This is a genomic window from Streptomyces sp. NPDC111507 (genome assembly GCF_055638955.1).
This window is the reverse complement of sequence record NZ_JBVKBU010000016.1, coordinates 1-56280: the sequence shown is the minus strand read 5'-3', so window position 1 is coordinate 56280 and position 56280 is coordinate 1. Positions and strand designations below refer to the sequence as shown.

Genomic DNA, 56280 nt, shown 5'->3' with positions numbered 1-56280 from the left:
TCGCCTCCGTCGCGCATGCCGCGGGCTCGACACCCGCGTCGCCCACTGCCCTCAGGGATGCGGGTGACAGGTCGTGGCCGCGTACCCGGTGGCCGGCCTTGACCAGGTTGGCGGCCATGGGGCCGCCCCCGTGTCCAGCCCGCTGAACGCGAGGGTCCTGCTCACCAGGGCATCTCCTGCGTGGTGTCGGATGCGGCGAGGCCGAGTTCCCGCTCGCCGAGGGGCGTGAAGAAGCGCTCGACGTCCGCGTCATCGACCTCGGCGAGCGTCGGCGGTGTCCAGCGCGGGCTGCGGTCCTTGTCGATGACCTGGGCCCGGATGCCCTCCACCAGGTCGGGTGCGGTGAGGGCCGCGCAGGAGACTCGGTACTCCTGATCGAGCACGTTCTCCAGCGGACCGAGCCGCCGGGCTCTGCGGAGTGCGGCGAGGGTGACCTTGAGGGAGGTCGGAGATCTGGTGAGCAGGGTCTCGGCGGTCTCCTTGGCCGCGCTACCGCCGTGTTCGAGGAGGCGGTCAATAATCCCCTCGACGGTGTCGGCGGCGTAGCAGACGTCGATCCAGGGCCGTGCTGCCGCGAGTTCACCGAGCGGTTCCTGCCGTGCGTACTGCCCCAGGACCTGTCGTACCGGCGCGTGGGCGAGGTCGGCGAGCAGCCGTGGCAGGGAGTCCGACGGTACGTAGAGGTCGGCGAGGCCGCACAGCAGGGCGTCACCCGTGCCTACCGGAGATCCGGTCAGCGCCAGGTGCGTGCCGAGTTCCCCGGGCGCGAGGGCGAGCAGATAGGTGCCCCCGACGTCCGGTACGAAGCCGATGCCGGTCTCCGGCATGGCGATCTGCGAGCGTTCGGTGACGATCCGGACGCTGCCGTGGGCGGAGACACCGACGCCGCCGCCCATGACGATGCCGTCCATCACGGCGACGTACGGCTTCGAGTAGTGGGCGATGCGGGCGTTGAGCCGGTACTCGTCCCGCCAGAAGGCCGCCGACGCCGTCCCGTCCCCGTTCCGGGCGTCGTCGTGGATGGCGCGGATGTCGCCACCCGCGCACAGGCCCCGCTCCCCCGCCCCGGTGAGGACGACGGTCTCCACGGCCGGGTCGTGCTCCCAGGCCGTCAGCGCGAGGCCGATGCGACGGACCATCGCGTGGGTGAGGGCGTTGAGCGCCTTGGGCCGGTTGAGGGTGAGGTACGCGGCGCGGCCCTCGGTGCGCAGCAGCAGGGAGTCGTCGGTACCGGTCGGCGGCACGATGTCGTCTGTGTCGGTCATCCGAATGCCTCCGTCAGGCCACGGGCCACGATGACGCGCATGATCTCGTTGGTTCCTTCCAGGATCTGCTGGACTCGCAGATGGCGGACGATCTTCTCGATGCCATACTCGCTCAGGTAGCCATAGCCGCCGTGCAGTTGCAGGGCCCGGTCGGCGACGGAGTATCCGGTGTCGGCGGCGAACCCCTTGGCCATCTCGCACAGGTACGGCGCCTGTGGATCGCCGCGGTCCAGAGTCTGGGCGGCCCGGTGGACCAGCCCGTGGGCGGCGGCCCGTTCGGTCGCCATGTCCGCCGGCCGGAACTGGAGCGCCTGCGCGTCGAGCAGCCGTCCGCCGAACGCCTTCCGGCCGGCGAGGTGGGCCAGGCTGCGGTCGAGGGCGTTGCGGGCGCCGCCGAGGGAGCGGGCGGCGATGCCAAGACATCCGCCGTTGAGGCCGTTCCTGGCGATGCGGAAGCCCTCGCCCTCGTGGCCGAGCAGCCGGTCGGCGGGCAGTCGGACGCCGTCCAGGATCACCTGGCGGGTGGGCTGGGCGTTCCAGCCCTTCTTCCGCTCGTCGGGGCCGAAGGAGAGGCCGGGGTCGTCCTTGTCGGCGAGGAACGCGGAGTTGCCGTGCGGGCCGTCGACGCCGGTGCCCACCAGGACGACGTACATCTGGGAGGCTCCCGCGTCGGGGATGAACTGCTTGACCCCGGTCAGGACGTACTGGCCGCCGTCGCGAACGCCACGGGTGCGCAGAGCGGCGGCGTCCGATCCGGCGCCCAGTTCGGTCAGGCAGTAGCTCGCCGGGTCCTCCATGGGCGCGGAGCCGGGGCAGCCATCGCTCCCGTTGGGCTGGCGCGCCGTACTGGTTGATCATCCAGGCGACCATGGTGCGGAGTCCGCCGGCGCCGTACCCAGAGACACGGAGGCTCCAGCAGCCGTCGCGGAAGGCGGACTGGGAGGCTGTGCCTCCCAGCAGATAGCAAACCGGTCGTGGCATCGGCGCGGGTCACTGGCACATGATGAGCACAGGGAAATCCGCCGACTGGGAGGACCAGGGTCGGTTATGGCCCTTGGACCGGGCTCATACGGCCCGCGGCACCTGTCGGGACAGGCCCTGCCGCACTCGACGGGACACGCGACGGTGCGCAACCGGCAATCGGGGCCGGCCACGTCCGCGTCTGGGCTGTTTGCGAGGCTCTCGCCCCGATCTCGAGGCGATGCGACGGCGGCATGCCGGGGCAGGCACACCCTCGCCAACGCCCTGCCGATCCAGTGTCCACACCGCGCACAGCCGGGAGGCATCCGATGAACCACAAGCGCCCGGCAATGGATCCGCTCGTCGTGACCGTGCTTGTGTTTCCGGGCGTGCGACTGCTCGATGTGACCGGCCCGATCGAGGTGTTCACGACGGCGAACGAGTTCGGCGGGCGTTATCGGGTGCAGATCGCGTCCGAGGACGGGGCGGAGGTCATCACCTCCGCCGGGATCCGCCTCAGCGCCGACCTGTCCGCCGCCGACGTACAAGAACCGTACGACGTATTGGTGATCCCGGGCGGCCCGGAATGGGAGACGCTGATCAAGGACGACACTCTTTTGGATACGGTCCGGCAGTTGCACGAGAAGAGCCGCTGCACGGCATCGGTGTGCACAGGAGCGTTCCTGCTGGCCGCAGCCGGACTTCTCAACGGCCGTCGCGCCACGACGCACTGGCGGCATTCACGGCAACTGGCCGCTCGTTTCCCGTCCGTGCGGGTCCAACCGGACGCCATCTTCGTACAGGACGGGCAGATGATGACTTCGGCAGGTGTCAGCGCCGGTATCGACCTGTCCCTGGCGCTGGTCGAAGATCACTACGGTGCGGAGGTCGCCCGGTCGGTCGCCAAGGACATGGTCGTCTTCATGCAACGGCCGGGCGGCCAATCCCAGTTCAGCGTCCGCTCCAGGGCGCCGCACACGCGCCAGGAGATGCTCCGCCGGGTCCTCGACACCGTTGCCGAGAACCCTGGGGCCAACCACACGCTCACGGCCATGGCCCGTAGAGCAGGCGTCAGCGTCCGGCACGTGACCCGGCTCTTCGACGAAGAGGTGGGAACCACTCCAGGCCGCTACGTCGAGCAGGTCAGGCTGGAAGCCGCCCAGGCGCTGCTGGAGACGGGTGACGACCCCCTGCCGGTAGTGGCACGGCGCACTGGGTTCGGCTCACCCGAGTCGCTCCGCAGGGCGTTTGTACGACACCTGGGCGTGACACCTGGCGCATTCCGGACCAGCTTCCGCACGACCGGCGTGGGCACGAAGGATCCAGCACCCGCAGCGGTGTCTCCGTAGCCAAGCCACAACGAGGCACAACGAGGCACAACCAGCCGATGGCGGCCAACCGTCACCTCACTGATGCCGGTTCAGCCGACGTAGCCCACCGAACCGGCAGCAAAGGCCAAACCTCGCGTTCTCGACCCGATAGCCCCGGCAGCCCCGACACGGCGGGCTGAGCATCATGGCGACGACGTGGCGTGGCCACCCCCGGGAGTCCAGCGTCCCGTCCGGCATCGCCGAGTTCCCCCGCCGCCGAAGCCTGCTTCAGCATCCGACTCAGGTGACGTCGGACCGGATGACGAGAATTGCGGACATGTCGAGCGGCGCCGTCGAATATTCCCGTGCCGTGCCGGTCAGGAGAAGTGCAGACTCGCTTCATGGCGGACATGAACGCATTCCGGGACACGGTCAGCCGCTGGGCGGCCGGCGGTCCCGGTGGACCGGCGAATGATCTGGTTGTGCAACTCGGGCTGCGCACGGCGGTGCTGCTGGAAGGACCGAGTGACCTCGCGGCCGTCGAGGCGCTGGCCGCACGGCGTGGCCGGGACCTGGCCGCCGAAGGGGTGTGCGTCGTATCGATGGGCGGGGCGATGAGTGTCGGCCACTACGCCGGTCTTCTCGGGCCACCCGGTCTTGGCCTGCAGTTGAGGGGACTGTGCGACGAGGGTGAGCAGCGCTTCTACGACCGCGGCCTGAAGCGGGCCCGGGCTCCGCACCGGGGCTTCTTCGTGTGCGTGGCGGACCTGGAGGACGAACTCATCCGCGCGCTGGGCACAGCGCGCGTCGAGGAGATCATCCAGGCCGAGGGCGACCTGCGGGCCTGGCAGACCTTCCTGCACCAGCCCGCACACCACGGTCGACCCCGGCAGCAGCAGTTGCGGCGCTTCCTCGGCACGAAGAAGGGCCGCAAGATCCGCTACGGGCATCTCCTGGTCGAGAACCTCGACCCCGGACAGGCGCCGGCCCCGCTCGACGACCTCTTCACGAGTCTGTGACCGACGCGCGAAAGCGCGGTCACGGCAGCGACTCTTGGTTCTGGTGCGGGGAGAGTCGGGCGGGCGTCATGCGGGGACGGGCGGGTGTCAGTGGGTGTGGGGATCGTGCCCGGGGCCTGCCTGCGTGCGCAGTGACTCCCGTTGCCGCCAGGTCCCGGGCGGCTCGCCGTGGTGACGCCGGAAGGCCGCCGCGAACGCGTAGGGCGAGCTGTAGCCGACAGTGCGGGCGATATGTGTCATGCCGAGTTCGCCGGTGCGCAGGTGGTCGCGGGCGAGAGCCATCCGCCAGTCGGTCAGGTACTGCATGGGAGTCTGGCCGAGGGCGTCGCGGAAGGTCCGTGCGAAGGCCGCGCGGGACAGACCGCTGATCGCGGCGAGTTCGGGGACCGACCAGGGATGGCCGGCGTTCTCGTGCATGGCCTGCAGCGCGGCGTTCAGCCGGGGATCCGCGGACGCCCGGTACCAACGGGGTGCGGTCGAGCTGCGGCGGAAGTCATTGCGGATGGCGAGCACCAGAAGAACGTCGAGGAGCCGGTCCAGCACGGTGGGCTGGCCCGGCTCGAAAGTGGTCAGCTCGTGCGACAGCAGGGAGATGACCTCTCGCAGCGGGTCGCCGACCGCCGCCGACAGGGTCAACACCTGCGGCAGTGCCTCCAGCAGCCCACTGCCGATGTCACCCGAGAACCGGTAGGCGCCGCAGAGGAAGACCGTCGCCCGCGGGTTCTCGGAACTCCCGTCGTTGGCGTGCCGCGCCCGGAATTCCTCCGGTTCGAGGCAGTCGGCGCCCGGCTCGTGCCCGATGTGGTGATCAGGGCCACCGCGGACGAGCGTCACCTCCCCCGGCACGAGTTCCACCGCGCTGCCGGGGTCGTCCAGCCACAGCCAGCCCCGCCCCCGGACGATGGTGTGCACGGCCAGCTGGATCGAACCGGCCAGCCGCAGCCCCCACGGCGGCTCGGCCACCGTACGGGCGAACACGGCGCCCGAGGCGCGTGCCCGCGCAAGGCGATCGTGCAATACGTCCACGCACTCAGTATCAGCGAGACAACCCCATGGGACAAAGATCTGAGCGTCTGACGTAAAAGAACGAGTCATGTGCGCATTGATTCGCTCATAGCGCGCTCTCACGATTGATCCATGACTGGATCACCGCAGACCACACTCGTCCTCGGCGGCACCGGCCGGACCGGCTCGATCGTGGCGAAGAGGCTCACCGAGCGGGGGCTGCGCGCCCGCACCGCGGCGCGCCACGGCGCCGACGTACGGTTCGACTGGGACGACCCGACCACCCATGCCCCAGCCCTCGCCGGAGTCGACCGCCTCTACCTCGTCACACCCGTTCTGCGGGTCACCTACGCCGACCACGTGGCCGCCTTCCTCGACCTCGCCGAAGGCTCCGGGGTACGCCATGTCACCTACCTCAGCACCTACCGCGCCGACCAGGCGCCACCGGAGGTCGACATCAGGGCCGTCGAGGCCGGCCTCGCCGCCCGAGCTGCCATCACCCACTCCATCCTGCGACCCGCCTGGGTGATGCAGAACTTCAGCGACGCCCACGTACCGGTCGTCGACGGGGTGATCACCGTCCCCGCCGGCGGCGGCAGGGAGGCCTTCGTCGACGCGGCCGACATCGCCGCGGTTGCCGTCGAGACGCTGCTCGCCCCCGACGCCCACGCCGGCGCGCACTACGCGCCCACCGGCCCGCAGGCCCTCACCGTCGACGAAGTCGCCGACACCATCGCCGCCGTGACCGGCCGACCTGTCACGCACCACGACATCGACCCCAATGCATGGATCGACGGCGCGGTCGCTGCCGGACTCGTCCCAGCCGACTACGCGGTGATGCTTCGCTGGCTGACCGGCAGCGTCATCTCCGGCAACGGCTCCACGCCCAACGATGACGTCGAGAAGGTCACCGGCCAGCCCGCGACCACCTTCCACGACTTCGCCCGGCGCAGCGTCCATGCCTGGACCTCTCCGATGGCGGGGTGACCATGTCCATCGACGACATCACCGACTTCGCAGCGCTGGACCCGTTCTTCCGGATCATCCAGGAGGGGCTGGCGGGCCTCGTCGACGGTGAGCACTTCTTCGACCTCCTGGCCGAGGATGTGGTCTTCGAGTACGTGACCTCCGTACCCGGCTACCCGCGCCGGGTTCAGGGACGCCGCGCGGTTGCCGACCTGTACCGCGGCTACGGCGATGGCATGGTCCTGCACAGTGCGGACGGGCTCGCTGTCCACCGGGATGCCGAGACGTCCGTGGTCGTGCTCGAGTACGCGGTGCACGGACGTGCAGTCCACACCGGGCGTGCCTACGACAACCACTTCGTCTCCGTGATCACCGTCAAGGACCGCAGGGTGACGCATTGGCGGGACTATCTGGACCCCGTCGCCGTCTTCCGCGCCATCGGATGGCCGACGAAGGATCGCTAGAGGGGGGAAGAGTTCGAGCCCGCCGACAAGCCGGTGAGGCTTCCCGCCGCACGTCGCCCCCCAGCTGTCGACGGTCGCCCCGGCAGACCTGCTCCCCGGATGTCCGCGTTGCTGAGGGCGACCTGCCCGGACGGGACCTCAAGAGCCTTGCCTCTCCCGGAAGCAGTGAGTTACAGGAGACAGATGCCCCTTGAGGGCCCCACCAGTCGCTGAACCCGTGAGGCAGACCGATCCAGCCTGCTGCAGAGTTCTTCAAGAACCTTACGGCGGTGGACAGTTCACCTCGAACGCCGCGCCCATACGGGATGGATCTGCTGCTCCGGCGGACAAGCTGGTTCGCATCCACTGACGCTTGCGTTCGCCGGCGCGGGCCGATGCTCAGCTCAGGCGGGCTCGCAGGAGGCAGAATTCATTGCCTTCGGGGTCGATCAGGCAGTGCCAGGGCTCCTCGCCGGTCTGGCCGATGTCGGCCGGGCGTGCCCCGAGCTTCAGGAGGCGTTCGAGTTCGGCGTCCTGATCGCGGTCGGTCGCGTTGACGTCGATGTGCAGCGGCAGCTTGCCCGCCTTGGGCTCGGTGGTGGGACTGAAGACCAGAGTCGGCTGCAATCCGCCGAACCCCTCCCGAGGTCCGATCTCCACCGCGCCGTCGTCGATGTCGAGCACGATGAAGTCCAACACCTCGCACCAGAACGCCGCAAGCCGTTGCGGATCCCGGCAATCGATCACCAGCTCGGAAATGCGACAGGCCATAGTCGGGACCCTACAAGGCATCAACCGCACGCAGCCACTCCTTAAACAACTCTGGGCCGCGAGGCAATGGGCACCCAGAAGCGGCGGGCCGGCCCGATCCGCGCCCGAGCTTCAATGCCGCCCGGACTTTGATCAGTTGGCTGTGGGAACGAACAGGACGCGGGGTTCCGGGTCAAGCCGGGCGGTAGGGGCTTGGTCAGGTGGGGTGAGGTGGAGCCCACGACCACTTTCTGCCGTATACGCCCTCCCCGCTCTCCGGTCCGCGTACTGGAAGGCGCACTTCCGACGTATCCGTATGCAGGGTTGTTGGAGTACGACCGGGCAGGGGGGCCACGCTTGTTTCCACACTCACTGTGTCCCGCGCTGGTCGTGTCTCGTGCTGGCGAGATCACGCCGGAGGCCATGTCTCGGCGGTTCAGCCGGCCGTGCCGCTCTGGTGCGGAAGAAGTTCGGGCGGCTTACGACAAGCGTGTCCTTTCGTGCCCCTGTGCCGCTGTGCCCCTGTGCCCGTTGGCGGCGGCCATGGGGAATTCCCCACGTACAGCCGCCGGTGCCGTCGCTCTCCGTCGAGGTTCCGCGTGCTCGGGTTGCTCGGTGCGGGGCGGGCCGCGAGTGCGTTGTGCGCAAGCGCGTTGTCGACGAGACCGACGTCGACGCGGACGTCATCGCTGTCGGCCGCGCTGAGGACAGCGCTCAGCAGGCAAGGGGCAGGTATCGAGGCCGTCGCGGTACCTCCCCATGCCAGTTGCCAGTCGGGGGTGCTCGTGCCGGCCGGGGGCCGCAGTCTGCCGTGTCGATCGTCCTGTAGGGCGGTTTCGGGGTTTCCCGCTCGTCGTCGCCGGTGCCGCTCGTACGATCCGGCCCATGGCGGACCCCGAGGCGCGGAAGCGGATCGCCACGCATCGTGCGGAGCTGGACGGACAGCAGGCCGCGGGGCCGGTGACGACCCGGCAGGTCGGCGAGGCGATCGGGCTGGACATCGGGGTGCGGGGCGCCCTGGAGCCGCTGCGTGGGAAGCTGACCAAGCTGGCCGACCGCGCCTGGCTGCGGAAGCTCCCCGAGGGGAAGTTCACCGCCCGGTTGTGAGCGTAACGGCGGTGTGCCGGGCGGCTGTTGAGTGACCCGCGCGTGGCCGACATGGCAGGCGGCAACAACATCTCAGCCACAAACGTGCGGCGTTGGGGCGTTGGGGCGTTGGGGCGTTGGGGCGTTGGGGCGTTGGGGCGTTGGGGCGTTGGGGCGTTGGGGCGACGAGATCATCGGCCTGCTCGCTGCGAAAGCCTCGATCTGGGCTTCATCGGCCTGAACGACGACCAGAACGACCCCGTGGTCGTCAACGGCTTCAAGGCCACCCGCGCGGCCAAGCTCACCACCGGCCAGAAGGAAGCCAATCGGATGCTCGCCAACGGCCGCGCCGCGTCGAGCACGGCCTCGCGCACCCGAAAAGTTGGCGGATTCTCATCAAGCTCCGCACCGATCCCGCCCACGACCAGCACGAGTACCCTCGCACAGCACCACCCCTGACCGGCTATATCAAGATGGTGCATGCTCACCGTTCGTCAAATACTTCCCCAGACCGTTGATCCTGGGAAGACAGCTCCGTTCCTGAACCGTTGAATGCGATGGCCCGGTCGCTGTGTGGCCGTCCGGGGCGTGACCGTCCAAGACCTGTCCGAACGAGGAAGAGCGGTGATCACGCGATGAAGGCGGTGCGGTTCCACGAGTACGGCGGGATCGATGTGCTGCGGGTGGAGGAGGTGGCGCGGCCGACGCCCGGCCCCGGGCAGGTGCTGGTCGAGGTCCGCGCGGCCGGGATCCAGCCCGGCGAGACAATGATCCGCAAGGGCGCCCGACACGGACGCTGGCCGGCCACGTTCCCCTCCGGGCAGGGCAGCGATCTGGCCGGCGTCGTGGTGGAGGCCGGTCCGCAAGTGCGCGGCGTCGGGGTGGGCGACGACGTCCTGGGCTTCACTCATCACAGGGCGAGCCACGCGGAGTTCGTCGTGGTCGACGACGTGAATCTGACCTCGCGCCCGGAGGGGCTGTCCTGGGACGTGGCTGGGTCGTTGTACGTGGCCGGGACGACCGCGTACGCCACCCTGTTCGCTGTGGACCCCCAACCGGCCGACACGGTTGTCGTGTCCGGTGCGGCGGGCGGCGTCGGGTCTCTCGCCGTACAGCTCGCGCGGCGGCGCGGCGCCACGGTGATCGGGCTGGCGAGCGAGCAGAACCATGCCTGGTTGAAGGATCTCGGTGTCATCCCGGTCGAGTACGGGCAGGACGCGGCCGAACGGATCCGGCAGGCTTCCGGCGGAAACGTGGACGCGTTCATCGACACGTTCGGCGAGGGCTACGTGGAACTGGCCGTGGAGTTGGGGGTGCGGCCCGAGCGGATCAACACGATCAGCGACTGGCAGGCCGCGGCCAGGGTGGGGGCGCGAACCTACGGCGAAGGCGCGGCGGCGTGCGCGGTCGTGCTCGGCGAGTTGGCACGGCTTGCCGCGCGCGGAGAGCTGGAGGTGCCGATCGCCCGCACCTACCCGCTGGAACGGGTGCGCGACGCGTTCCGCGAACTGGAACGACGGCACACCCACGGCAAGATCGTGCTCCGGCCCTAGTCCGACTGCCCGAGGCAACCATCGAGCAGCTCAAGCAGGCAGAGCCCAGCCGCATCCCCCGGCCGCTACGGCAAGCCAGGCGAGGTCGCCAGCATCCTGTGTCTGGATCGACCTCGCCGCCGCCTGGCTCACCAGCCAAATCCTCACCGTCGACGGCATCCTGGATGTGACACAGCCACCCGCCCTGGAACATCGACGCAGCGTCACCGCTGGCGGCCGGTTGCCCCTCGTCAAGTGGCCGCCCACGGCGGAATCCCAACTGACCATTGATGGGCCGCCCGCTCCGGACGCCGTAGACGATGGTCCTGACGTGAGGGACGGTGGCCGGCTCGGCGGGTGGGGGCGGCTCGGGGGGCGACTGGGGGGCGCAAGCCACCCGGGAGCAAAGTCGTCGAGCTCGCAGGAGACTCCGCACCACCGGGGCGCGCTCACTCGGATGGCGCGTGCGCGGGGACATGTCGGCAGGTGTCCTCGACGCTGGAATCCCGGGCCTCCCTCGACGCCCTCGCACCGAAGGAATGACATGCGAATATCCTGCAAGTCGCGCCGCAACCTGAACATCGTCCGTTGGAGTGCGGCACTTCTGGCGGTATCGGGAATCACCTACGCCCTGACACCCGTAGCGGCGCAGGCAGGTGGCCCGAGCGGTGATCCCGGCAGGGAGAAGCCCACTATCGTGCTCGTGCACGGCGCCTTCGCCGACGCGTCGAGCTGGAACGGTGTCGCGAAACGGCTCCAGCAGAACGGCTACACGGTGGCCGCACCGGCCAACCCCCTCCGCGGTATCCCCCAGGACTCGACTTACCTCGCGAGTTTCCTGAAGTCCGTCAAGGGCCCGATCGTCCTGGTCGGTCATTCCTACGGCGGAGAGGTGATCTCGCAGGCCGCCGCCGGAAACAACAATGTCAAGGCCCTCGTGTATATCAACGCGATCATGCCCGATGTGGGAGAGTCCTTCTCCAGCCTCTCCGCGAAGTTCGCTCCCGCCCCACTCACCAAGGCTCTGAGGCAGGTGCCCTTCCGCAACGGCGACGGCACTACCGGCACGGACGTGTACGTACAGCCGAACAAACTGCACCAGGTCTTCGCCGCGGATCTGCCCACGAGTCAGACCGACATCATGGCAGTCACACAGCGTCCGATCGCGCTGTCGGCGTTCGCGGACAAGCTCACCGGCGCCGCGTGGCGGAACAGACCCGTCTACGTCCTTGTCGGCAAACAGGACCAGGCGATCAACCCGAGTCTGGAGCGGTACGAGGCGAAGCGGGCGAACGCCCGAAAGACAGTGGAGATCGATTCCTCACACGTTTCCCTGGTCTCGCATCCGCAGGCGGTCGAGAATCTGATCGTCGACGCCGCCGAGAACTACATGTGGAAATAGGGCGACCGGAAACAGGGCGACCACGCAGCACTCGACAAATGAGTCCTGCCTCTGGGCTGGTGCGCGGACACGAAAAAAGGCCATGCTGCGTCATGATGTGATGCAAGTGCCTTGCCGTGGCGTCACGTGGCGCAGGCCCTCCTCGGCCACCACTCCGAGGCACGCCGACCGTGCTTCGCCCGCAAGCACCTGACTGGCGTGTTCCCCTACTTGCCGCGGCAGTCGTACTGCGACAAGCGCCTGCGAGCGGCGCTGCCCCTGGTCAAGCAGATGATCCCGGGAGCCGGCCATGGACAGCGACCTCTGGTTCGACAACCACTGGATCATCGACTCCACGCCAGTGCCTTGCGGGATGAGCTGCCGCGAGATGTCCGATCCGCCTATTCCCAGGATGCCGCTCACCTGCTCGCGGGCCAATTGCTCGCCGTCGGCCACGGAATCCTGGGTCAACTATCGCTTGATCATGGCAGACCTTCGCAACGCCGGATTGGTCGGTTAGCTTTCTCGGCCAGACCTCCACTCCCGAAAGAAAACGCGTCGCCGAAAACGCTCCACCAAAACGGGGTGTATTCGTGTCGCACTTTTCCTGCATGGCGGCGTCGAAATCCTGTTGAAATTCCGCGAGGCCGCTGTGTGTACTCCTCGGTCGGCCACAAGTTGCCGACCCCTGGACGCCCGCTCACACTTGATGGGCACGTGAAACTTGGTTGCCTCATGCCCGTTCCAGGGCAACATCTTACCGAGGAGCTTCTCATGGCCAAGATATTGTGTGTGCTGACAGGTGCGAGCTATTGGACCATGAAGGACGGGCACCGACATCCCACCGGGTACTGGGCCGAGGAGTTCGTCGCGCCTTACAGCGTGTTCACCGACGCCGGACACGAGGTCACCGTGGCAACTCCGGGTGGGGTCGTTCCCGTTGTGGACACGATGAGCCTGGAGTCCCGTATGGCGGGCGGCGAAGAGAACTCCCTCCGGGAGGAGGCCGTCATCGAGTCCGCGGATGAGCTGAGGCATCCCATCTCCCTCCAGGAGGTGCGCCTGGAGGATTATGACGCGGTCTACTACCCCGGCGGTCACGGCCCGATGGAGGACCTCTCGGTCGACCCCGATTCCGGGGCGCTGTTGCGGGAGGCACTCGCTTCCGGAAATCCGCTCGGCATCGTCTGCCACGCCCCGGCCGCTCTCCTCGCCACGCGTGATGCGAACGGCGAAACGCCGTTCGCGAACTACAGTGTGACGGGTTTCTGCAATGAGGAGGAGGCCGGTGTCGGATTCGCCGACAAGGCCAAATGGCTGCTGGAGGACGAGCTGAAGAAGCTGCCCACCCACTATTCGCGGGGTCCCGCCTGGGAACCGTACACAGTCGTGGACCGCAACCTCTTCACGGGGCAGAACCCAGCCTCCTCGGGCCCTCTCGCCAAGGAACTCGTCGCGGCTCTGCCCTGACCGAGGGGGAGGCCATCGGGACGGGGGCAGACCGGGGGCAACCACCCTCGCCCGCCCGCCCAGGCCGGCTCGCGTGCCGACCTCGAATCCTGGATGTCATGGCCCGACGAGCTGGCGCTCTCTGCGATCGAGCGCAATCGGGACGTGATCGTCCTGCGAACACGATGACCTGGCGCCCGACGACGTCGCCGCGGCCCAGGGCCTCCCGACTCTGACCGCTCTAGCAGGAACCGAGATAGGACAGCTCCGTGCCCACGAAGGGGAACTGGCGGCCCTCGGGTCGCGCGGCGTGGGCGGGAGGGGGTGCCTGCATCGGTCACCGCAGCCGCCGATGCACATATCGCCCAGTTCACGTGTCTGCGATTGCGACACTTCCGATGCTGTGCGTGGTGATCGGCAGCGGGCGGGGTGGCAGCCGCTCGGCGGGGCGTCGCTGCTGGTCGGCGGGGTTCTGGCTGATCTCGAAGGTACGGCTCCCTCCCGATGGCGAGCGTGCCACCTCACGGGACCCATCTGAGGCAAAAGGGCGAATTGCCTACTCAATCGGACGGTCATAGCGTGGATTCATGGCTATCGCAACGACGAGTCCCGTGACAGGTGAGGTCCTGAGGAGGTTCGACGAACTGACTCCTGAGGAACTGGAGGACAAGCTCGCGCGGGCGGCGGCTGCGGCCGCCTCGTACCGGCTGGCGAGCGTCGAGCAGCGGGCGGAGTGGCTGCACCATGCGGCCGACCGTCTGGAGAAGGAGGTCGAGAGCGTCAGCGCGATGATCACCACCGAAATGGGCAAGACCTTCCGGGCGGCGGAGGAGGAAGTGGCCAAGTGCGTGCGCGGGCTGCGCTTCTACGCCACTGAGGGCCCCGCGTTCCTGCGGGATCTGGAGGGTGACGGCGGGCGCGTGGGTGCGAAGCAGACGTTCGTGACGTACCAGCCGATCGGTGCGGTACTCGCGGTGATGCCATGGAATCTGCCGTTGTGGCAGGCCATGCGGTTCGCTGCGCCCGCACTGATGGCGGGGAACGTGGGTCTGCTCAAGCACGCCTCGAACGTGCCGCAATGCGCCTTGTACCTGGAAGAACTCTTCCGTGACGCGGGCTTCCCTGACGACGTGTTCCAGACCCTGCTGATCTCCGCTGGGAGGGTGGAGCAGGTGCTGCGCGACCCGCGCGTGGCGGCGGCGACGCTGACCGGCAGCGAACCGGCGGGGCGGTCGGTAGCCACCATCGCCGGCGACGAGATCAAGAAGGTGGTCCTCGAACTCGGCGGCTCCGACCCGTTCATCGTCATGCCCTCCACGAACCTGGAGCGGGCCACCGACGTCGCGGTGAAGGCGCGGTGTCTGAACAACGGCCAGTCCTGCATCAACGGCAAGCGCTTCTTCGTGCACGAAGACATCGGTGACGCATTCATCGAGATGTTCGTGGCGAAGATGGGCGCGCTGGTGGTGGGCGACCCGATGGACGCGGGCACCGACGTCGGACCGCTGGCCACCGAGTCCGGCCGACGGGACGTCGAGTCCTACGTCGACGACGCCGTCGCCAAGGGCGCGTCGGTCCTCTTGGGCGGCGAACGCCCGGACGGGCCCGGCTGGTTCTACCCGCCCACCGTGCTGACCGGCGTCACGCCGGAGATGCGGATGTACCACGAGGAGGTCTTCGGCCCCGTGGCGCAGGTGTGGACGGTCCCCTCCCTGGAGGATGCCTTGCGGGAAGCCAACGGGCACCCCTACGGCCTCGGGTCGAACCTGTGGAGCGAGGACGAGGCCGAACGCGAACTCTTCGTCCGCGACGTGCAGTCGGGCATGGCCTTCATCAACGGCAACACGACCAGCTACCCCGAGATCCCCTTCGGTGGCGTCAAACGCAGCGGCTACGGACGCGAGCTGTCCGACCTCGGCATGCGGGAGTTCATGAACGCCAAGACCGTCTGGATCGGCCAGGACGCCTGAACCTCCCGATACCGGGCGGCAGTCGACAGCACTGGCATGCGCTCCGGCCGCCACGGCGGACGGCGCGCGGCGCTTCGATCGTATGGAGGCGCGACGATGAGCGGAACGAACCGGACCCCGTCGTCCGGGCAGCCAATGCCCGTGGTCGCCGTGCTCGGCACGGGCACCATGGGCGAGGCCATGGCACGCAACATCGCCGCGGCGGGAGTGGAGCTGCGCGCCTGGAACCGCAACCGCGCCGCCGCCGAACCGCTGGCCGACGCCGGCGCCGCGGTGTGCGACACACCGGCCGAGGCCTGCCAAGGCGCCGACATCGTCCTGACCGCGCTCGCGAACGAGAAGGTGGTCGCCGACGTGATGGACCAGGCCCGCGACGGCCTGGGCGGCCACACGGTGTGGGTACAGACGTGCACGGTCTCCCCGGACGGGTCTCGCCGTCTCGCGGAACAGGCGACCCGCCTGAACCTCGCGTACGTCGAAGCTCCCCTCCTCGGCACCAAGGAACCGGCCGTGGCCGGCACCCTGACCATCCTGGCCGCCTCACCCCAGCAGGAGACACGGGAAGAGGTACGACCGGTCCTGGAGGCGGTGGGCACCCGCACCATGTGGCTCGACGAGGTCGGCCAGCCGAGCAGCCTCAAACTCGCCTACAACGCCTGGGTCCTGACCACCGTCGAGGGCATCGCGGAGTCCCTCACCCTCGCCGGCACCCTGGGAGTGGACCCCCGCCTGGTCATCAAGGTCATCGACGACAGCGGCCTCAACAGCCCGTACGTCCAGAGCAAGGGCCCGAAGATGATCGACGACGACCTCGGCACCCCCTCCTTCCCCCTCGAAGCGGCGGCCAAGGACGCCGACCTGATCACCGACACCGCCCGCGCCGCCGGCCTGCACCTGGGCATCGCGGAATTCGTACGCGAACGCCTCCGCCGCGCGGCCGACGACGGACTCGGCCGCGCGGACGTCGCCGCGACCTACCGCATGTCCCGCAAGGCCGCATCCTGACCGGCCCGTCCAACCGAGAGAGGCGAGGGAGGAACAATGACCCGTGCCGGCATCGCCGCCGCACGTTCGAGCACGGCGCACCTAGCTGAGATCATCCCCCAGGTGGACGACGAGCAATGGGAGCTGCCGTCCGCGTGCACCGGCTGGCGTGTCATCGACGTGGTGGCCCACCTCGCGGCCCTCGCCTCCGAGTCGGTGGACCCGCCGCCGCCCGATCCTTCCCTGCCGACGAACCGCGAGCGGTACCACGACCTGCGCGTCGACGAGCGACGCGGCTGGAGTCATGCGGAAGTCCTCGACGAGTGGCGACGGAGCACGCCCCGGCAGCTGGACCTCCTGGAAGCGGCCCAGAAATCGCCCGGGGCAGACGAGGCTGTCGGGGTGCCCGGCCTCGGGACGTATCCGCGCCACCTCCTGGCGAACACCATGGCGTTCAACGTCTTCTGCCACCTGCACAACGACATGCTCGCCCCGGACGGCCCGCTCCCGTTCACCCTGCCGGAACCGACCGACGACCAGGTCGCCCCCGCCGTCGACTTCATGCTCGCCGGCCTCCCCCAGATGCAGGGACCCGAACTCACTGCCACCGTCGACAGGCCCCTGGTCCTCGACCTGACCGGGCCAGGCGCCACCACCGTCACCGTCTTCCCTGCGTCCGGGCCGGACGGGAAGCTCACCGTGGCACCCGGTGCGGACGCCACCACTCGGGTCCACAGCACAGCACTCGACTTCATCGCGTGGGCCACCACCCGCAAACCCTGGCGCGACCACTGCCGCATCACAGGAAACGCCTCGGCCGCCACACCGTTCCTCGACTGCCTCAACATCATTTGACGATGCCGACATGGGGAGTCTGGCCACAGTTACTCATTCGAGATCCCCTCACGCTCATTCGGAGATCGGTGAATCCGAGCGTTTCAGCGGTCCCGCTGCACCGGACACGCGACTGAGGGTGCGATAGCCCAATCTGAAGGCCTTGCTTTATCGCGGGGCACCTGTCCCACCGCATCAGACCAGGTCAGCCGCCCAGATCAAGGGTGACTGACTTCACATCCGGCGCCCTTGACGAGATTTTCTTTATCAGCCGAAAAAAACAACGGCATTCTCGGGGCTAGACTCCGGCCAAAATCGGCAACGCGGTAAAGGAGACTGAATTGCCGACCAACGATTCCAGCGTGACCTCGCGGACCGGCAGTCTGCTGCTGCTCGGTGGACCGCCGGGCGCCGGCAAGTCCGCCGTCGCCGAGGCCCTCGCCTCGACTGCGGAGCAACCAACGGTTCATCTGCACACAGACAGCCTCTACATGTGGATCCGCTCGGGCTTCGTCCCGCCCTACCTTCCGCAAGCTCAACGCCAGAACGAGGTCGTCATTGACGTCATGATCAACGCGGCGTGCGCGTACGCGCACGGCGGATACGACGTCGTCCTGGACGGCATCCTCGGCCCTTGGCTGCTGACGCCCTTCCGCACGACCTGCCAACAGGACGACCTCGCACTGTCCTACGCCGTCCTGCGGCCGAACCTGGACGTGGCACTCACGCGGGCCACCCAGCGGGAGGGACGGCAGTTGAAGGAGATCGACCCCATCGTCGGCCTGTACGGCGCCTTCGAAAACCTGGGGGCGCTGGAGGACCACGTAGTCGACTCAAGTGACCAGACCGTGGAGCAGACCGCTGCAGAGATCCTCGCCGGACTTCGCGCCGACCGGTTCGCCCTGAAGGCCGCAGAACAGTGACCAGGACACGACCCTGCGCAGACGTACTGTAGGCGTCACTTCAGGCGCCTGGTGGTGGAGCGGTAGCCCGGGGTCGCCCGGCGAACGAGCAGGCGCAGTGTGTGACGATCGCGGCGGAGAGGTAGCGGTAGAAGTCCACGACGCGGCAGCACTTCCCTGTGCAGCGCCGCCGCTTGCCGAACCCGTTCATCCACGCGTGGCTGCGCTCCACCACCCACCTCTTGCTGGCCCATGTCGGGGCAGGGACGCCCTTGCGGCCGATCTGCCCAGTGAACCCCAACTCCCCTTGCCCACAATGCCGAGCGGAACGCCCGTGGCCGCGGTCGCCACCGAGCGCTTCAGTCCCTGTTCCCCCGGTCCACGGGGGAGCGCCCGGCGGCCTCGCCACCGCACGGAGTCTTGGTAATGCAGCCGTCCACGGGCAGTTCGTTGAGCTCCAGGCCGGTCATGCGGCCGCATGCCTGGAGGGCGAGCGCGTGGAGCTGCTCCGCTATTCCGAGCTGCGCCCAGCACGTTGCCGTTGCCCTTCCTCTGCCCAGCCAGGGACGGACTGGTGCCATCGCGGGCGTACCACCGCCCCGCTATCCTGATCAGGGGTGCATATATCTATGCAAACAGTGCATCTGGCGTCGTTGCTGCTACCCGAACCCTGCAGGGAAAGGAAGATCAGCATGCCTTCAGTGTTTCCCACTCCGATCCTGGAACCCGCGGCGCAAGACCTCGCCGAGGCGACCTCCCCGCACCCGCGCATCTACGAGATGCCGCCGAATCAGGGACGTGACATCCTCGCCGGCCTGCAGACCGGGGAAGGTGTCACGAAACCCGACGTCGAGGAGGAGTGGGTGACCGTCGACGCCGGCAAGTGGGGGCAGGTACGCACCCGCATCGTGCGCCCGCGCGGCATCTCCGGGACGCTTCCGGTCATCCTCTACATCCACGGCGCCGGGTGGGTGTTCGGCGACGAGAACACCCACGACCGTCTCGTACGCGAACTCGCCGTCGGCGCCGAAGCGGCTGCGGTCTTCCCCGTCTACGACCGGGCCCCCGAGGCCAAGTACCCCACCCAGATCGAGCAGAGCTACGCCGTGGCCCAATGGTCCGCCCGCGAAGGCGCAGAGCACGGCCTGGACGCCTCCCGCCTCGCCGTGTGCGGCGACTCCGTGGGCGGAAACATGTCCGCGGCCCTCGCCCTGATGGCCAAGGACAGGGGCGATGATGTCCGGGTCGGTTGCCAGGTCCTGCTCTACCCCGTCACCAACGCCGACTTCGACACCCCGTCCTACCTACAGTTCGCGGACGGGGAGTACCTGACCCGGGACGGAATGATCTGGTTCTGGGACCAGTACACCACCGATGCCGCCCAGCGCGCCGAGCCCTACGCCTCGCCGCTGCGGGCCAGCATCGACCAGTTGCGCGGCCTGCCCCCGACCTTGATCATCACCGACGAGGCCGACGTCCTGCGTGACGAGGGCGAGGCCTACGCGGCCAAGCTTCGTGAAGCCGGCGTCGACGTCACCGCGGTCCGCGTTCTGGGCATGGTCCACGACTTCCTGATGCTGGACCTCCTCCGTGACACCAACGCGACCAAGGTCGCTCGTCACCTCGCCATCGACGCACTCAAGACCGCCCTGCACGACTGACACGGACGATGTCCGTGATGTGAGGCCGAGCTCGGTGGCCCGCGCTCGACGGACTGCTCGCGGCCGTCGAACAGCCGTCGGTGGGAAGCCAGCCGACGGAGCCTGTTTGCGCAGACCTGTCGTGCGCCTTTCCCACGGTGGGTGGGACAGGCGATTAAATTCCGGAGCATGACTACAGAGCCGCAGCGCTTCCGTATCTTGTTGGTACCTGAACACATCGAGGGCAGAGACGGCGCCTCGGTGGAGGACTCGGCCGTGCGATCGGCAGTCGTCGAGGCGACGGGCGAGACGGGCGCCTCGGGCTACCCCCGTTACGCCGGGGACGGGATCGTGGCCGACATCGACCCCCGTACCCGCACGGTCGAGGCGGTGCTGGTCGATGGTGCAGAACTGGACTACGGGCTGAACGCCAGGGTCGCTTCCTGATCGTCCCTGTTCTCCCGGTGACGCCGCGTAGCGAGTGCCACTGGCTGTTCTGGCTGTTCGATGGCCCGTTGAATGCGACGGGCCATCGAGCAAGGCCGGGTTGATGAGGCGAGGCCGAGTCGGCCCGGCAGCCCACCCACCCAACTGGTGAGCCTTCCCGGGCACAGCCTTATATTGGCCCGGGAAACGTCGGTGCGTGCCGGGGGGATTGAGCGCTCTTGCGACGATCAGGTAGAACACGTCGAGCGGCCGTCTTGCTCTGCGCCGTTGCCGTGCTGTTCCTCGGCGCGTGCGGGACACAGGTGGCCGGTCAGGGGGACGAGAGGTCACCCTCGCCGGCGGCAACCGAGCCGATCCCGTGGACCACGATGCAGCCTTCCGCGGTCACCGGAGTTCATCTCAGCGGGGACCGCCGCACGCTGCTCCTCGACACGCAGGTGCCCAGTGGCGCTGACGCGTGCGTGCGCAAGCTCAAGGCAGTGCTCACCGACCCGATGACGGACCTCGTGCGGGTGCAGGTCACCTTCACCTCGCCGTCCGGGGACAGGGCTTCCGGGTGCACCAAGGAGAGCACGGCCACGGCACAGGTCAGGCTGCCCGAGCCGCTGGGCGACCGGGACGTGATCGTCGACCACTACACGCGCTTCACCGCCGATGGTGCCAAGCCGCCCGCGCTGCGGTTGTGCGGGAAACTGGGCTGCACACCGCCCGTCACCGGCTGTACCACTGCCTCCTATGATCAGGCGTTGATGGCGGTCGGCGCGCCCGAGCACACGTATCTGAACTCGGAGAATTGCGACGGGAAGTGGCTGGTGCTGGACTTCTCCTGGCGCACGGGACCGGCCTGTGACGACTCGACGGACCCTGCCTGCTCCTCCCGGCTGGGCGACCGCTGGTTCTTCCGGGCGAAGAAATCGGGCTGGGAGTCGATCATCCGGACCTCGGCCGGAGGCTGCCGGGATGTGCAGCGCAAGGAGCCCGCCTTCCCGTCCTCGCTGTGCGAGTCGCTGGCTCCGCTGTCCCCCTCGCTGCACCCGAGTTATCCTCCACCGTCCGCCTCTCCGACGCCCGGCGTGCGTTCCACTGCGACGGCCAACCCATGACCAAAGACAGCTGCGGCTTCTTCTGACTGTCTTATGGGGTGTCACCGTCCCGCCGCATGTCAGAAGCAGCACTCCCTTTCCAACAGCGCACGACAGAGCCGGACATGTCGATGCCTTCGTCGACGCGGTCTTGACGGCTTCTGCGAGCGTCGGCGCGAGAGCGGCCAGACGCGCGACTGCCATCGTGATGTAGCGGTGGATGGTGGCGGTGCCGACAGCGAAGCCGGACGCCGCTGCCGATCGACCGGATCACCGCCGACCGGCCCTTCTACTCCGGCAAGCACAAGAGACGCGCCATGAACGTGCAGGTCATCGCGGACCCCAAGGGACGCCTCCTATGGGCCTCACCAGCCCTGCCCGCGGTCGTCCACGATGTCCGGGCAGCCCGCGAGAACGGCATCATCGACGCGCTCGACCGGGCCCGCATCAATTGCTGGGCCGACAAGGGATACCGCAGTACCGGGGGCGGTCCGAGTCCCCTGCTGGGACCGATGGGAAAACCTGTCCACGGGCCAGCCGTCGGTCAACCGGTCCCACCCGAAGATCCGCCATCTGACCAGCTCAGACTGAGGAGGGAAAAGGCTCAGCGCTTGACGCACGGCGCCGGACGGTCACCGGACTGCGCGATACGGCACGACGTACGTTCCGAACACCCTTTGCCTCCGGCATTCACTCCCAGGGCGTACTTCTTTCACCCGTTTCACCCGGTTGGAGCGCTGGCCGAGCCTGCCGGTGCGGACGCCTGAACAATCCGTGTCATAGGCCTCACGGAAAGCGAGAACGGCATGCCAGCATTTCCGGTCCCGGGTTCACGGAGCCGAATACGTCGCACACACGTCATGGCGGCCGGGTGCGCCGTGGCCATGTGCACGGCCCTGGCGGCCCCTGTCGCCGCGGCCACAACCACGACCACGGCCAAACCCACCATCGTGCTGGTGCACGGGGCGTTCGCGGACGCCTCCAGTTGGAATGGGGTAGTCGAACGGCTGGAACGCCGTGGCTACACAGTCATGGCTCCCGCCAACCCGCTGCGCGGGCTGTACACCGACTCCGCCTACATCGCCTCCGTGTTGGACAGCATCAAGGGCCCGATCGTACTGGCTGGTCACTCATACGGCGGCGCCGTGATCAGCACGGCCGCCGCGGCCAACCCCCGGGTGAAGTCGCTGGTGTACGTGTCGGCACTGATGCCCGACGTGGGCGAGAGCGGAATGTCCCTGGGTGCCAAGTTCCCCAGCGAACTCGGCACCGCCACGAAGTCCGTTCCCTACCGGGCCGGCGGCGTCAGCGGGACAGACCTGTACCTCAAGCCCGACAGGATCCATCCGGTCTTCGCCGCGGACCTGCCGGAAAACACCGCGAGGGTCATGGCGGCCACCCAGCGACCTGCGGCAACGACCGCGTTCTCGGAGACGGCCAAGGTAGCCGCCTGGAAGCACATCCCCTCGTGGTTCATCGTCGCGAAGCAGGACAAGACCATCAATCCCGACCAGGAACGCTTCGAGGCGAAACGCGCAGGTTCACACATGGTGGAGATCAACTCCTCCCACGTGGCCATGGTCTCCCACCCCGACGCGGTCACCGCCCTCCTCCTCCAAGCAGCCGCGGCGGCCGATCCCGTCCGGCCTGCGCTGGCCGCCACCGGTACCACCCATGACGCCCGGGCCGAGACCGCACTCACCGGCATCGCCGCCGGCTGGTTGATCGCCGGCACAGGAGCCGTCCTCCTGGGCCGCCGTCTGAGACGCTCCCGGCCGTGACAATGCTCCGGGACGGCGCCATCCCGGACGATCAGTGAACGGTCACGGAGTCCTTCGCGGCGGAATGACGTCGGGGATGGCTGTGGTGACGGAGGGACGTGCGGCCTCCGGGGCGAGGGAAGCGCGATGGTACGGGTTGCCGGCAGTGCGGACAGCGCCGGGTCACGACCGGTCCCAACGGGGGGGCGCTCCAGGGTCGGTTGGCGGGGCGAGGCTAGATATGGCGCTGATACCAGGTGCCTGGCTTACCTCCGACATCGGCTGGGTCGGCTGGGCCGACCGGGACGAACCCGGCTTTGGTCAGCACCTTCTGTGACGCGGCATTCTCGAGGGCAGTAGCCGCCCTGAGTGTGCGCAGCCCGTGCCGCGTCGCCGCCAGCTGACACAGATTCCGGACAGTCTCCGTCGCCACGCCGCGGCCGGCAACGTGTTGCGCGACCCGGTAGCCGAGTTCCGCCGTGCGATCCTCGATGTTGACCAGGTTGAACCGGCCGAGTACCGATCCGTCCTCGGCGACGAGCACATGGAACGCGCAGGTGCCGATCTCCTGCTCAGCCAGCAGGGCGCTGTGCCGGTCGGCGAACTGGTCGAAGAAGTCGTCGCCGCGGTCAGAGACCGCGGCAGCGAAATACGTACGGTTCGCCAACTCGAAGGCCAGGACTGCCGACGCATGGTCGGCCTGAAGTCGCTGCAGCTCGGGCATGGCCCGACTCTACCCAGATGGCGCCCTGAGGCCACCTGGGTTTCCGCCGGTCCCCGCTGGCCTGCCTGACGCTCGGCGAGATCGCCCGCCGCCTCGGACTGGACCGCAATACCCGTTGCCACCGAGCTGTACCAGCAGATCCGCGAACGGGGCTTCCGCGGCGGGTACTCAACACTCTCCCGCTACGTGGGGACCCGGCGCGACGGCACTGCCGTCCCCGCCCCTTCGCCCATCCCGGCTCCCCGCAGGATCACCGGCCCGTAGGCACCCTGCGCGCCCGAGCTGCCCATGCCGCCCATCGACGCGGTGGCGCAGAGCAGGACGTTGATGGGGCTATGTGAATCTGCTTCCGGCAGGACGGAGGGAGTCGCTCGGGTAGGTGAGCGCTGCCTCGTCGGCGGCGCCGCCGACGTAGCGCACGTGTGAACACCCGTCAGTTGGCCGATCCGGCCACAGCTGTACGGGGGTTGGCGCGATGCACCGGCATCCCTGTGGGCGGGACGCCGGTGCGGGCGCACTGTCGATCGCTGCTGTCAGTCGCTGTGGACGCCGACGTCGCAGAGCGAGTAGCCCCAGCCGGTGCCGCGTTGCAGGCCGTGGACGCGGACGTAGCGAGCGGGTGTGCCGCTGAAGTGAGCGGTGTCCAGTCCGCCGTCGCCGGTGGTCGTGGACCAGACGGTCTGCCAGTTCACACCGTCGGTGGACAGTTCGATGCGGTACGACTTCGCGTAGGCACGTTCCCAGTCGAGGGCGACGCGCCCGACCCGGTGGGTGGCGCCCAGGTCGACTTGCAACCACTGGTCGTCACTCCAGTCGCTGGCCCAGCGGGTGTCCCGGGTGCCGTCGACGGCGCGGCTGGGCGCGTAACTGACGAACGGGTTCCACTCGGTCGAACTGGCTGTGGCCGGCGCTCCTCTGGCCAGATCCACCGATGCCTGGTGCTGTTCCGTGGCTCCCCAGGTGCCGAGATAGGACTCGGCACCGCGGAATAGATCGTCGACCACGCTCTGGCCGCCGACCTTGCGGATGTCCTCGATCCAGTCCGGGACGAGGCCGTAGTGCGCGGCTCCGTCCGTGTTCAGGTCCCAGGTGCGCTGCCCCGTGGTCTGCCGGTCGATGAGGGAGCCGCCGTCGGCACTGCGGAACGGGTAAGTGACCTTGTTCGGGGCGTCCGCACCGCGCGGTCCGGGCCAGCCGCCGACGCCGTTCATGTCGGTGCCGTAGCCGTAGCCGACGCCGTACTTGTCGCGCAGGGCCTTGGTGCGATTCGCCTCGGCGACGAACCCCTCCGAGCCGTGCATGTACTGGGCGACGAAGCCGCCGAGGCCGTAGACCCGGTCGGTCCAGTCGATGTCCATCCAGCTGTGGGAGGAGAGCACGCCGGGGTAGGAGGCGGACTCGAAGATGTCGAGCACCCGACCGACGCCCTTGACGCTCATGTGGTCGATCTCCAGCATCATCTTGCGCTTCATCATGCCGCGCACGGCGTACTCGCCGAGGTCAGTGAGCCCGCGGCTGTTGCACTGGGCGTCCGTGCCGTACGACGGGACGCTCACGCCGGGCGGGAGCTTCGCCTCGGCCTCGGGTGCCGCGGCCGAACCGATGGGGTTGTCGTGCTGGGGACCGGTGCACTTCTCGGTCTTCCAGAAGGTGCCGGTGGACAGGAACTGCCCGATGTTGATGGCGGTTCCGAGCGTGCCGGAGTCGAAGCGCACGCCGCACAGCGCGTTGTCGAACTTGTGGCACAAGAACATGCTGCGCACGCCCAGCGAGTACAGCTCGTCCAGGCCCCGGTCGATGTCGCCCTTGTCGCACTGCGGGACGTCCAGGATCATCTTGCAGCCGAAGGGTTCGGAGGTCTCGACCCCGAGGACGACCGCCAGCTTGCCCTGCTGGATGACCTCGCGGGCCTGGGCGCTGTCGGTGACGATCCGGAACCAGCCCTTGCCGGGGCCGCCGTACATCTTGTCGACGTAGGCCTGGAGGTCGTAGGTCATCCTTGCCTGGAGCCTGAGCGAGGTCATCTCGTCGCAGCTGCGGTCCTTGAAGAAGTACACGGAGCAGATCACGCCGTTGGTGACGAGGTCGTTGACCAGCACGCGCTGGCCGCCGCGCCAGGCGCGTTCCACCCAGGCGTAGTAGTTCTGCTGGTGGGTGAGCGAGTCGTGGGCGGGCCAGTCCTTGAAGGTGGGCCAGCCGACCGGGTCGTGCCGACCGTCGCCCCCCTTGGTGATGAAGTCGAAGATGGCGAGGGAGCCGTCGGGGTAATGCTCGGGGCAGTCCTTGAGCGCGTCGGCGATACCGGCCTCGGAGAAGACCTTGCCGCAGATGAGCCGACCGCCGAACGCCTCGTTGGCGAACAGGTGGTCATGGGCGTCGACGAAGCCGCGCACGTGACCGTCCGCGTCGGTGCCGGTGAACGGCTCGCCGGTGACGTTGATCCGGGAGTCTGGTGCGGGCCGTGCGACCGGGTCCCACCAGTCGCCGCCCGCCGCCGCACTCGGGGTGGGGCCAAGGGCGAAGGACAGTAGGAGGAGCAGCAGCGACACGATGGTGACGTGCTTGCGTCTGCGGTACGGGCGACTGGTCGGGGTCACGGCCCACGTCCCTCGGTCGGCGGGATGCGCGGTCGACGCTCCAGGCCGGCCAACGCCCCCGTAGGCCTTGGCCTGAAATTGTCATGCCCAGCGCGAGATTCGCCCACGAGGATCGTCGTTGTTGTACGTCGAGTCAAGAGGAACGCACAGCTCGTTCACAGCGGGTGCTGCGGGGTCGAGCCCAAGAACTCCTATCGGAACGACCTCAGGCGTCGCCAGCAGATGAGTGCGCATCTCAGGGTGAGGAAGGCTTCATGTAGGCCGTCGCGCATCTCCCAACAAATCCACAGGCGGCGGAACCATGGCAGAGGGGCGAACGCTCGCTCCACCACCCAGGGTTGGGTGCCCAGGCCAGAGCCGTGCTCTGTGCCGAGGCGGGCGTCAGCGGCTTCACGCCGAGGTCCCGGACCAGCCGGCGGTACGTGCCGTCGTCGTAGCCGCGGTCGCCCAGCAACCACGTCCGGGTGCCGCCGGGGCCGACCCCGCTTGCCCCGCTTGCCCTGCTTGCCCGCACCAGCGGCACGGCTTGGAGGAGGGGGATCAGCTGGGTGACGTCGTTGCGGTTGCCGCCGGTCAAGGGGGTGACGAGCGGGATGCCGGTGGCGTCCGTGATCACATGATGCTTGCTGTCCGTCCTGCCCCGGCCGACGGGGCCTCCTGCGGTCTTGGCTCCCCCTTAACGCCCGGATGCGGGAGCCGTCGACAGCAGCCCGGGAGAGGTCCAGGACGTTCGCACCGCGCAGCTTGGCAAGCAGAACCTCGTGCAGCCGGGGCCACGCCCCGGCCTCGGTCCACTCGGCCAGGCGACGCCGGCAGGTCATGACCGACCCGAAGCCGAGTTCCTGCGGCTGGTGTTCCCAGGCGATCCCGGTATGCAGCACGAACAGGATGCCCTGGAACACCAGCCGGTCAGGATGCCGCTTGCGCCGCGGATGCCGCATCCGACGCTCAACCTTGGGCAGCAGCGGCTCGATCACCACTCACAACTCGTCATCGACTTCCCAGGGCTTCGGCCGTGCCACCCCGCACCCCCAGATCACCAATCCTGGAGTGATCCAACCACTTCGAAAATCATTTCGTCAGGAGTGTTGTCCGGAGCCCCGGGGCTTCCTGCCTCCGGCCCCCTGTCGCCTCACCCTGCAGTCGATCCGGATCGCAAAGGCCTGCCGTCAGTCGGCGAAGTCCCCAAGGGCAATCCACCGGAGAAGACCCGAGTTCCCGGGCTTGCCGTCGTCGGCGTTCGCGCCCACGGACGGCGGCGAGTTGAGTTTCTCGGACGGCGGTCGGGCCGGTGCGGACCCGCCTCGAGGTGGATCGCCGATCCCGGCTTCCGGAGGGCGCGGGGCCGAGGTCCACTCGGCCACCTGCTCCAAGGCCCTTTTCTGAGCCTCCCGAACCGCGGCCACCAATACCTCGGACAGCTCTTTCGGGGCCATCCGCTGGTAGGCATCGGTGAGGAAGTCAATCTCCGTGATGTCGCCCTCTGCGCCGACCGTCACCCTGACGCACTGCCGGGGCGCGGAAGACGTGCCTGTGACCTCGCTCCGGCGCCCCGTTTCGAACGGCTCTTCCCGCTTGTCTCCGCAAGCCGCGGGCAGGTCATCGGTCCCCTGTTCATATGGAGTGCTCATCGCGTCCTCTCTTGTTCCGCTGAACCCCGGGCTGCGGCCACCAGGGCGCACATTGCCGATGCCATGTCTCTGGTTGCCCTGGGCAGATTGCCCGCCGTCCCCGCGCCGTCGGCGCGGGGACGGCGGGCCCCGGCCGGCCGGAGGGGGATGGCCGGTCGGCCGGGGTGATGGTGGGTCACGGGAAGTTGATCGTGGCGTCCGTGGAGATGGAGACGACGACCGAACCCGCGGAGTCCGCGGTGAAGGTGTCGACCGCGGCGATCTCGGTGCCCCACCGTTCAACGAGTTCGGCCTGCGTCGCCCGCGCCACCCGGTCGATCCAGACCTTCTGGGCGGCCCAGACGTTCTCCGGCTCGGCCTGGGCCGCGGCCTCGGCGAAGGAGATCGAGCCCATGTTCTTCTTCGTCGTGTTCCAGAAGTCGACGAAGAAGGCCCGCGACTGCTGGACGTCGGCCCGCGTCCCGGTGCGGTAGACATGCCCCCCGACGTACGTGTCGAAGTCCAGGCCCAGGATGGCGTCGTGCGCGAGCAGGATGCCCGGCAGGTAGTCGGCGTTCCCCCAGCCGCGGTAGGGCGCCCATCCCGGCATGACGACGTCGGTCATGGCCACCAAACGCTGCGCGGGAAAGTAGGTGAGGACGTTTCCGGACTCGTGGTTGGCGCCCGGATAGATGAGATGGATCTCCTCACCGCCGACGTGCAGTCGGTTGTACCGGCCGTCCACGATCTTCTGGGGCATCGGCCGCGCGGGGTCCTTGTGCAGGGCGAGTACCCGTGCGCATTCGGCGTGGGCGATGCGCACCGCATCCGGGAAGTCGGTCACCGCGCCCACGTGGTCCAGGTGGGAGTGGCTGTATATGAAGTGGGTGACGGGCTTGTCGGTCACCGAGGCGATGGCCTCCTGGAGCTTTCCGCGGGACGCGGGCGGCGCGTCGACGACGATGACGCCGTCCCGCGCCACGACGAACACGGACTGGACGAACCCCGTGATGACCACGTAGCCGTTCCGGCCCGCGCGTTGGAGCCGGTAGCCCTTGCCGTTGTCCGGCAGGGGCTTCGCCTGGGCGGGGAGCGGCAGGAATCCCGGCTTCGAGGAGGGAGGAGAGGACGCTGTGACGCCTTCGGCGTGGACGCTGCCCACGCCGAGGGCGAAGGCACCCGCCGCGGCCGCGGCGCCGCCGCCTCGGATTACGGAACGACGATCGAACATGACAATCCTCAGATTCGGTCGAAAGGAATTGGTTGGGCCGGCCGGATCAACACTAGGAGATGCTTGAACTTTCATCAAGTTTGAAAAGAGGGTCTCTTTTTTGTTACCAGGTCACTTGTAAGTGACCTGGTTGGCGATGAATGACCGTCGGTCGAGGCCTCGTCGCCGTCATTCTTGATCCGCCGCCTTCAGCACCGGATCCCGGAATTCACACGCCGCCGGAAAGCGGCGGAAATTCATCTCTGGCGAACGGTATGGTGAACGGGCCTCCATTCCACGGGCCGGGGCAATGTATGTTGACCGGATGAGCGCAGCGCCTCGGCGGGAAGCCGAGATCTACGGCAAGGGCACACCCACACGAGAGGCCGTCGAGCGGCTGGCCAACCGGTGGACCGTGCTCATCACCTACGCCCTCGAGGACGGCCCCACCCGGTTCAACGACCTCAGGAACCGGCTCGGGGTGAGCGCGCAGGTGCTGAGCCGAGTCCTCCGCGATCTCGAGCGGGACGGGCTCATCACCCGAAGGATCTACCCTGAGGTACCGGTCCGTGTGGAGTACGAACTCACCCCGCTGGGCGGGACGATGTGCCCGGTCGTGCACGAGATACGGCGATGGGCGGAGCAGGTCGCCCCTGCCATCGGTGAGGCACGAACGGTCTACGATCAGAGGTCGCGGACGTCGTGATCCAGGGGATGCGGTGGGTGGCTGCCACCACCACCTCACAGACGGAGGCGGCTTGGTGAAGGCGATTCCGCCGGGCGCCCCCGAACCGCCGCCGAGCGCGGAGGGCCGGGGCATCAGCCCTGTGGGAACCCTCTGGACTGTCGGACGCCCCACCGGCTGGGCCAGCCTCTCCGCTGAGTGGGACTTGACGAACGTGTAGACGTACTCCTTGTGCGGTCCTTTGCGAGAGGCGTCGAAGCGGCAGGACAGGAAGACCTCGTTCACCCAGTCCTGCTCATGGTTTGCCTACCAGTTCCTCGATCAGAGGTCTGTCAGCGCGGAATCGGCAGCGGCGCGCCTGGCCGGAGTCCGCGGTGATCCGGCGGTTCAGGGTGGCGGCGATCTCGTCGTACGTACTTGAGTTCCCGCGTCATTCCATTGTGCCGCTTGCGCCGTCCGACCGTGGCCGTCCTCCGGTCCGGAAAGTCGTACACCATGGGGTACCAGATCGCGCCGGAATACTGCAGGAAGTGCGCGTGCAAAGGACCGGACTTTCTAAGCGGCCGGATTCGACGGGCCAGGCGTCGTTCTGGTTGAAAATGCGGACGCTGCCGTCGTCCACCAGCAGGCCCGATTCGCCGATCGGTCCGCCGGTCGGCGACGTCAAGGCGTTGATCAGGATGCGAAGGCCGCCTTCGAGTTCCGTCGCCTGGTTGTCACGGGGGGGGACAAAGTTCCTGAAGCCCAGGCCCTTCAAGGCGTCATGCAGATCAGGGACGGGGTAGCCGGTCAGTACGACGGTGGTCTCCTTGGACATGTGCCGCTTCCGCGAGTCAGGGTCGAAGTGGTCACGATGCAGGCGCGAGACAGCTCGGCGATGTGCTTGCGGGCCGCAGCGAGTTCGCACAGGTCGTTGCTGTTCATGCCGGGCAACTGCCCAGTATCGATGAGGTGCTGGCGACGCCATGCATAGATCGTCTGGTCGTTGATCACGGTGCGCCATATGTGGTCGGCCAGACGTCTTTTGAGGCATCATCGGGATTCCCCGGCGGTCTTGCCTTCTGCGATCTTCCGGTGGTGGTAGATACGTCCGGGGCTGCCAGGCTTGCGAATCTGGCTGATGGCGATCGTATGTAGTGCGAAGTTGAGTTGCCGGTCGCCCTTGCGGGAGAGGCGATGGCTGGATCGTCCGCGCTGGCAATCTCAATCGGTGCGACCTCGCAGTAGTTCGCGAATGCGGCAGCGGTGGGCAAGCGGTCGGGTCGTCCGGTGCGGGCAAGTAGCAGCCGCCCGGCCAGGACTGGCCCGATGCCTGGGGGCTGCATCAGGGTGCTGTTCATTGCGTTCACGACTTGACTGAGCTGGGTGGCGTTCGCTGACAGCTGTGCGTCGAGCCTCCTCAATTCTTCATCAAGCCTCGGCGGTGGACAGCTGGAGCGGGGCTCCGCAGGGAACCAGGGTCGCGGAACAGCGCGTGCAACTGGTTGGCAGCACGGACCCGGTACTGGAGGGCGAGGTTGCCGCGGTGCTCGTCGAACAGCGCGAGGACCGTGGTGTCGCCCTCAGATGCGACAGACTCCTCATCGGCGGGACGACGGGGGAATCCACGGTCAACACGCCGACTTCCGGAGTCGCCTCCTTCTTCGGTTGTCCTGTCCAATGCCGAGCCTCGGTCGCCGTCATTTCGAGGACGACTGCGACCTGGCCCTCCCAAGGAGCGGCGCCGTCTCGGGATTCGCGCGCCGTCTCGGGATTCACGCTCATATGTCTTCGAGGCCGGTGCCCTGCATACAGGTGCCCTGTTCTACGGGGCGGTTCTCCGGCGATGTAGCCCCTGCCCCGTCGGTGTCCGTGATGTGCGGGAGCGGCTGCTCTGCCCAGATCGTCTTGCCCCTCGTGTGGTACCGGGTGCCCCAGAGCTTGGCGAACTGGGCGACCATGAACAGTCCGCGTCCTCCCTCGTCGGTGTCCAGGGCGCGTCGTATGTGCGGGGAGGTGCTACTGCCGTCGGAGACTTCGCAGATCAGGCTGCGGTCGCGGATCAGCCGCAGCGTGACGGGGGGCGTGCCGTAGCGGATCGCGTTGGTGACCAGCTCGCTGACCAGCAGCTCGGTGGTGAAAGCCAGTTCCTCCAATCCCCAGGCGGCCAGCCGCTGCGTCACCACGGCACGTGCCTGCCCCGCAGACTCGGGCTCGGCAGCCAACTCCCAGGACATGTGGTGCTCGGGGGTCAGGGCGCGCACCCGCGCCAACAGCAGCGCCACGTCGTCCTGGAGGCGGTCCGGGAGGAGCCTGCGCAGTACCTCGTCGCAGAGACCGCAGAGACCGCCGAGGCCACCGGGCGGGCCCGCGTCCTGCGGGGCCGGCACGGGGCGTTGCGATGACGGTGTCGTACGGAGCCGGGCCCGGGCGTCGGCACTGTTGCCCCAGGGTTTGCTCAGCCCCACGGTGTAGAGCACCAGGGTGTCCCCGTCGGTGAGCGTCACCTCTCCAGATTCGAAGGGAATACCGCCCGCGCCCAGTGGCGCGCCCGAGGGGATCTCGATGGCCTTCACCCCTCCGCTCGTCGCCAGCAGCGTCGGCGGGGGATGGCCGGCGCTCGCCAGGGCGCAGGACCCTGAGATCGGGTCGAAGATCGCGTAAAGACACGTCGGCGACGGCTTGTCGGCATCCGGTCCGCCGCTCTGCTCGTCCCGGAACCGCTTGACCTGGTCGTCCAGATGAGTGAGCAGTTCTTCGGGAGAGTAGTCCAGCTCTGCCAGGGTGCGCACCGCAGTCCGCAACCGGGCCATGGTCACCGCGGCGTGCAGTCCGCGCCCCCCGGCATCGCCCACCACCAGCGCGACCCGCGCACCCGACAGGGGAATGACGTCGAACCATGCACCGCCCAGTACCACCTGCCCGTTCGCCGGCAGGTAGCGCGACACCGTCTCCACGCCGCCAAGGACCGGCAAGCGCTGCGGCAGCAGACTGCGCTGCAGCGCCGCGGCCGTGGCCCGTTCGCGGGTATACCGGCTCGCGTTGTCGATGCAGACCCCCGCACGCGTCACGAACTCCTCGGCCAGCAGGATGTCGTCGGTCTCGAAGGCATGCGCTCGAGCGAAGCGCGCGAACACCACCACACCCAACACGGCACCGCGCGCTTGCATAGGGACCATCAGCCAGGAATGAATTCCGCGCTCCCGGATTTCCGCGGCCCGACCCAAGTCTGATGTGGTCAGCTCCGCATCAAGCTCCTGCCCGGTCAGCAGCACAGGCTTGCCAAGGGCGAGGGCCCGCGCGGTGGGCGATCCGGGCGCTGCGGCGAACGGGTCGATCTCACCCGTACCGACCGCCATGGAAGCAGGCTCCCCTGGCAGCATCGTCTCCGCGGCCCGCCGCAGCGGCACCGTGTCCGGGACCGGTCCGCTCACCGGCTCCTCGCCGCCGAAGACCGGATCCAGCAGATTCACGTAGGTGTAGTCGGCGAACCACGGCACGGCCACATCGGTGAGTTCCTTCGCGGTGTGCAGGACATCCAGTTTGCTGCCGATCCGGGCACTTGCCGCGTTCACCAGGTCCAGCCGCTCCCGTGCACGGGCCTCCTCGGTGACGTCGAACACCATGTGCGCCAGAGCGACCACCTCTCCGGAGCTGTTGCGCAGGGGCAAGATACTTTCCGACCACACCGCGTCGCGGTCCGGTTCCCGAGGGTCACGCCCGTGTACTTCGGTGCCGATCAGCGCCTTGCCGCTGGCGAAGACCTGCTGCTGGCGCTCCTCCAGCGCATTCATGTCCAGCAGCCCGGGCGGAGCCACTTCCCGCATGGTGTGACCGACGACGGTGTCGGCGAATCCCGGGGCACGGTTGCGTGAGTGGTTCTGTGCCAGGAACCGCAGGCGCGCATCGAAGATGTCGATGATGAACGGCGACTCTGTGAACAGACCTCTCAGGAGTGCCTGCCGCAGCTCGTACTGCCGCAGCGCTTCCGCGCTTTCGGCCTGGACGAGCCATTGCTCCGCGTGGTCGCGCGCACAGGGGTGCGCCCACATCACGACCCCTACCGCGTGGCCGTCTCGGTGCCGCAGTGCTGAGGCACCGAGAAAGACGGAACCTCCGGTGGGGCGAAGGCCCGCTATCCGGGCCGCGTCGGCCTGCGAGAACAGCAGGCTCGCCCCGGTCAGCCCCCGTGCTTGTGCTGCGGTGTGGCCGAGGAGACGCTCTGCTCCGGGACTCCAGCTGACCACTACGCCACGTGCATCCACGACGGCGAACGCGTCCCCTCGTGGCTGGACCAGCGTGTCAGAAAGCATCGTGTCGCACCGTCCGTAGATCGTGCCACTCGGCCGCGTCACGCCCAAGGCATCTACAGGTAAATAGTGCCTCTCCCCATGATCCGCGGCACCCGCTGCGCACTGTGCGCGGCAGTCTGCTGCACTACCCACGGCTGGCTGCTGAGGCGTCCTACGGGCAGGAGCCGCGCCAGAAGGTCTTCCTGGAAGGTGCCGAGTGCGCTTCGTGGCGCCCGGTCTTCCACCTCCGCTCGAAGCAACAGCGCCTTACGGCGCACACAAGATCGGCGCCAGACCCCGTTCATCCGTAGGGAACTGGGGAGCGGAGGCCGTACGCCGACAACGGGGTTCCGTCTACGTGGTCCAGAGGCGGCCCCTCCCGGGTGCGGCACTGTCGAGGGTCCTCAGAATGATGGGCGCGCCCGTGGCCGCGTTGACCGGGTCCACCACAAGGTCTGAATCCTGACGGGAGCTGAGCAGCCCGTCGGCCGAGAGGTCGTAGCGGAAGTCGTCGGCGCGGTCGCCGGTCGCGATGCTGCACGGGCTGCGTTCGAGGCCGAACGGCTGCAGGAAGTCGAGAAACAGCTCCGGTTCCGCCGTGTTGCGCAGCAGCCCGTCCGTGCCGGGTCTCCACAGCCGGCCCGGCCGGTCCGTGCAGGTGGCGGTGATCGCGGGGGCGCCGATGGTGGCCCGGTCGCCGTGGACGTCGAGGCACAGACCGGTCCGCGCGTTCCGAAAACGGGTATCCGTGCCACCGCCCGCGGTGGCGGAGACGTCCGGTGGCACCGCGGACGAGCCGCCGGTCGGCGGATCGCTGGCGGTGGGCGCGGGGAACACCGTTCCCCCGGCTCCGGAGCCCGCTCCCCCGCCCTCGTCCGTGACCGCGCGGTACACCAGTGTGGCCGCCAGCAACTCCGACGCCGACGAGCACGAGCTACGGCCCCGGTGCTGCTGGATGTCGGGCGTGGGCTGCACGGCGCGTGGGCGCGCGTAGACCCCGATGAGCCGGCTGTATCGGCGGCAGTAGTCGTCAGGGGCCAGATCGAGATGGGCCTGCCGTGACTCCACGCGCAGCCGTGTGCGGGCGCGTTCGAGTTCGAGCCGCGCCTCGCCGGCCTCCAGGCCGGCGAGGGTCGCGGGTGTCGCAATGTCCTGGGCCTCGGCCTCGACCTCCGTGTGCCACAGCAGCAGTTGGCCTCGCTCAGGGAGCCGCTGGAAGGCACGGCGGAGCAGGGCGCATCGCTGGCGGAGGGCAGCGGCGTGCGGCGGGCTGCCGTCCTGACCCGACCGCAGTTCCGGCCGCAGTCCGTACCTGCGCACGTTGGTCCCCACGCGACGACCGCCCCGGCGCCCGCGCCCAACAGGTGGCGCCGCCACGGGTAGGCCGGGCCGCCCAGGCCTGCCCTGCCGTCTAGCCCGCGCCGGGTGGGGCGACCTGCTTCTTCGGGGCCGTCTTCTCTCCGCCCCCCGTCGCCACTAGTGTCTTCTTCTGCCCGATTCCCTCTTCGATCTCGATTCCTCGATCTCAGCACTCAACGTTTCTGCCGGCGCTGGAGCCGACGCCGACGCGGACTTCGATTCCGCCCCCGTCGACGTCATCATGGACGACTCCTGGCGGCGGGGGCGGTGCCCACGACGGGCGCCGTCCGCCCGGACCGTCCCACCGCGCAGCGGAAGGTTCACCGTGACACCGCGGCACTGGTTTCGTCGTACCGCGCCGGATTTCCGCCATAGCGTACGGGGATTTCGCCATACCGTATTGGCTCGGCCGGAAACCGTCTCCTACCGTTCAGCCCTGCAGACCCCCGGCGCGACGGCCTTCTTCCTGGCCGCGGCTCCAGCCCGGATCGTTCGAGGTGGGCGGCCTGGTCACCGGTTCGTTCGCCGTGGCGGAGACCCTGGTGGGCCCGCAGACGGCCCGTCTCATGGACCGTTTCGGACAGCCGCGCGTCCTCGTCCCCCTACTGTGCGCTCACGCCGGTGCGTTCACCACCCTGGTCGCGCTGACCCTGACGGGGGCGCCCCCGGTCTCGCTGATGGCGGCCGGCCTCGCCGCCGGGGCGACCATCCCGCAGTTCGGTGCGCTCTCCGCGGCCCGCTGGTCGGCCTTGCTGCACGGCAGGGCCGACCTCACCCCGGCCTTCGCACTCGAGACCATCAGCAACGAAGTCGCCTTCCTCCTGGGTCCCACCCTCGCGGTGCTGATGGCAACCCAGGTGCACCCGGCCGCGGGTACGGTGCTGGCGGGGGCGCTCGTCGTCGGCGCTGGAATGACCTTCGCGGCGCTGCGTCGTACAGCCCCGGCGCCCTCCCCGGATCGGACGGCCGCCCGGGGCCAACGGCTTCTGCTGACCCAGAACTTCGCCACGCTGCTGGCGGTCAACCTGGCCCTGGGTGTCTTCTTCGGCTCGATGCAGGTCTCCGTGAGCGCCTTCGCCGGCGTTCACCACGCCGCCGCGGCGGCCGGGTTCCTGTACGGGCTGATGAGCGCGGCAAGCCTGCTGGCCGGTCTGGCCTACGGGCGACACCGCCGGCACACCCCGCCCGCGGACCAACTGCCCCTGATCCTGACCTTTTTCGCCTACACATCGCTGCTGCCGCTCCTGGCCAACTCCCCCTGGCAGCTCGGCTTTGCCCTCCTGCTCCCCGGTGCGGGCGTCGCTCCGTGCATCATCGTCTCCTCGACGCTTATCGAGTCGGTCATGGATCGGTCGGTCCTGACCCAAGCCTTCACCTGGACGAACTCCGCGAGCGCGGCGGGCATCGCCGTCTCTGCCGCCGCGGTCGGTCGACTCGTCGACGGCCCAGGCGGCCCACGAGCCGGCTTCGCCGTCCCCTGCCTCGCACTGACCGCAACCGCAGCCCTGACCTGGGCCGGCCGTCACGCCTTCACTACGGTTACCTCGGCATCCGGGCAGACGCCATCGACCGGGAGTGGTCGGCTGCGGGGGTGATGTTGGTCCAGTCGGCGTGACGGCGTAGACCGTCCTCGTCTGGGCCTTGCCTGTCTTGGTGTTGACGCGGCGTCGCTCACCTGGCGCTGGGTGATGACGGTCTGGGTGCCGTGCAGGGCGGCAGCCTCCAGGTGGCCCGCCGATTTGACGCCGGTGCGCGAGCCGCACATCGCCTCACTGTCCGGGTCAAGTCCGACGCGGACCTCCGGGTCGGTGTCTGCTGCGTACCGGGCGCTCTGCGCGAGGGGGCGGACTTCGGCGAGCACCGTCGTCAGGCACAGGGCCGGCAGCACGCCGAGGCGGCAGCGGCGCCCGGGCACACGGCGGGGATCGGGCACAGCGGCCGGCACCTCGGATGGGGAGACCCGGCTCACTGAATTTTTCTGAACGTGATCCGTTCGCCGATCGCCTTGGCGCAGTGCCCGCTGCGGCTGGCCGGGGGCATTGCCTGGGGAGACAATGAGGACACGGCCTGGATAGATCTCGTCCGATACTTCTGTGATCGGAGGGAACGCGGTGGGAGACCAGCAGACTCGAGCAGCGCTGGACCGGCACTGGGCAGCGTCCGCTGCCGGGGACCAAGACGTCGAGCACGAGATCTATCACGACGACGTCATCACTGACTATCCCCAGTCGGGTGAGCGCATCCACGGCCGCCGCAATCTCCAGGCGCTGCGCTCACACCACCCGGCCAAGCTCACCTTCACCCTCCGCCGGATTCTCGGTAGTGGGGATCTTTGGGTCACCGAATATGTGATCGACTACGACGGGAAACCGGCATCCACCATCAGCATTATGGAATTCCACGACGGCAAGGTCGCCCACGAGACCCAGTACTTCGCGGAGCCGTTCGCTCCGCCCGCCTGGCGTGCCCAATGGGTGGACTCGATGCCCCAGTTCTGAGCTCATTACGACGGTGCAGGCGCCGGTGGGAATCGCGCGATGCCTTCGCGTCCACCGGGGAGCCGTCGACAGCCGCCACCATCGCGGACTGCGCCTTGCGGACGTAGACCGTGATACGCGCCCCAGTGACGCGAGTTGTTCCACACTCACGAAAATAGCGCTTCAAGGTCCTTGTTTTTGCCTCCTCCTGGGAGTTCGTGTCCGAGTGCGCACCCTCTGGATCGCGGACCGCGACGATCCGGCTGAATTTCAGAATGCGTGCCGGTATGTCTTGGGCGGGAAGCTCGATTCCGGCAAGCGTGTTCGAAGAAGTGGGGTCCTGTACCAGGGCCAGATCTGTGAGGATCCGGGTGTCTTCAGGGTTGGCTCCCGTCCAGACTCGGTGTCGGCCAGGCAGATAGAGCAGTCCGTCGCCGGGACGGCCTGCATGCCGTAAGGCGTTGCCGATGGCGATCACGTCATCGTGTCGGCTTTGGGGCATCCGCAGGTAAAGGCTCGGCGGCAGGAGTGCGGCCAGCACCGCAAGAGCTGCGACCCACGAAGTCCGAGAAGACAGCTGCCGTCTGTGGAAACGATCGATCCCGGCACCCAGCAGCAACGCGAATCCGATGCTGCTGTAGAGAACGTACCGGTCGACAAAGAGGGGCTTGACCGGTGAGAGAAGGAGCAGCAGGAGGCCGGGGAGCACGAGGATCGGCAGGGCCAGGGCCGACAGTTGTATCGGCGCCCTGCCATTCAGGGGACGCCGGGCACATCTCATGCCCACGATCACCATGGCCAAGAACCCCAGAAACTGCACGGGATCGGGCCAGGAGATCCAGGAAACCTGTGCCGACTCCCCCGAACTGCGGATCGCCAGCGGCAGCAGCCCTGCGACGATGCACGCGGCAGTCACGCTCCACGCCCTCAGTAGTGAACGTGGAACGCCGGAGACGAGCAACGTGGTGCCGTGTGCGGCCAGGGCGAGGACAGCGAACTCATGGAGCAGGCAGGCAAGCAGCATGGTGGAGCCGTAGGCCGTCCACCGCCACCGTGTGTGGCGTACGACGCAGGTGACGAGCGCATAGGTCGCCCAGGTGACGAGGGCGCACACCATGGCGTAGGAACGGCCTTCTTGTGTGTACCGCTGGATCTGCGGGACAAGGGGAAACACCAGTCCGGCCAGCAGCCCGGCGCGAGGTCCCGTAAGGCGCAGCCCCAGAAGTCCGACTCCGGCCGCTGCCGCGGACATCGCCAGCACCGACGGCAGCCGCAATGTCAGCAGACCGCCACCGACGAGGCCGTAGATTTCGTGCATGATGGCGTAGTAGAAGGCGTGGACCAGATCAACATGCTGGGCGGTGCGCCATATGTGGGTCAGATCGCGGTGCGCGAGCTGATAGGTGACGGACTCGTCGCCCCACATACTGTTCTGCCTGCGGAGGCCCCAAAGTCCAAGAGTGAACGTCACGGTCATGGGCACGATGGCGACAAAGGCCTTGATGCGGAATCGGGAGAGGCCGCTGGAGGACAAGGCGGCCTGTGCCGGCTGCGGTGCTTGCTCACGAACGGTACTGATCTCGAACTCCAAGTCTTGGACCGCATGACGGTGACGCGGGAAGTGAGCAGGCGGAGCGGTGAGAGCGAAGAAGTGATGCACAGCCTCAGCTCACCGAGCGGGGCTGCGGGTCCGGGAGGGGCCACTGCCCCGGGTACGGCGGGGCCGCGGTCGTCACAAGGCATTGGCAGCAGGGTCTTTCAGAGGCAACAAAGGCGCCGTCAGCGTGCCCGGCTCTGCTGACCCGTCGCTGACCCAACCTGATCACGGCGTCAGGAAGCCGTGCGGGGACTGTGCGACGCTGCACGTCATGCGCATCTTGGTGATCGAAGACGAGATGGACCTCGCTCGGACCCTGCACACCGGTCTGACCGCCGAGGGCTACACCGTCGATCTCGCTCACGACGGCCGACAGGGACTGTGGATGGCCCGCACCGGCGAATACGCTCTCGTCGTCCTGGACCTGATGCTGCCCGGACTCAACGGCTACAAGGTGTGCGCCCAGCTGCGCCGCGAGGGCAACACGACTCCCATCCTGGTGCTCACCGCGAAGGACGGCGAGTGGGACCAGGCCGAGGCCCTGGACACCGGGGCCGACGACTATCTGGCCAAGCCGTTTTCCTACGTGGTGCTCGTCGCGCGGCTGCGAGCCCTGGTGCGGCGGGCTCCCACGACCGCACCGCCCGTCCTTGCCGTGGGCGACCTCTCGATGGATGTCGCCACCCGCGTCTGCCGCCGGGCCGGTACCCGAGTAGACCTCACGCCCCGCGAGTTCGCGGTGCTGGAGCTGCTGGCCCGCCGGGCGGGACAGGCCGTCTCGAAAACAGACCTGCTGCATCACGCATGGCCCGACGACGCATGGGATCCCAACCTGGTGGAGGCACGCATCAGCGCTCTCCGCAAGAAGGTGGACGCCGCGTTCGACCGGCGGTCCCTGCAGACCGTCCGGGGTATCGGCTACCGGCTGGTGGACGACCGTGAACGCGCCTGAGCCGCGGCGCCGTTGGTGGCCGCGTTCGGTACGGGCCCGCGCCGCCCTCGCAGCCGCCTCGGCCGCCGCCGTCGTCCTGGTCGGCATCGGCTGGTGGCTTCACCATGACGTGTACCGGCAGAGCATGGACACCACCACAGCGCAGGCCCAGGAGCAACTCTGGGGACTCGTCGGACAGTTGGAGCAGGGGGTCGCTCCTGACGACAGAAGTGCCCTGCCCTACGAGATCGTCGCCACCGGCCGACGCTCGTCAGTCGCCCACAGCTTCGTCATGGACGGCTTCGACTCCGGGACCCGACACGTGCTGCCCGCCCCGCCGGCGGCCGGGGAGCCCGAGTGGAACATCCGTACCGTCCGTATGCCCGCGCGGCACGACGACGTGTATGGAAGTGCCGACCTGTCCGACCGCACCTTCCGGGCGATGACCGCCGACGTCGAGGCCCGCGCACTCGGCCACGCCAAGGCCGCCGCCCTGGGCGTCGCCGACGACGCCAAGCTGCGGGTCTACGTCGTCCTGGCCCCGCAGGCCGCCGAGGCGATCGTCACGACCGCCGACGGCCTGCTCCTGCGCACCGGGATCGCCGGTCTCGTCCTGATCGCCGCGGTCGCCTACACCGCCATCCGGCTCGCCCTGCGGCCGGTCGAGGCCATCCGCGCCCGCACCGCCTCGGTCACCGCGACCGACCCCCGCGAACGCGTCGACGTGCCCGACACGGGAGACGAGATCGCCGCCCTGGCCACCACCATCAACACCACCCTTCAGCGCCTCGACGACGCCGCCACCCAGCAGCGGCGCTTCGTCGCGGACGCCGCCCACGAACTGCGCAGTCCCCTCACCACGCTGCTGGCCAGTCTGGAAGTCGCGCTCGCCTACCCCGAGCGCACCGACTGGCATGCCGCGGCCACCACCGCCGCACGACAGACCCGCCGTCTCCAGGCTCTCGCCGAGGATCTCCTGCTCCTTGCCCGCCTCGATGCCCGCGCCCCGGTGGCCAGGCCCGCCACGGTCGACCTGGCAGCTCTCGCCTCCCGCCTCACTGAGCAATACCCGCTGGCCGACCGCCCGTTGGTCCTCACGTGTGACAGCACTGGTCCCGCACTCGTTCACGGCAACCGGAACGAACTCGAGCGACTGCTGCGCAATCTCGTCGACAACGCCGTCCGCCATGCCGCAGACCACATCCTGATCACCGTCCGGAATCAGGACGGCTGGGTCGTCACCACGGTGCGCGACGACGGACCGGGCGTGCCCGCCGGGGACGCTGAGCGAATCTTCGAACGCTTCACCCGGCTCGATGACGCACGCTCGCGCGATTCCGGCGGCACCGGCCTGGGGCTCGCCATCGCCCGCGACCTCGCCCGCTGTCACCAGGGCACGCTCACCCTCACGGGCCGGACACCCGGCGCATGTTTTCTGCTGCGCCTGCCCAAGGCGCCCAGCCCAGGCCCGGCCGCACCGCTCCGAGGCGCGGAGAGTCACAGCTCCGCGGCGGGGACGGACCCTGGTAGGCAGCCGCCGGCGACGAACTCCGTGCCGGTCGAGTAGCCCGCGTCGTCCGACCCGACGAACAGCACAAGACTGCTGATCTCGTCGACGTCAGCCAGGGGCGGGATCGGCTGGTCGTCGATGCCGACGATGAGCTCACCGGTGGCGGGGTCGTAGGCTTTCGATGATGCCGGAGTGCACTCCATTGAGCGGGATGTGCTCCCGGCCGAGTTCCTTTGCACTGCGCCGGTGATGACGACGGTCTTGTCGGTGAAGCGGAGCATGCGCGGAGGTCCGTTCCGGTGAGTCGGCAACAGGGCCTCACTCCGAGGGTGGGGTGAAGTCGTCCCGGTCGGTGGAGAAGGCGATCTCGCGCTGGGCCTCGGCGCTTGCCAGCCGAGCGGTGAGGGCGTCGTGGACCAGGCCGTAGGCGTCGGAACCGAGGAGCTGACGCCTCGGCGGCTCCTTGAGGTCGCCGATGCGGATCATGGCTTCGGCGACTTTGCGCGGATCACCGGGCATGGCCTCCAGGGGCACGCTGTTCTTGCCGTGGGTGAAGTCCGCGGCCTGGGTGCCGGCGTAGGCGGGCAGCTCTGAAGGGGCGATGTCCGCTGCGCCGTAGAAGTCGGTGGCGACCATGCCCGGTTCGATCAGCGTGGTGTGGATGCCGAACGGCTCGGTCTCCAGGGCGTACGCTTCGAAGAAGCCCTCGATGCCCCACTTGCTGGTGTGATAAAGCGACATCGCGGGGAAGGCGATGTGGCCGCCCATGCTGGAGGTCTGCAGGAGATTGCCGCCGCCCTGGGCGCGCAGGTGTGGCGTCACCGCGCGGGCGAGCTGGATGGGTGCGATCACGTTGGTGTCGATCTGGCGCTGGATCTGCTCGTCGGTCAGCTCCTCGGCCAGGCCGATGAGGCCGTAACCGGCGTTGGACACCACCACGTCGATACGTCCGAGCTCGGCGAACGCGCTGTCCACGACCTTCCGCATGTGCGCGGTGTCGGTCACGTCCAGCTCCGCACGCCACAGCCGGTCGCCGTGGCGTGCGGCCAGGTCGTCGAGTCGCACGGGATTGCGCAGGGTGGCGGCGACGCGGTCGCCGCGCTCCAGCAGCAGCTCGGTCATCTGGCGGCCGAAGCCGCTGGAGGATCCGGTGATGAACCAGGTCCGCATGTCGGTACTCCTCAGGTCGGGCCGTTGGTTCCTGACCTCCACTACAGCGCTGCGCCGCGACACGATCAACGACGAACGCCCGCATGTTCAACAGGCAGAACCTGTCAGTATGCGGGCATGGAACTACGTCAGCTGGAGTACGCCGTTGCCGTCGCCGAGGAACTGCACTTCGGCCGGGCCGCGGCCCGGATGCATGTCACTCAGCAATCGGTCAGCGAGCAGATCCGCCGCCTGGAACGCGAACTCGGCGCCCCCCTGTTCACCCGCACCAGCCGCCGCGTGACCCTGACCGAGGTGGGCGAGGCGTTCCTGCCCGAGGCACGCAGTGCCATCGCCGCCGTCCGTCATGCTCTCGACGTCGGCCGCCGCGCCGCCACCGGCACGGTCGACGAACTCCGTCTGGGGTACGCGGAGGATCTTGGTCCGCGCCTGTTCCAACTCGCGGTGCCCGCGCTCCACGCCCGCTTCCCCGCCGTCCGGCTGGCCCCTCAACCGATGACCACTACCGCCCAGCTGTCCGAGCTCAGCGACCGCCGCCTCGACCTCGGCTTCTGCTGGACCGCTCAGCACTCACCCGAGCTGGCCTCACTGCTGGTGGCCCGCGAACCGCTCGTGGTCGCACTCGCCGCCGGTCATCCCCTCGCGGCCTCGGACAGGATCGACCCCGTCCAGCTGTCCCACCAACCGCTTGTCATCGTCGAGCGCGAGGTCAACCCCTGGCTGCACGATCACTTCGTCAGCCAGCTCGAGTCCCGCGGCGCCACGGTGACCATCCACCGTGAGATCTCCAGCCTCGACCGGCTCCTCCCCCTGGTGCTCACCGGCTCGGCCATCGGGCTCACCATCAGCAGCGCAGCGGCGGCAAGGCCCTTCGCGGGCATCGTCTACCGCCCCTTCAGCGACCCGAGCCCCTACGCCGACCACCGCATCGTCTGGCGCCGCGACACCACCAACCCCGCCGTCACCGCGCTCATCGACATCATCCGCGACCTGCGCGACACAGCAGCGTTCCTCCCGCCCGAAGTCCCACACGCACCCGACATGCCACACCGCGGCACTACCACCGGCGGCACCGGCGGCGCGAGGCCGGACTGACCGACATGGTCATCGGCGGTCACCGTTGGCCAGGGAACGCTGCGCCCTCTTCCCCAGACACCGGCAAAGTCGGTGGCGGCGGCAACGACTCGCCTACTGCCCGGCATCCCCCCAGGGGTGCTGAAAATGATGGGACCGGTACGCGGGTTGCGCGTACCGGCCCCATCGTGTGTGTTCGTCCGCCGGGAGGCTACTCCTGGGCGGTCTTGCGGCGGCGCATCCACCACACGAGCGCCCCGCCGGCCACGGCAAGGGCGGCGGCGATACCCGAGATCAGGCCGATCGGGGAGTCGTTGCCGGTGTGCGCGAGGTCACCACCGGGCTCGCTGGGTGCGGGCGTGGCGGGTGCCGGGGTGTGCGTGCTTCCGCCGCCTCCACCGCTGTGGGTCGGGGTGGGGGTCGGCTTGCCCGTGTGTGTCGGTGTCGGGGTTGGCGTGGGTGTGGGCGTGGATGTGCCGGTGTCGTCAGCGGCTGTGTTTGCGCCGAGGAGGACCTGTCCCGTCATGTCGGTGTTGTCGGTGAGGGTCTTCACGCTCGTCTGCGTCTGCCGGGGCAGGTAGCGGTGCTGGGCGGTGAAGCGGGCCGTGGTGACGTTGTGCTTGGGCTGCTTGGACATGTCGACGCCGCCCACCAGGTAGACCTGGACGGTGCCGTTCGCAGGAATCTTGTACTCGAACTCGCCGTGGGTGTAGATGTACCGGTACTTGTTGAACAGGGCCTCACGGGTCCAGTTCTGGTTGGGCGCGCGCAGCGGCCAGCGGGAGACGTCACCACTGTTGATGATCTTGTGGTAGTCGGTGGGCGCCTTGGCGTCCTGCTGGCGGATGTACTCGGCCGCGACGCGGGCGGTGTAGACGCGCCGCAGGTCGGCGTACTGGGGTGCGGTGTTGATGGTCTTCTCCACCGCGGGGACGATCATCTGGTCGATGACGCGCTGTGCCGCCTTGGTCTCGGCCTCGTTCGGGGTGCAGATCGGCGTGCCGGGGCCAGGGGTGATCGTGGTCTGCGCGGTCGACTTCAGGCGCAGCGGGGTGTCAAGGATGTAGATGCCGCCGTCCTGCTCGCGGACCTGCGCGGTCTTCGGCTCGATCCAGTTGCGCAGGCCGGGCATGCACGGGTAGCCGTTCTGCTTGGGCAGGGCCGCCCAATAGCGTTTGCCGAGGTCGGTATCGGGGTCCATGGCCTTGTAGAAGTCGTGCTTCATCTGGAGGTCGGCTTCCAGGAGCACGCGGCCGGCGTCGGTCTTGCCGAACTTGGCGTCCATGATGCGGTCCGGCTCATCCGGGTTGAGGTTGACCCAGAACTTGTCGGGGCTCAGGGCGAGCCAGGTGAAGAACGCGTCCGAGATGAGCTGGGCCTTGGCTTTGCCGCCCCATCCGGAGTTCTCTGTGGGGTCTTCGTTCGCATCGAAAGCGAAGTCGACACCCTTGCCCTTGACCGGCTTGCCGATGTACTTCAGGTCAAGGGTGGAGAAGTCGACGCCGCCGGGGCCACGGGGCAGACCACCCGGGTTGGCGACGTTCCTGCGATTCAGGTATTCCGCCATGTCCTTCGGGGTGGGCCGCGACTCGCGGATCAGGTCGGTGGCGCCGCCGCGGGTGGAGCCGGACTGGCCCGGGGGCTCCAGCAGACCGCTCGTGGCGCGCTGTCCGCCCTTGGGGGCGAGCTCCACGCGGTCGGAGCGGTAGTTGTACTCGGTGACCCGGTCCCCGGCGATCTGGCGCATGTCTCCCAGGAACTTCTTCGCGTCGGCCTTCTGGGGCTCGGCGAAGACGAACTTGGCCCGGCTGTCTTTCCAGTTGGGGTCCTTGGCCCACGCCAGGTCCTTGGGGATCTCTCTGCGGTCCGGGCTGCCGTTGGACTTGATCTCCAGGATCTGCTTCGTCCGCGAGTTGTAGGCGTCGAGCTTGCGCCGGTAGGTCTTGCCGGTGTCGGGGTCCTTGAACTCGACCTCCTTCTGGCAGATCCAGTCCGGTCCGACCAGCCCGTGATCCTTGATCACCTTCCGTTCGAAGGCCTTGCCGCGGGGGTCGTTCCCGGAGTTCGTGATGAACTTCGCGTCCCGGTAGTCCTCGAACTTGGGGTATTTGTCCTTCTGCTGGAGCCACCTCCACCAGACCCGGTCAGGCTGTGTCGCCGGGGCCTTGGTCAGCTTGGACAGTGCGGCTTCCTTGTCGGCGGACGGCGGCCCGAGACCGTCCCACTCCTTAGCAGGGTTGACGTACTCGTATGCGTCCCACTGGGACTTCGCGCGGGACGCGTCGAACTCCGGCAGGTCAACGGTCGGACTGGTGCTGCTCGGCAGGCCGTACAACTCGTCACAGCGCTTGCCCGGGTCCAGCGGCTTCGGCGCAGCGGTCGCTAAGGTGATTCCGGGAAGCCCGGTGAGGGCCATGACCGTCGCGCACGCGAGTGCGACGGCCGACCGGCGCAGCGCACGCAACCGCCGGTTGCGTATGGGTTTTGGCACGTGATGTCCCCGTGGGGGCCCAGTAGGGCATGGGGTGTTCGTGGCACCAGGGGCCCCCGTGGTCGATGTGGCGCCGACGAACGGACCTCACGCTAGACACACACGTGTACCGGACGTAGTCGATACACCGTTCGACAACCGGGTCAACTCCCCTTCTCCACAAGACCGTTACATCCGGATCGCGGGCTGCGGCATACGCTCGGCGGCATGAGTCCCGTATCCCCCGGAACGCAGGTGAATCCCCGTCACAGCGGGCACGCGCATCTGGTCGTCGTCCATCCCCCCTTCGCGGCCCCGCTCCAGCCCACTGAGCGGCCGCCTGCCACTGCCCACGATCCGGACGCGGCCAGGGCTGCGGTGCTGTCCCTGTCGACCGTCTCGGTGATCCGCCGTGAGTACGCTCCGTCGCGGCTGGAGCATCCGGGAAGCCCGGCCAGCCGGGAAGAGCTGGACGGCGTACGCGCGGCCGTGTGGGGCTCCACGGCGAAGATCAGCGACCCTGCGCTTGTCGAAGACGGGGTAATGGCCAGTGCTTTGGAGGACGAGTTCCAGGCGCAGAGGAAGAAGCATCCGGATGCCCGGATCGTCGCTGTCTGCGAACGCGACTTCGGCGCCTCGTACACGAAGATCCTTGTTGCTGTGCCCGGTACCCCTGATCTGATGGTCGAGGGCTTCGACGAGCTGGAGATCACCGGCGACCCGCGGGGCACTCTGGCCGCTGTGGGGATCGACCCCGACCGGTTGGGTGAGGGATACGACATCAGCGATGAAGGGTTCTTCGACTACGACGGCTTCCTCCATATGCTCACCGGCGGTGCTCTGTCCGTCTACGCGGATGAAGAGCGCTTCGAGTCGGCGTTCGTTGTCGACCGGAGCGAGGAGGGCGAGGACAGCATCGACGAGGTCTGGTTTCCATAGCTGGCGCCCCTGGTGCCAACTATGCAGGTCTCACGGCTGAAGGCACCGCCGGTGCGGCTTCGCGTCCGGGCCATGTCGCCGAGGCGGGGTTTGTGGCCCTGTACTCCACGCAGTTCTGCCGCTCAGGGCCGTCCCGCGCAAGTCGGCGATCACGGCTGCGGAGGCACAGTGCCCTTCGGTCCTGCGTCCGCTGCTTTCCCGGGCTCTTGCAGGGCATCGCGGAGCGGAGCGCTGCGCGAGAAGTGATGCCCAGTTTGGGAAAGACCTGATAGAGGTGGCTTCCCACGGTCCGCGGCGAGAGGTGCAACCGTTGACCGATGTGCTTGTTCGTCATACCCACGGCGGCGAGCCTCGCGATCTCGTAATGCTGAGGTGACAGGCGGACGTCCGGCGAGGCGCCGGCTTGGACAGCCGCGAGGCCTGATGCTCGCAGTTCGCTCCGCGCGCGGTAGGCCCAGGGCGATGCCCCCAGTTGCGTGAAGGTCGTGAGGGCGGCGTTGAGCTGTTCACGCGCTGTCTGCGTGGCCTTGGCGCGCCGAAGGCGTTCGCCGTGGAAGAGCCGGATGCGGGCAGGGTCGAACGGCCAGGTGTCGGTGCCCGGTAGGGCCAGCGCGCGTTCGAACTGCGCCACGAATCGGGCGTCGTCGGCCGTCATGGCTCCCGCGCCGTGCGTCACCAGCGCCAGCCTGTCCGATATCGCGGGTACCTGGGCGCGGCGCTGCGCTGCGACATGCGCCTCGGCTTCGACGCGCCGACCGGAGAGAAGGGCCGACTCCACGAGGTCCGGAATCAGCCACAGGGTAGGTGCCTGGAAATGCGGAAGGACACCGGCGGGGCTGACCGAGGTCCCTTGCAGGAATGCCGCTTCGTATTCTCCGCGGCCGAGAGCCGCTCTCGTTCTGATCTCCGCGGCCAGTGTGAGGAGGAGCTGGATACGCCTGGGTGCCGCGAAACGCGTGATCTCGTCGGCGAGCTCCTCCGCCCGGTCGGTGTCTCCGCGTGTCGCTGCGAGCAGCGCTTGATGGTGGAGGAACGTCTGGGCGAGGAGGTGGTAGCCGTGCCGGCGGCTGAGCCGCAGGTCTTCCTCACTGAGGTGGGCGAGCTGCTCCCGCTCCCCGGATTCGCAGCCGTACTGGCCGGCCATGCCGATCCGGATCATCTCGACGGAGTCCGCCGCCGCGAGTCCGCCGACCGCGTCGTCGAGTCGGCGCAGGTGAGGGAGCTACGTATGGACCGGATCGCCGAGACAACTCATCAGCAACGCCAACGATTCCGAGACGCGGGAAGTCAGACGCGTGACGGCTCGTTCGAGGGGTTCCCGGAGTTCCGCGCAGGCGCCGAAGAAGCTGATCCACGCCAGCGTGTACAGGCCCTCCTGAAGGACGTCGTGCGGTGTGTCCCCCGGCTCAGTCCGGTGTCGACGGCCTTGATCAGCAGACGGTACGCGGAGTCGACGTCCCCGACGCCGCTGAGCAGGAGGTGGTGTACCGCCGCGAGCGCCGTTGCCCACGAGGTCGCATCGGCGTCGTGGGTCGGCCGGCACGCTTCCAGGAGCCTCGGCACGTCGAGCAGGTTTCCGGTCGCGTCCGTGCCGAGGTAGGTGGCTGCAGCGGCCCTGCGGCTCCGGTCGCGCCTGTCCGGGCTGAGAGCCTGTCGGGTGGCCGGTTGATTACGCCACGATGAGGTCTTCGGTGGTCTTGGTTCGCGCGGTCTTGCGGTGGGATTCATAGCTCCACCGCGATGACTGCCCGGCGAGCCGGACGAGCCTCAGGCGGATCATCGCGACCTTGATCATGGCCTCGGAGGTCGCGGTCAGCCGTTCGTAGTCGCGGGCCAGCCGACGGTTTCGGACCAGCCAGCCGAAACTTCGATCCACCACCCAGTGACGGGGCAGGACCTTGAAGCCCCCGACATCATCGGTCCGCTTCACTATCTCCACGACGATGCCCAACGCGTCGCGGGCCCATGAAAGCAGTGTGGAATCAACGGAGTTGGTCTATCCGCCGTCGGCTCACACCAGGCTGACCGTGCGGAAGGCAGCCGCGAGCCGGGCCAGGACGGTGCGGCCTCCCGCGCGGTCCTGCACGGACACGGAAGTGACCGCGACGACCAGCAGCAGGCCCATCGTGTCGACGATCACGTGTCTCTTCCGCCCTGTCGTTCGCTTCCCCGCATCGAATCCACGCGCCTCGCCGCCCTCGCTGGTCTTGATCGACTGGGCGTCGATCACGGCGGTCGACGACTCAGGGTCGCGTCCGGCCCCGATCCGGAGCTGGCGGCGTAGCTCATCCTGGATGCGGTCCCAGCTGCCGTCCCGGCGCCACTTGGTGAACCAGCGGTGCGCCGCGTCCCAAGGCATCGGGTCGCGCGGGAGCATCCGCCACTGGCAGCCCGAGCGCAGTACGTGGAAGATCGAGTCGAGCACCAATCGGTCTCCGTACTTACGCACCCCGCCGCCTTTCCGCAGGTTACGCACGGGAAAGAGCGGCCGGATGACCTCCCACATCTCATCGGTCGGGCTGAACGGACAGCATGGACCGCTGATGGCCTCGGAGTTGTCACACTGGCACACACCACGTGATCATTCCGGGGCCGTCGCCGTGCCTGGAGGGCAGATCGCAACCGTCACGCGTCTCGCATGACCAGCCAGCCCGACACGCTCTGCGCCGCCGTCGAGGAAGCGCGATGGTCCCGTGGCGCCTCGGGCCTCACCACCGAGTGGGCAGACTCCGGCGACATCGGAGTCTGCCCGCACGCTTCGTCTCCGCCGTTGATCAGGAAGGAGTGGCACCATGGCGCACATGTTGAACTACAACCTCGCCGTCCCCGATGTAGATGACGCCGGTGTCCTGTCCGCCCTGGTGGCTGAGGGCGACGAGCTCGACGTCCTGGTCAGGGCAGTGGACGACTGGTCCATACCGACACCGGCACCGGGCTGGACGGTCGCCCACCAGATAGCCCACCTCGCGTGGGCGGACGCGAACGCACTCAGCGCCTTACGCACTCCGGACGCGTTCGGCGCCGAGCTCAGGCGGGCGGAAGCCGAAGGCAGCGGGTACGCAGACAAGGCCGCCGCCGCGGGAGCGGCCAAACCGCGGTCGGTACTCCTGGACGAGTGGCGGGCCGGTCGAGCGGAACTGGCGGCGGCACTGCGCGACACGCCATGGGACCACGCATTCCCCTGGTACATGTCGAAGGTGACCCCGGCCCTGATGGTGCCCCTTCGTCTGATGGAAACCTGGGCACACGGGCAGGACGTCTTCGATGCTGTGGGCGTGGCGCACCGCCCGACGGATCGACTGCAGCACGTGGCGTCGCTGGGGGTGTTGGGACGGGCGCTGTCCTTCGCCGCCGTCGGACTGCCTGAGCCGGCGGACCCCTTCCGCGTCGAGTTGACAGCACCTGACGGACGGACCTGGGTGTGGGGCCCCGAGGCTGCCGCGCAACGGGTACAGGGCGGCGCTCTCGACTTCTGCCTGTGTGTCACCCGGCGTCGCCCCTGGTCCGAGACCAACATGACGGCGACCGGCGAGGACGCTCAGAAGTGGCTGGAGCTGGCGCGCGTCTTCCTCTGAAAACGTGTCGGGGTGCCTGGTCATGCGAGACGCGTGACGGTTGCGATCTGCCCAGGCACGGCGACGGCCCCGGAATGATCACGTGGTGTGTGCCAGTGTGACAACTCCGAGGCCGTCAGCGGCCCATGCTCGGCGTAATCAACTGGCCACCCGACAGGCTCTGAGAGCGGCCGCTCGGGTGAAGGCGGCGACCGCACCGACGGCGTCGCCGCGTCCGCGCGCCTGGCGGGCCAGTTGAGCCAGCAGCTCGGCGATCTGCTCGTCCGGCTCGACCGCCGCGTGTGCGAGGTGCCAGGTGCGGCGCTCCTCGTCTCCGTCGGGCCGCCGCGCTGGCACCTCGTCAGCCCTGCGCTGCTCACCGGCGGCGGAAAGTGAAGTGCCGCCCGGCCGGAGAAACCGGGCGAGACGGACTGAGCGGCGACGCGGGATGCGACACCTCCGCCAGCGGGCGGAGGCCGCATGGGCCGCCTGGTTGATGACGGCCACCACGGCCGCGGCGTTGGACACGTAGACGGCGTGGCTGCCCGGGGTCTCGGTGACGGTCGACCCCGCCCGCTCGGACATGACTCGCTGGGCGGGCGGCGGGATCATGTGGTCATCGGTGGCGACCAGGTACCACGAGGGCTTGGTCCGCCAGGCCGGTTCCGACACCGTCCCGCCGAGCGCGTCCACGCCCCACGGCACCTGCGAATCGGCCATGAAGGCGGCCACCGCCGCGGGCACGTCGGCGGCGAACGACGCCGCGAACTTGCCCCTGTCCAGGAACAGGAACCCGTCCTTGGGCGGCAGGATCGGCGGAACCTGCGCACCGGGCGGCGGGTCGGCGATCAGGGAATTGACGGATCGCCCTTGTCGGGCGCGAACGCCGCGATGTAGGCAGGCCCGGCGACGTTCGGGTGGTTGCCCGCTTCGGTGATGACGACGCCATCGTAGGAGTGGCCGACCAGCACCGGCAGGGCCGTCGAGGTCGTCGAGGATCTGGTGCGTCGCGCCGATGTCGCCGGCCAGTGACAGGGTCGGATTCTGCACGACGGTGACCTCGTAGCCGTCGGCGGTCAGATGATCGTAGACGCCCTGCCGGCGGCCGGGACGAAGGGGACGGCGCCGCTGCGGCCTCCCCCGGTGCCGTCGGCTCAGGATGTGGAAACCGGACCGGGCGGCAGGTGGACCGTCATGATCAGGTGGCAGGGTTCGGTGCCGGCGCCGCGGTAGGTGTGGGGGGCGTCACCGTCGAAGGTGGCGGTCTGCCCGACTTCAACGGTGTGCTCGGCGCCGTCGACGATCAGGGTCATCCGGCCGGCGGTGACGCTGACGGTTTCCACGACTCCGGCCTGGTGGGGGTGGCTGGGGTACTCCTCGCCCGGTTCCAGTTTCCAGCGCCAGACCTCGACCGGCGCCGGGCCCGAGGTCGTCAGCATGAGCCGGGCCTCGCTGCCCTGCACACCGGTCCACAACGGCATCACGGCATCGGCGGCCACGACGCGGACGCGACCTTCGGACGGCCCCTCCAGCAGAGCGGACACCGAGACGCCGAGGGTGTCGGCCAGCCGGACGAGGGTGGCGAAGTTCGGGTTGCCCTGCGCCTTCTCCAACCCGACGAGAGCCCCCTTGCTGACCTTGGCGCGACGGCCGAGTTCGTCCAGGGACAGGCCCGCGCGGGTGCGGGCCGTCCTGACGTTGTGCGCGAGCGTCCGCAGGGCTGCCTCTGTCTCGGCCATCCGATCACCATCCTCGCCAGTGGATCACTGTAGTGCACCGCCCGGTCATTTGGTTGACACACCTCAGTCGGTTTGTTGTACCGTTTAGTCGTTCCATCGAATCGTAAGGGATGTACCGTGATCGCTCTGCTGCTGGCCCTGGGCAGCTCACTCGCCTACGGATGCGCCGATTTCCTCGGCGGTCTGGGGGCACGTAAGGCTCATGTGCTGCGTACCGTGATGATCGCGGCCCCGGCCTCGCTCGCGGTCGAGCTGCTGCTGTGGCCGTTCCTCGGCGCCTCGTTCAGCGTCGGCGCCCTCGGCTGGGGCGCCGCGTCCGGCATCGCCTCGGCCGCCGCATTCGCCCTGCTCTACCGCACCCTGGCGATAGGCCCGATGAACGTACTCTCGCCCGTCACCGCCCTCGTGTCCGCCGTGCTGCCCGTGGGCGTGGGCCTACTGCAGGGCGAGCACCTCGGCGCCGCCGGGCTGGTGGGCCTGCCGCTCGCGCTGGTCGCGGTGGTCCTGGTCAGCGCCGGACATGGCTCCGGGTCGGCACGCCCGTCGCGCACCGCGCTACTGTTGGCCTTCGGCGCGGGCGGTGCCATCGCCCTCCAGCTGATCTTCCTGCACCAGGCACCCTCCGACAGCGGCGCGGCCCCGCTGATCATCGGCCGGGCGGTCTCCTGTACCGTCACCCTGGCCGCGGCCGGCCTCATGTACCGCAGGCTCGGCTCCGAGCGCCCCGCGTACGCGATGTCGACAGCCGCCGGCGTGCTGGACTCCATGGCGAACCTGCTGTTCCTTCTCGCCGCCCGCAGCGGGGACCTCACCGTCGTCGCCATGATCACCGCTCTCTACCCGGCCGGCACCGTCCTGCTCGCCCGCAGCCTGCTCGCCGAACGCATCCGTCGCGCCCAGCTCGTCGGGCTGGGCACCGCCGCCGTCGCCGTCAGCCTCCTCGCTCTCGCCTGAGCCCCCCTCCCCTCCCTCCCCCACCTCCGCCAACTACGCAAGGAGCACAGCATGTTCATCCAGCCCTGGGACACCAGCCTGGACGAAGCCGAATGGCAGAGTTGGATCGCCGATGGACACGACTTCGGAATCCTGAGCGCCAACGGCCTGCCCGATCACCCGCCCGTCGCCGTCCCCACCCACTTCACCAGTGACGGCGACCACCTCCTGGTCCACCTCGCCCGTCCCAACCCGGCCTGGAAGTCGATCGACCACGACCCGAATGTCCTGCTCACCGTCTTCGGCGACTACGCATTCATCCCCGGCCCATGGCGCGCCACAGCCGGCACCCCGCCCACCGACGGCGTCCCCACCAGCTACTACACGGCCGTCCAGTTCACCTGCCGCGCCCACATCATCGACGACCCCGAGGCCAAGGCCGAGCTGCTGCGCCGCCAACTCGCCCACTTCCAGCCCGACGGCGACCACGCCCCCGTCGCCGTCGACCAGCCGCCGTATGGCCGGATGCTGCCCGGCATCCGCGGCCTGCGCCTCGAAGTCACCGACGTGGTGGCCAAGTTCAAGTACGACGACCACAAGCCCGTCGAGCACCGCACCGCCGTCGCCGACCACCTCACCGCGCGCGGCCAGGGCCTCGACGTACCCACCGCCCTCCAGCAGCGTCGCCGCCTGGACCGCATCGGACCCTGGCAGCCCTGACCCGCGCCCATCCACACGCACACAGGAACGGAACCCCGCTCATGACCGTCTTCCGCCTCAGCCCCGCCGTCGCCGACGCCTTCCCCGACACCCTTGTCGCCCTGGTCACCGCGACCGGCCTGCGTAGCCATGAATCCTGGCCCCACACCACCGCCGCCATGGAGGACCTGGAGCAGCAACTTGCCGACGGCGCCTGGCAGCCCGCCAACGAGGACGACCCCCGTATCGAGGCGTGGCACACCGCCTACCGCGCCTTCGGCACCAACCCCCGCCGCATCCGCCCCAGCGTCGACGCGCTCGGCCGCCGCCTCGCGAAGAAGGGGTCCCTGCCGCGTATCAACCCGGCCGTCGACTCCTACAACGCCGTCTCCGTCCGCCACGGTCTGCCCGCCGGCGCCTTCGACCTCGACCACGTCACCGGCGACATCGACATCCGCCACGCAGACGGCACCGAGACCTTCACCCCGCTCGGCGAACCCGACACCACCGAGAACCCCAAGCCTGGCGAGATCATCTACGCCGACACCACTGGCGTCCTGACCCGCCACTGGAACCACCGCGACGCCCACCGCACCCGCGTCACCAAGGACTCCACCCACGTCACCTTCGTCCTCGAAACCCTCCACGCCACGCGTGACGGCGACCTTCTCAAGGTCGCAGCCGAGGAGTTGCAGGGCCTGCTCATCCCGCACGCCGAACAGACCACCGTGCACTACCTCAGCCCGGCACACGAGCAGGCCACCACCTGAGGCCTCCAGGCGCATCCTTGCCGAGCACCGCGGGCCCCTCCCCGGGCTGGGCTGATGCGTGCTCATGACACCAACGTGACGGGCCGGCCTGGGGAGTTGGGACGATCGGGTCGTCTACTCACCAGAGAGTCGATTTGCTGACGTTCCATGCTTCCTTCGGCCCCAGCCCTGCTTCTCCACAGAGGCCACCCGCAAGCGGACGGCACGTCGCCGCCTCTCCACACCAGCATCGCCACGAGGCCAAACCCCTTTCAGGGGCAAGTAGCCAGCGGCGAGTGAGCGTCAGTTGCCTCGATCAGACGTCAACTACCGGTTCTTCTCCAGCTCCGCAACCAGTTGTTCGGCGTCCGCCGCGCTGACGCGGTAGTTGATTGCGACCGTCGCTGCGTCCTTCCTGGTGAGGCGTCCCAGGAAGACAAGGCCGAATGCGCACGCACCACACGCCTGTCACCCGCCGAGGTACCGGCCGTCGGGCTGCGACGCCATGCGAACGGCCCGCACCCCTCACCCCGAAAGAGGACCCCGGGCCGTGTGCGTCCGGGTGCCGGCCCGGGCCATCCGCATCCCGGAAACCGTCCCCCCGGCACCACCGACACCCGCCAGAGAACCACTCGCAAAACAAAACCGCTCGGCCGGTTTCACTATAGCCTCACCCGAGACCCACACAAGAGACCCCAGCACACCCCCACAACCACCCGACCCCGAGCCTCGCACACCACCCCCAACCCCCGGAAGACACCCGCAGAACGGAATCAAAACCCCCGCTTGCCCAGCAAAGATCCCCACAGCGGAACAGTGAATATGCACCCCGCACACCCCCGCCAGACTCCCCCACCCGACCCCCGGCCCACCTCCGCGAAATTCCCCGCCCGCCCTTGAAAAGAAAACCGGTAGGTTCGTATCTTATGACCCTGCACGGTCCATCCCGGCACCTCCCACAGCACCACGGAGACCCCCATGACCCTGCTCACCGTCCACCAGGACAACCACCCCACCCCCGCCACCACAGCAACAGCAACAGCAACAGCAACAGCAACAGCAACGGGAACGGCAACAGGCCCAGCAGCAACATCAGCCCCCACCCCCATGCCCCGCCTCACCACCACCGTCCCCCGCGAATACGTCCACCGCTCCACCCTCGCCGAGGTCTTCCTCACCGGCTGCGAACAAACCGGC

48 protein-coding genes and 8 pseudogenes (1 of these 56 only partly in view) are annotated in these 56280 nt (G+C 68.4%); 30 read left to right on the top strand and 26 right to left on the bottom strand.

Annotated elements, in window-relative coordinates:
* The 3 genes and pseudogenes from ACZ7M2_RS41210 to ACZ7M2_RS41200 all read right to left on the bottom strand — a co-directional run.
* A pseudogene (locus tag ACZ7M2_RS41210) lies at positions 1 to 165 on the bottom strand (NAD(P)-binding domain-containing protein) (its annotated part extends 109 nt beyond the left edge of the window); the annotation flags it as partial.
* Entirely contained in the window at positions 162 to 1265 is a 1104-nt protein-coding gene (locus ACZ7M2_RS41205; protein ID WP_471599688.1) for an enoyl-CoA hydratase/isomerase family protein, read from the bottom strand. The pseudogene ACZ7M2_RS41210 and the gene ACZ7M2_RS41205, both read right to left, overlap by 4 nt.
* A pseudogene (locus tag ACZ7M2_RS41200) lies at positions 1262 to 2138 on the bottom strand (acyl-CoA dehydrogenase family protein); the annotation flags it as partial. The pseudogene ACZ7M2_RS41200 and the gene ACZ7M2_RS41205, both read right to left, overlap by 4 nt.
* 452 nt (positions 2139 to 2590) lie before the next feature.
* Between ACZ7M2_RS41200 and ACZ7M2_RS41195 the strand changes: the two are divergent.
* Both ACZ7M2_RS41195 and ACZ7M2_RS41190 read left to right on the top strand, forming a co-directional pair.
* Complete coding sequence (locus ACZ7M2_RS41195) at positions 2591 to 3574, top strand: GlxA family transcriptional regulator (protein WP_471599687.1); 984 nt, start codon at positions 2591 to 2593, stop codon at positions 3572 to 3574.
* Positions 3575 to 3936: 362 nt separating this feature from the next.
* On the top strand, positions 3937 to 4554 hold the full coding sequence (locus tag ACZ7M2_RS41190) for a TOPRIM nucleotidyl transferase/hydrolase domain-containing protein (protein ID WP_471599686.1): 618 nt from the start codon (positions 3937 to 3939) through the stop codon (positions 4552 to 4554).
* 87 nt (positions 4555 to 4641) lie between these two features.
* Here ACZ7M2_RS41190 and ACZ7M2_RS41185 read toward each other — a convergent pair whose 3' ends face one another.
* Positions 4642 to 5580 carry an AraC family transcriptional regulator gene (locus tag ACZ7M2_RS41185; protein ID WP_471599685.1) on the bottom strand — a complete coding sequence of 313 codons (939 nt, stop codon included), beginning with the start codon at positions 5578 to 5580 and terminating at the stop codon, positions 4642 to 4644.
* A 111-nt stretch (positions 5581 to 5691) separates the two neighbouring features.
* On the opposite strand from ACZ7M2_RS41185, the gene ACZ7M2_RS41180 reads away from it, so the two are divergent.
* Entirely contained in the window at positions 5692 to 6546 is an 855-nt protein-coding gene (locus ACZ7M2_RS41180; RefSeq protein ID WP_471599684.1) for an NmrA family NAD(P)-binding protein, read from the top strand.
* A gap of 2 nt (positions 6547 to 6548) precedes the next feature.
* Positions 6549 to 6989, top strand: coding sequence for a nuclear transport factor 2 family protein (locus ACZ7M2_RS41175; protein WP_471599830.1), 441 nt, complete (start codon positions 6549 to 6551; stop codon positions 6987 to 6989).
* A 378-nt stretch (positions 6990 to 7367) separates the two neighbouring features.
* Here the strand turns inward: ACZ7M2_RS41175 and ACZ7M2_RS41170 are convergent, their stop codons facing one another.
* The gene (locus tag ACZ7M2_RS41170; RefSeq protein WP_471599829.1) at positions 7368 to 7739 is read right to left on the bottom strand and encodes a VOC family protein; all 372 of its coding nucleotides are present in this window, start codon (positions 7737 to 7739) and stop codon (positions 7368 to 7370) included.
* Between the two features lie 864 nt (positions 7740 to 8603).
* Here ACZ7M2_RS41170 and ACZ7M2_RS41165 point away from each other — a divergent pair.
* The 10 genes and pseudogenes from ACZ7M2_RS41165 (at position 8604) to ACZ7M2_RS41120 (ending at position 17877) form a co-directional block, all read left to right on the top strand.
* Complete coding sequence (locus ACZ7M2_RS41165) at positions 8604 to 8825, top strand: hypothetical protein (RefSeq protein WP_471599683.1); 222 nt, start codon at positions 8604 to 8606, stop codon at positions 8823 to 8825.
* 42 nt (positions 8826 to 8867) lie between these two features.
* On the top strand, positions 8868 to 9263 hold the full coding sequence (locus ACZ7M2_RS41160) for a hypothetical protein (RefSeq protein WP_471599682.1): 396 nt from the start codon (positions 8868 to 8870) through the stop codon (positions 9261 to 9263).
* A 176-nt stretch (positions 9264 to 9439) separates the two neighbouring features.
* Entirely contained in the window at positions 9440 to 10357 is a 918-nt protein-coding gene (locus tag ACZ7M2_RS41155; protein WP_471599681.1) for an NADP-dependent oxidoreductase, read from the top strand.
* Positions 10358 to 10880: 523 nt separating this feature from the next.
* Complete coding sequence (locus tag ACZ7M2_RS41150) at positions 10881 to 11738, top strand: alpha/beta fold hydrolase (protein ID WP_471599680.1); 858 nt, start codon at positions 10881 to 10883, stop codon at positions 11736 to 11738.
* Between the two features lie 126 nt (positions 11739 to 11864).
* Positions 11865 to 12096 (top strand): annotated as a pseudogene (locus ACZ7M2_RS41145) (IS982 family transposase); the annotation flags it as partial.
* 395 nt (positions 12097 to 12491) lie between these two features.
* On the top strand, positions 12492 to 13187 hold the full coding sequence (locus ACZ7M2_RS41140) for a type 1 glutamine amidotransferase domain-containing protein (protein WP_471599679.1): 696 nt from the start codon (positions 12492 to 12494) through the stop codon (positions 13185 to 13187).
* Between the two features lie 566 nt (positions 13188 to 13753).
* Positions 13754 to 15136, top strand: coding sequence for an NADP-dependent succinic semialdehyde dehydrogenase (locus tag ACZ7M2_RS41135; RefSeq protein WP_471599678.1), 1383 nt, complete (start codon positions 13754 to 13756; stop codon positions 15134 to 15136).
* Positions 15137 to 15232: 96 nt separating this feature from the next.
* The gene (locus ACZ7M2_RS41130; protein ID WP_471599677.1) at positions 15233 to 16141 is read left to right on the top strand and encodes an NAD(P)-dependent oxidoreductase; all 909 of its coding nucleotides are present in this window, start codon (positions 15233 to 15235) and stop codon (positions 16139 to 16141) included.
* A 36-nt stretch (positions 16142 to 16177) separates the two neighbouring features.
* Complete coding sequence (locus ACZ7M2_RS41125) at positions 16178 to 16975, top strand: maleylpyruvate isomerase family mycothiol-dependent enzyme (protein ID WP_471599676.1); 798 nt, start codon at positions 16178 to 16180, stop codon at positions 16973 to 16975.
* A 320-nt stretch (positions 16976 to 17295) separates the two neighbouring features.
* A complete protein-coding gene (locus tag ACZ7M2_RS41120; protein ID WP_355978196.1) occupies positions 17296 to 17877 on the top strand; it encodes a phosphotransferase-like protein in 582 nt (193 codons plus the stop codon).
* Positions 17878 to 17912: 35 nt separating this feature from the next.
* Here the strand turns inward: ACZ7M2_RS41120 and ACZ7M2_RS41115 are convergent.
* Positions 17913 to 18404 (bottom strand): annotated as a pseudogene (locus ACZ7M2_RS41115) (transposase family protein); the annotation flags it as partial.
* A gap of 144 nt (positions 18405 to 18548) precedes the next feature.
* Here ACZ7M2_RS41115 and ACZ7M2_RS41110 point away from each other — a divergent pair.
* The 3 genes from ACZ7M2_RS41110 to ACZ7M2_RS41100 all read left to right on the top strand — a co-directional run bounded on the left by ACZ7M2_RS41110 (position 18549) and on the right by ACZ7M2_RS41100 (position 21046).
* A complete protein-coding gene (locus ACZ7M2_RS41110; protein WP_471599675.1) occupies positions 18549 to 19517 on the top strand; it encodes an alpha/beta hydrolase in 969 nt (322 codons plus the stop codon).
* Between the two features lie 168 nt (positions 19518 to 19685).
* Positions 19686 to 19943 carry a hypothetical protein gene (locus ACZ7M2_RS41105; protein WP_471599674.1) on the top strand — a complete coding sequence of 86 codons (258 nt, stop codon included), beginning with the start codon at positions 19686 to 19688 and terminating at the stop codon, positions 19941 to 19943.
* Positions 19944 to 20161: 218 nt separating this feature from the next.
* Positions 20162 to 21046 carry a hypothetical protein gene (locus ACZ7M2_RS41100; protein WP_471599673.1) on the top strand — a complete coding sequence of 295 codons (885 nt, stop codon included), beginning with the start codon at positions 20162 to 20164 and terminating at the stop codon, positions 21044 to 21046.
* A gap of 111 nt (positions 21047 to 21157) precedes the next feature.
* Here the strand turns inward: ACZ7M2_RS41100 and ACZ7M2_RS41095 are convergent.
* Positions 21158 to 21277: pseudogene (locus tag ACZ7M2_RS41095) on the bottom strand (IS5/IS1182 family transposase); the annotation flags it as partial.
* Between ACZ7M2_RS41095 and ACZ7M2_RS41090 the strand changes: the two are divergent.
* Positions 21274 to 21601, top strand: a pseudogene (locus tag ACZ7M2_RS41090) (transposase family protein); the annotation flags it as partial. The pseudogenes ACZ7M2_RS41095 and ACZ7M2_RS41090 overlap by 4 nt on opposite strands.
* A gap of 308 nt (positions 21602 to 21909) precedes the next feature.
* The gene (locus ACZ7M2_RS41085; RefSeq protein WP_471599672.1) at positions 21910 to 22806 is read left to right on the top strand and encodes an alpha/beta fold hydrolase; all 897 of its coding nucleotides are present in this window, start codon (positions 21910 to 21912) and stop codon (positions 22804 to 22806) included.
* Between the two features lie 214 nt (positions 22807 to 23020).
* Here ACZ7M2_RS41085 and ACZ7M2_RS41080 read toward each other — a convergent pair whose 3' ends face one another.
* The 5 genes and pseudogenes from ACZ7M2_RS41080 to ACZ7M2_RS41060 form a co-directional block, all read right to left on the bottom strand.
* On the bottom strand, positions 23021 to 23509 hold the full coding sequence (locus ACZ7M2_RS41080) for a GNAT family N-acetyltransferase (protein WP_471599671.1): 489 nt from the start codon (positions 23507 to 23509) through the stop codon (positions 23021 to 23023).
* 533 nt (positions 23510 to 24042) lie between these two features.
* The gene (locus ACZ7M2_RS41075; protein WP_471599670.1) at positions 24043 to 26106 is read right to left on the bottom strand and encodes a discoidin domain-containing protein; all 2064 of its coding nucleotides are present in this window, start codon (positions 26104 to 26106) and stop codon (positions 24043 to 24045) included.
* A gap of 191 nt (positions 26107 to 26297) precedes the next feature.
* Positions 26298 to 27086 (bottom strand): annotated as a pseudogene (locus ACZ7M2_RS41070) (IS5 family transposase).
* Between the two features lie 189 nt (positions 27087 to 27275).
* On the bottom strand, positions 27276 to 27737 hold the full coding sequence (locus ACZ7M2_RS41065; RefSeq protein WP_471599669.1) for a YbaB/EbfC family nucleoid-associated protein: 462 nt from the start codon (positions 27735 to 27737) through the stop codon (positions 27276 to 27278).
* Between the two features lie 175 nt (positions 27738 to 27912).
* Complete coding sequence (locus ACZ7M2_RS41060) at positions 27913 to 28947, bottom strand: MBL fold metallo-hydrolase (protein ID WP_471599668.1); 1035 nt, start codon at positions 28945 to 28947, stop codon at positions 27913 to 27915.
* Positions 28948 to 29251: 304 nt separating this feature from the next.
* Between ACZ7M2_RS41060 and ACZ7M2_RS41055 the strand changes: the two genes are divergently transcribed.
* Positions 29252 to 29632: a winged helix-turn-helix transcriptional regulator gene (locus ACZ7M2_RS41055; protein ID WP_470057453.1), complete on the top strand. Its 381-nt coding sequence runs from the start codon at positions 29252 to 29254 to the stop codon at positions 29630 to 29632.
* 171 nt (positions 29633 to 29803) lie between these two features.
* Here the strand turns inward: ACZ7M2_RS41055 and ACZ7M2_RS41050 are convergent.
* The 5 genes and pseudogenes from ACZ7M2_RS41050 to ACZ7M2_RS41030 all read right to left on the bottom strand — a co-directional run.
* A pseudogene (locus ACZ7M2_RS41050) lies at positions 29804 to 29902 on the bottom strand (hypothetical protein); the annotation flags it as partial.
* A gap of 139 nt (positions 29903 to 30041) precedes the next feature.
* Positions 30042 to 30428: a hypothetical protein gene (locus ACZ7M2_RS41045; RefSeq protein ID WP_471599667.1), complete on the bottom strand. Its 387-nt coding sequence runs from the start codon at positions 30426 to 30428 to the stop codon at positions 30042 to 30044.
* Positions 30429 to 30600: 172 nt separating this feature from the next.
* Positions 30601 to 30936, bottom strand: coding sequence for a transposase (locus ACZ7M2_RS41040; RefSeq protein ID WP_471599828.1), 336 nt, complete (start codon positions 30934 to 30936; stop codon positions 30601 to 30603).
* Between the two features lie 435 nt (positions 30937 to 31371).
* Entirely contained in the window at positions 31372 to 34035 is a 2664-nt protein-coding gene (locus ACZ7M2_RS41035; protein WP_471599666.1) for a SpoIIE family protein phosphatase, read from the bottom strand.
* A 201-nt stretch (positions 34036 to 34236) separates the two neighbouring features.
* Positions 34237 to 35214 carry a hypothetical protein gene (locus ACZ7M2_RS41030; protein WP_471599665.1) on the bottom strand — a complete coding sequence of 326 codons (978 nt, stop codon included), beginning with the start codon at positions 35212 to 35214 and terminating at the stop codon, positions 34237 to 34239.
* Positions 35215 to 35738: 524 nt separating this feature from the next.
* On the opposite strand from ACZ7M2_RS41030, the gene ACZ7M2_RS41025 reads away from it, so the two are divergent.
* Both ACZ7M2_RS41025 and ACZ7M2_RS41020 read left to right on the top strand, forming a co-directional pair.
* Positions 35739 to 36836, top strand: a complete 1098-nt coding sequence (locus ACZ7M2_RS41025; protein ID WP_471599664.1) for an MFS transporter — start codon at positions 35739 to 35741, stop codon at positions 36834 to 36836.
* 498 nt (positions 36837 to 37334) lie between these two features.
* The gene (locus tag ACZ7M2_RS41020) at positions 37335 to 37739 is read left to right on the top strand and encodes a nuclear transport factor 2 family protein (protein ID WP_471599663.1); all 405 of its coding nucleotides are present in this window, start codon (positions 37335 to 37337) and stop codon (positions 37737 to 37739) included.
* Here ACZ7M2_RS41020 and ACZ7M2_RS41015 read toward each other — a convergent pair.
* A complete protein-coding gene (locus ACZ7M2_RS41015; protein ID WP_471599662.1) occupies positions 37630 to 39309 on the bottom strand; it encodes a glycosyltransferase family 39 protein in 1680 nt (559 codons plus the stop codon). The genes ACZ7M2_RS41020 and ACZ7M2_RS41015 overlap by 110 nt on opposite strands.
* 277 nt (positions 39310 to 39586) lie before the next feature.
* Here ACZ7M2_RS41015 and ACZ7M2_RS41010 point away from each other — a divergent pair, with 277 nt between their 5' ends.
* On the top strand, positions 39587 to 40267 hold the full coding sequence (locus ACZ7M2_RS41010; protein WP_471599661.1) for a response regulator transcription factor: 681 nt from the start codon (positions 39587 to 39589) through the stop codon (positions 40265 to 40267).
* A complete protein-coding gene (locus tag ACZ7M2_RS41005; RefSeq protein WP_471599660.1) occupies positions 40254 to 41813 on the top strand; it encodes a sensor histidine kinase in 1560 nt (519 codons plus the stop codon). The genes ACZ7M2_RS41010 and ACZ7M2_RS41005 overlap by 14 nt, the downstream gene beginning before the upstream one ends.
* Here the strand turns inward: ACZ7M2_RS41005 and ACZ7M2_RS41000 are convergent.
* Together ACZ7M2_RS41000 and ACZ7M2_RS40995 are read right to left on the bottom strand one after the other, a co-directional pair.
* Positions 41744 to 42037, bottom strand: a complete 294-nt coding sequence (locus tag ACZ7M2_RS41000; protein ID WP_471599659.1) for a hypothetical protein — start codon at positions 42035 to 42037, stop codon at positions 41744 to 41746. The two genes, ACZ7M2_RS41005 and ACZ7M2_RS41000, sit on opposite strands and share 70 nt — an antisense overlap.
* 37 nt (positions 42038 to 42074) lie before the next feature.
* Complete coding sequence (locus tag ACZ7M2_RS40995) at positions 42075 to 42926, bottom strand: SDR family oxidoreductase (RefSeq protein ID WP_471599658.1); 852 nt, start codon at positions 42924 to 42926, stop codon at positions 42075 to 42077.
* 117 nt (positions 42927 to 43043) lie between these two features.
* Here ACZ7M2_RS40995 and ACZ7M2_RS40990 point away from each other — a divergent pair, with 117 nt between their 5' ends.
* Positions 43044 to 44021 (top strand): LysR family transcriptional regulator, encoded by a 978-nt coding sequence (locus ACZ7M2_RS40990; RefSeq protein ID WP_471599657.1) that lies wholly within the window; start codon positions 43044 to 43046, stop codon positions 44019 to 44021.
* A gap of 190 nt (positions 44022 to 44211) precedes the next feature.
* On the opposite strand, the gene ACZ7M2_RS40985 is transcribed toward ACZ7M2_RS40990, so the two are convergent.
* Positions 44212 to 46491 carry a hypothetical protein gene (locus ACZ7M2_RS40985; RefSeq protein ID WP_471599656.1) on the bottom strand — a complete coding sequence of 760 codons (2280 nt, stop codon included), beginning with the start codon at positions 46489 to 46491 and terminating at the stop codon, positions 44212 to 44214.
* Between the two features lie 207 nt (positions 46492 to 46698).
* Here ACZ7M2_RS40985 and ACZ7M2_RS40980 point away from each other — a divergent pair, with 207 nt between their 5' ends.
* A complete protein-coding gene (locus ACZ7M2_RS40980; protein ID WP_471599655.1) occupies positions 46699 to 47409 on the top strand; it encodes a DUF6333 family protein in 711 nt (236 codons plus the stop codon).
* Between the two features lie 19 nt (positions 47410 to 47428).
* On the opposite strand, the gene ACZ7M2_RS40975 is transcribed toward ACZ7M2_RS40980, so the two are convergent.
* From ACZ7M2_RS40975 to ACZ7M2_RS40965, 3 genes are all read right to left on the bottom strand, one after another.
* Complete coding sequence (locus ACZ7M2_RS40975) at positions 47429 to 48568, bottom strand: helix-turn-helix transcriptional regulator (protein WP_471599654.1); 1140 nt, start codon at positions 48566 to 48568, stop codon at positions 47429 to 47431.
* Between the two features lie 510 nt (positions 48569 to 49078).
* A complete protein-coding gene (locus ACZ7M2_RS40970; RefSeq protein WP_471599653.1) occupies positions 49079 to 49360 on the bottom strand; it encodes a transposase in 282 nt (93 codons plus the stop codon).
* 60 nt (positions 49361 to 49420) lie between these two features.
* Positions 49421 to 49915 (bottom strand): IS5 family transposase, encoded by a 495-nt coding sequence (locus ACZ7M2_RS40965; RefSeq protein WP_471599652.1) that lies wholly within the window; start codon positions 49913 to 49915, stop codon positions 49421 to 49423.
* Positions 49916 to 50201: 286 nt separating this feature from the next.
* Here ACZ7M2_RS40965 and ACZ7M2_RS40960 point away from each other — a divergent pair, with 286 nt between their 5' ends.
* Entirely contained in the window at positions 50202 to 50984 is a 783-nt protein-coding gene (locus tag ACZ7M2_RS40960) for a TIGR03084 family metal-binding protein (protein WP_471599651.1), read from the top strand.
* 138 nt (positions 50985 to 51122) lie between these two features.
* Here ACZ7M2_RS40960 and ACZ7M2_RS40955 read toward each other — a convergent pair whose 3' ends face one another.
* Both ACZ7M2_RS40955 and ACZ7M2_RS40950 read right to left on the bottom strand, forming a co-directional pair.
* Positions 51123 to 52013, bottom strand: a complete 891-nt coding sequence (locus tag ACZ7M2_RS40955) for an alpha/beta fold hydrolase (protein ID WP_471599650.1) — start codon at positions 52011 to 52013, stop codon at positions 51123 to 51125.
* A 104-nt stretch (positions 52014 to 52117) separates the two neighbouring features.
* Positions 52118 to 52702, bottom strand: a complete 585-nt coding sequence (locus ACZ7M2_RS40950) for a helix-turn-helix domain-containing protein (protein ID WP_471599649.1) — start codon at positions 52700 to 52702, stop codon at positions 52118 to 52120.
* A 117-nt stretch (positions 52703 to 52819) separates the two neighbouring features.
* Here ACZ7M2_RS40950 and ACZ7M2_RS40945 point away from each other — a divergent pair, with 117 nt between their 5' ends.
* Genes ACZ7M2_RS40945 through ACZ7M2_RS40935 form a run of 3 tightly spaced genes read left to right on the top strand, consistent with a single transcriptional unit; the run spans position 52820 to position 55104 of the window.
* The gene (locus tag ACZ7M2_RS40945; protein WP_471599648.1) at positions 52820 to 53656 is read left to right on the top strand and encodes an EamA family transporter; all 837 of its coding nucleotides are present in this window, start codon (positions 52820 to 52822) and stop codon (positions 53654 to 53656) included.
* Between the two features lie 51 nt (positions 53657 to 53707).
* On the top strand, positions 53708 to 54355 hold the full coding sequence (locus ACZ7M2_RS40940) for an FMN-binding negative transcriptional regulator (protein ID WP_471599647.1): 648 nt from the start codon (positions 53708 to 53710) through the stop codon (positions 54353 to 54355).
* 41 nt (positions 54356 to 54396) lie between these two features.
* Entirely contained in the window at positions 54397 to 55104 is a 708-nt protein-coding gene (locus ACZ7M2_RS40935) for a B3/B4 domain-containing protein (RefSeq protein ID WP_471599646.1), read from the top strand.
* The last annotated feature ends 1176 nt before the right edge of the window (positions 55105 to 56280 follow it).

Bases quoted from the DNA above. Each gene is read 5' to 3' on its own strand.
- ACZ7M2_RS41205 (WP_471599688.1), bottom strand. From the start codon at position 1,265: ATGACCGACACAGACGACATCGTGCCGCCGACCGGTACCGACGACTCC.
- ACZ7M2_RS41190 (WP_471599686.1), top strand. From the start codon at position 3,937: ATGGCGGACATGAACGCATTCCGGGACACGGTCAGCCGCTGGGCGGCC.
- ACZ7M2_RS41180 (WP_471599684.1), top strand. From the start codon at position 5,692: ATGACTGGATCACCGCAGACCACACTCGTCCTCGGCGGCACCGGCCGG.
- ACZ7M2_RS41175 (WP_471599830.1), top strand. From the start codon at position 6,549: ATGTCCATCGACGACATCACCGACTTCGCAGCGCTGGACCCGTTCTTC.
- ACZ7M2_RS41170 (WP_471599829.1), bottom strand. From the start codon at position 7,739: ATGGCCTGTCGCATTTCCGAGCTGGTGATCGATTGCCGGGATCCGCAA.
- ACZ7M2_RS41165 (WP_471599683.1), top strand. From the start codon at position 8,604: ATGGCGGACCCCGAGGCGCGGAAGCGGATCGCCACGCATCGTGCGGAG.
- ACZ7M2_RS41155 (WP_471599681.1), top strand. From the start codon at position 9,440: ATGAAGGCGGTGCGGTTCCACGAGTACGGCGGGATCGATGTGCTGCGG.
- ACZ7M2_RS41150 (WP_471599680.1), top strand. From the start codon at position 10,881: ATGCGAATATCCTGCAAGTCGCGCCGCAACCTGAACATCGTCCGTTGG.
- ACZ7M2_RS41140 (WP_471599679.1), top strand. From the start codon at position 12,492: ATGGCCAAGATATTGTGTGTGCTGACAGGTGCGAGCTATTGGACCATG.
- ACZ7M2_RS41135 (WP_471599678.1), top strand. From the start codon at position 13,754: ATGGCTATCGCAACGACGAGTCCCGTGACAGGTGAGGTCCTGAGGAGG.
- ACZ7M2_RS41130 (WP_471599677.1), top strand. From the start codon at position 15,233: ATGAGCGGAACGAACCGGACCCCGTCGTCCGGGCAGCCAATGCCCGTG.
- ACZ7M2_RS41125 (WP_471599676.1), top strand. From the start codon at position 16,178: ATGACCCGTGCCGGCATCGCCGCCGCACGTTCGAGCACGGCGCACCTA.
- ACZ7M2_RS41110 (WP_471599675.1), top strand. From the start codon at position 18,549: ATGCCTTCAGTGTTTCCCACTCCGATCCTGGAACCCGCGGCGCAAGAC.
- ACZ7M2_RS41105 (WP_471599674.1), top strand. From the start codon at position 19,686: ATGACTACAGAGCCGCAGCGCTTCCGTATCTTGTTGGTACCTGAACAC.
- ACZ7M2_RS41085 (WP_471599672.1), top strand. From the start codon at position 21,910: ATGTGCACGGCCCTGGCGGCCCCTGTCGCCGCGGCCACAACCACGACC.
- ACZ7M2_RS41080 (WP_471599671.1), bottom strand. From the start codon at position 23,509: ATGCCCGAGCTGCAGCGACTTCAGGCCGACCATGCGTCGGCAGTCCTG.
- ACZ7M2_RS41065 (WP_471599669.1), bottom strand. From the start codon at position 27,737: ATGAGCACTCCATATGAACAGGGGACCGATGACCTGCCCGCGGCTTGC.
- ACZ7M2_RS41060 (WP_471599668.1), bottom strand. From the start codon at position 28,947: ATGTTCGATCGTCGTTCCGTAATCCGAGGCGGCGGCGCCGCGGCCGCG.
- ACZ7M2_RS41055 (WP_470057453.1), top strand. From the start codon at position 29,252: ATGAGCGCAGCGCCTCGGCGGGAAGCCGAGATCTACGGCAAGGGCACA.
- ACZ7M2_RS41045 (WP_471599667.1), bottom strand. From the start codon at position 30,428: ATGTCCAAGGAGACCACCGTCGTACTGACCGGCTACCCCGTCCCTGAT.
- ACZ7M2_RS41040 (WP_471599828.1), bottom strand. From the start codon at position 30,936: ATGCAGCCCCCAGGCATCGGGCCAGTCCTGGCCGGGCGGCTGCTACTT.
- ACZ7M2_RS41010 (WP_471599661.1), top strand. From the start codon at position 39,587: ATGCGCATCTTGGTGATCGAAGACGAGATGGACCTCGCTCGGACCCTG.
- ACZ7M2_RS41000 (WP_471599659.1), bottom strand. From the start codon at position 42,037: ATGCTCCGCTTCACCGACAAGACCGTCGTCATCACCGGCGCAGTGCAA.
- ACZ7M2_RS40995 (WP_471599658.1), bottom strand. From the start codon at position 42,926: ATGCGGACCTGGTTCATCACCGGATCCTCCAGCGGCTTCGGCCGCCAG.
- ACZ7M2_RS40990 (WP_471599657.1), top strand. From the start codon at position 43,044: ATGGAACTACGTCAGCTGGAGTACGCCGTTGCCGTCGCCGAGGAACTG.
- ACZ7M2_RS40980 (WP_471599655.1), top strand. From the start codon at position 46,699: ATGAGTCCCGTATCCCCCGGAACGCAGGTGAATCCCCGTCACAGCGGG.
- ACZ7M2_RS40975 (WP_471599654.1), bottom strand. From the start codon at position 48,568: ATGATCCGGATCGGCATGGCCGGCCAGTACGGCTGCGAATCCGGGGAG.
- ACZ7M2_RS40965 (WP_471599652.1), bottom strand. From the start codon at position 49,915: ATGTGGGAGGTCATCCGGCCGCTCTTTCCCGTGCGTAACCTGCGGAAA.
- ACZ7M2_RS40960 (WP_471599651.1), top strand. From the start codon at position 50,202: ATGGCGCACATGTTGAACTACAACCTCGCCGTCCCCGATGTAGATGAC.
- ACZ7M2_RS40950 (WP_471599649.1), bottom strand. From the start codon at position 52,702: ATGGCCGAGACAGAGGCAGCCCTGCGGACGCTCGCGCACAACGTCAGG.
- ACZ7M2_RS40940 (WP_471599647.1), top strand. From the start codon at position 53,708: ATGTTCATCCAGCCCTGGGACACCAGCCTGGACGAAGCCGAATGGCAG.
- ACZ7M2_RS40935 (WP_471599646.1), top strand. From the start codon at position 54,397: ATGACCGTCTTCCGCCTCAGCCCCGCCGTCGCCGACGCCTTCCCCGAC.